The following is a 46,536-nucleotide window of genomic DNA, read 5'->3' as shown; positions in this document are numbered from 1 at the left end:
TCAGCCGGTAGTAGCCACCACCGGAATCCACGAACTGCCACTGCTGGTTCGCCCCGTTGTTCCGCGTCCACTGGGTGATCCGCGCCCCGTCGTTGGTGGCCGAGGCGTACAGGTCAAGGGCCTTACCACTGTTCCGGTTGACCAGCACGTACCAGGCGTTGGTGTCGACCGTCGCCGCCGCCGCGGGCGCCGCGGTCAGCACACCCAGGGTGCCCGCCGCGACGACCGTAACCGTGGCGGCGGCCAGTCCTGACCGCCAGCGACCGCTCCGTGCCGGGACGGGAGCAGCCGCACCGATGGCCTTCATAATCCGCTCCTTCGATCGAGGCGCGCGCGGTCGGGGGAAGGGACGCACGCGCCGTACCTGCCGGTGGCTCAGCGGTGGCACCAGCACGGTCTGATGGATGGTTCGCGGGCACCGACGCCACTCGTCGGGGCGCGGGCGGGTCCACCCCGCGCCGAACCCGAGAGTCCGGTCGGGCCCAAACCGACCGCGGCGGTGCGTCAGCTTGCGGGCCGGCCGGCTGGGCTCCCGTCAGTCGTCAGCTCCGCGCCCTGAAGTTATCGCTAACATCGTCATACGTCAAACGATTGATGGCTGATTCCCTGGCTGTAATGCAGGGAACGGTCGGACCTTGCGCGTTACGCTGCGACGAATGTCAACGCCCACGTCAGCCTGAAGCCGCAGGCCGACGATGCGCCCACGTCGGCCTGAAGCCGCAGGCCGACGATGCGCCCACGTCGGCCCTGGAGCCGCAGGGCCCACGATGCGCCCACGTCAGATCGAAGACGCAGGACCTTCGCGCAGCCGCCCGGCGATTACCCGGGCGCATGCCAGCGCCTCCGTCCGTGTGGTGTCGACCTGCATGTCATAGGCGACACCCTGGTGAACCATGTCGGCCTGCGACTCGGCCATCCCCGCGACCCGGTTGCCCCGGGCGATCTCCCGGCCCGCGGCGACCGCTGCCGCACACCGCACGCCAACCCACAGCGCGTCCAGCCCGGCCAGCGCCTCCCGCCACCGCTGCTGGGACACGGCACCACCGAGGAAAACGTCATCGACGATGACCCGGGCCCCGGCGTGGATCATCGCCGCAACGCCCGCCATCCACGCCGCCTCCAACGCCATGAACTGCGGCCCGACGCTCACCCCACCGTCCGGAGCGAACGCGATACCGGCATCCGTGGCGTGCGCGGACGCTGGCATCGCACCGATCAACGTGTCCACCCCGACGGCAAGCCATGGATCCGGCAGGACCGCCTGCAGGCAACGGACGATGCCCGACTTTCCCGAACTCGATCCGCCGTTCAGCACGATCACCCGAATGGTCACCACGCCACAGTAGGGCCTCCCCGATCCGACCGACACGCACCGCTTGACCTTGACACGGTGACAAGGGCTTCCCTGTCGCCAGGGAGGTGGTGCCGATGACCACGCAGGATGACGACACAACGATCACACGGGCGCTCCAGGCGTTGGAGAACGACGACTCGTCCGTGCGGTTGCGGGCGGCGATGGCGGTCGGTACGAGACCCGACGAACGGTTCGTCACCACGCTTGTCGCGCGGTGTGCCGTCGAGCCCGAGTTTCTCGTCCGGGACATGCTCACCTGGGCGATCACCCGACATCCGTCCGCACTGACGATCCCCACACTCATCGCCGAACTCGGCTCCGAGCGGGCGCAGGCACGAAGCCAGGCGTTGCACACGCTGTCCAAGATCGGAGATCGGCGGGCGTGGCCGGCGATCACCCGGGCCCTGTTGACCGATGCTGACGACGAGGTGGCGCGCAGCGCCTGGCGAGCGGCGGTCGTACTCGTCCCCGATGGTGAAGAATCCGGGTTGGCTGGTGTGTTGGCCACGCAACTCGGGCGGGGCGGGCGGGCGACGCAGGTGAGCCTGAGCCGGGCGCTGATCGCACTCGGCGAGGTGATCACCGCGAGCCTGCGCGCCGCGAAGAAGGATCTCGACCCTCGCGTGCGCGGGCACGCGATCGCCACCGAACGGCTGTGGCACGACCCGGACGCCGGCTTCGAGTTCGGGGTCGAGGAGGCGAAGCGCGTCGTGGCCCTCGGCCCGACGGGTCAGGAGGTGACCGGCGGTGTTGATCGGTGACGTGGCACGGCGGTCCGGGGTCAGCGCCCGCATGCTGAGGCACTACGAATCGCTCGGCCTGGTACGGCCGACGGGTCGCACCGGGACCGGCTATCGGGAATACTCCGGCGACGACATCCGACGGATCTTCCATATCGAGAGCCTGCGGTCGTTGGGTTTGTCGTTGCGTGACGTCGGGCGCGCGCTGGAGGATCCGAACTTCACGCCCGCGGGGCTGGTCGACGACCTCATCCGGCAGACGCGGGACCGCATCGCGGGTGAGGTGGAGTTGCTCACCCGGCTCCGCCGGATCGGTGCCGTGGATCCCGCCGACTGGGCCGACGTCCTTCAGGTCGTCGCGCTCCTGCACGCCCTGGGCTCGGAGAACGCCGGGAAACGCCAACGCGCGGCGTTGTCCTCCGTCGGAGATGTGCCGGTGCCGGTGGAGGCTCTTGTCGAGGCGGTGCTGAGCGAGGCGGACCCGAACGTCGCCGGAGCCCTCCGCTGGGCGCTGGCGCGGTCAGGCGGTGGTGCGGCGGCCCTGTTGGCGGAGGGTCTCGGTGCCCCCGCCGCCGAGGTGCGGAAACGAGCCGTCCAGGCCCTCGCCGAGATCCCGAGCGGGGCGGCGACCGCCGTGCTGCGGGACGCCCTGGCGGACGCCGACGCCGAGGTCCGTAGGTATGCGGCGCTGGCGCTCGGCACCCGCGGCGTGGCCGAGGCGGTCCCGACGCTGATCGAGATGATCGTCGAGGAGACGAACGACGCCGACGCCGCCGACACGTTGAGCGCGATGGCCACCGATCCCGCGTTAACCGATCCGATCGCCGCCAGGCTCGTCGACCGTCTCGGCCACGGGGTCACCGATCCGTCCGCGCGGCAACGGCTGACGCAGGCGCTCGCGGACATCCCTGGCGACACGGCATCGGGTGCTCTCCAGGAACTGGCCCACGACGCGGACCGCGCCGTCGCGCTGACCGCGACCTACGTCCTCACCCTCCGCGACCCGCGTTAGCGCGGGCGGGACGGCGGGGCCGGACCCGATCCCGTGCCCTGGACCAGGCGCGGCCCGGACGGCGGGGCCGGACCCGATCCCGTGCCCTGGACCTAGACGCGGCCCGGACGCCGGGCTCATGGAGCCGACGCCGGCCTCCCTACGCCGATCCGGCGTCGAGCCGGCGGGCCACCCGCCGGGCGAGCGGGACGAGCCAGGCGGCGAGGCAGGCCAGGCCACCGAGCAGGCCGGCCGGGTCGGTGCCGGACCAGGATCGCACGATCCAGAACGTGGGCAACGGCGCGAGTGCCCAGCCGGCCGCTCCGGTCAGCCACCACGCCGCGACCGGTAGGTAGGCGGGTAGCGCCAGCAGTTTGTCCGCGGTCGCGCCCTGTATCCGGCTGCGGGCGAGCGCGAGGGTCGCGAGGGTGAACAGCGGACCGAGCGGCACGGCGAGCAGCAACGCGCCGGTGGCGTGGGCGGGGACGAGGCCGGACAACGGCGCGGCCACCGCGAGCCCCGCGGCGCTGAGCAGCGTGACGGCCGTCAGCCGGTACGCGAGGTAGCGGGTGACGCCGAGCGGTGCGGTGCGCACGATGGTGAGCACGCCGTCTTCGAGGTCGTCCAGGACGACAAGGGCTCCGGTCATGCCGAACGCGACGGGCACGTGCACCGCGACGACGAGGATGGCCAGGACCGGTTCGTACGGGTCCAGGTGCACGCCGTGGGTGCGGTCGAGCCATCCGGCCAGCGACGGATAGCCCAGGCGCAGCGCGAGGGCGAGCAGCAGCGGGCTCAGCGCCACCATCACCAGCATCGTGTCGCGGGTGACGTTGCGCAGGTCCGCCCGGGGGAAGACCAGCCAGCGCGGCCGGGTGGGCAGGGCCCGGACGCGGGTCCCGGTCCGGCCGGGTGCCACGTTCCGGCCGGCGCGAAGCCGCCAGGTGGCGTAGCCCGTGGTGGCCGTCGCCCACAGCGCCAGGTAGCCGAGCAACGGCCCGGCCGGGTAGGGCGACTCGCCGCGCAGCAGCATGAGGGTTCCGGTGGTGGGGATGGCGTACCACAGCGGCCCGGTCAGCAGCCCGACGGACACGGCCAGCGGTGCCGCGAGCAGCAGTGTCAGCGGGCCGGGCAGCGCCACCATGAAGCCCAGGAAGCCGTCCTTGCCGGCGGCGATGCCGGCGGCGAGGGCGAGCAGCAGCAAACCGGACAGCGCGGTCGCGGTAAGCCCCACTCCGATCTGCTCGGTGGGTCGCCCGGCGAGCAGCACCGGTAGCGCCCCGACCGCGATCAGGCCGGCGAGCGGCACCAACCGGGCCGCGACCCGTTCCCCGGCGGGTGCCGGGCTGACCTCGAACGCGTCGGCGGCGCCGGTGGACCGGTCGGTGACGGTGAGCGCCCCGGCGTACAGGGTGCCGACTGTCGCGATCTCCAGGAAGATCAGGTACGGGGTGGCGATCCGGGCGGCCGGTGCCGGCAGCAGCACGAGCAGTGCGGACCAGCACGCGGCGAGTCCGAGGATGGCCGCCGGAATGTGCTGCCGCCGCTGTGCGCGTAGTTCCAGGGCGAGCAGCGCGGGTAGCCGCCAGGTCATGGCGTCGCCCTGGCCGGCGGGCTCGTGATGGCGATGAAGACGTCGGCGAGGGTGGCCTCGCGGGTGTGCACGGTCCGCACCCGGCCGGTGGCGAGCAGGGACAGCAGACCGGGATCGTCTGGCGACGGGAACTCGGCGTGCCTAAGCTCGCCGGCCTCGGTGAACTCCACGAGCACCGAGCGGTGCCCGTACGCCATCCGGAGGTTGCGCGGGGTGTCGATGGTCATGATGGCGCCGTCGCGCGCGAAGGCGACCCGGCTGCACAGTTCCTCGACCGCGGGCATGTCGTGGGTGGTGAGGAAGACGGTCCGACCCGCGTCGGCCTGGGCGCGGATCACCGCCCGGACGTCGGCGGCGTTTCCGGGATCCAGCCCGGACGTCGGCTCGTCGAGGAACAGCACGTCGGGCCGGTGCAGGATGGCGCGGGCCAGGTTCAGCCGCATCTTCATGCCCTTGGAGAACGTTCCGGCGCGGCGGTCGGCGACGTCGGCGAGGCCGACGGCGGCCAGTGTCCGCTCCGGCGCGTCCGGTGGAGCGCGGTGCAGCGCGGCGAAGGCCGCCAGGTTCTCCCGGGCGGTGAGTTTGGGGAAGTACGCCGGGAGTTCGAAGCCGACGCCGATTCGCTCGTAGAGCCGCCGCCCCCACCGGGCGACGGGTTCGCCGAGCACCTCGACGGTGCCGGTGTAGCGGCGGTGCTGGCCGGTGAGCACGCGCTGGGTGGTGGATTTGCCGGCGCCGTTCGGCCCGAGCAGGCCGAAGATCTCCCCGGCGGCCACCGTGAAGTCGACGCCGGCCACCGCGTCGCGCGCCGCGGCCGGGTACCGCACCCGCAGCCCTTCGACCCGTACGACCGTTTCTTGCATCACGATGCAACTTTACATCGTGATGTAGGATCGCGCCATGGGGCTGCGGGAGCGGAAGAAGGAGCAGACGCGCACGGCGCTTGTCGACGCCGCGACCCGGCTGTTCACGGCGCAGGGATACGACAAGACGACAGTCAAGGACATCGCGGCTGCCGCCGGCGTCTCGACCCGCACCTTCTTCTCCTACTTCCGGGCCAAGGAGGACGTGCTGTTCGCCGGCACCGACAAGCGGCTACAGGCGATCGCGGAAGCGTTCGACACGGTCCGGGCCGACAGCCCGGCACAGGCCGTCCGCCGGCTGCTCGAACACGTCCTGACCACATCGGACGATCTGTCCGACCCGGACCGGTTCGCCATCATGTTCGCCAGACCCGAGTTGCAGGCGCAGGCGTTGCGACGGCTGACGGCCGCGCAACGGATGATCGCCGAGTGGCTGCGACGGACCTACCCGGACCGCCTGGACGATCCTCTCTCCCACGCGGTGTCCGGCGCCGTGGTCGGCACGCTGGTCGGCACCGTTCTCGGCGGCATCGAACGGGGCGATCCGCCGGACGAGTTGGGTGAGCACCTGCGTCGCGCCCTCACCCTGCTCGACGGTGGGCTGCGCGCCCTCGACTGAGGCAGTCCGCCGGCGCCGTGGACGGTCCCGGCCGGGGGCGTCAGCCGCTGGCCGCGTTGTGCTTCGCGACCAGGCTCGGGAGTTCGTCAAGCGAATCGACGCGGAACAGGCTCTGGGCGGCCACGGCCGGCATGTCGAGGATGTGGCCCCACGGACCGCGCCGGATCAGGCAGGTCATCATGCCGGCCGCGATGGCCGGGCGCACATCGTTGTCGGGGCGATCGCCGACATACAGGATCGACGACGCGTCGCCGCCGCCCTCGCGGACGACCCGTTCGAAGAAGGCGGGTGCCGGCTTCGTCGCGCCCCAGTCCTCCGACGTGCCGATCACGTCCACGGGGAGGTCGAGAGCGCGGAGGATCGTCCCGGCATATGTCGGTTGGTTGCCGGCCAGACCCACGAACAGGCCCTGGTCCTTCACGGCGGTCAGGCACCGTCGCGCGTCGGGGTAGAGGTCCTCCTCGCCGAACGACTCCGGCCTGCCCGCGGCCGCTCGCTGCGCGCGCTCGGCGTCGAGGTCGAAATCGGGCCGGAAGACCCGGAAGGTCTCCCGGTAGTCCAGGCCCCGGGCGATCACGGCACCGAAGACCGCCGAGAACGTGTGTCGTGGGACGTCGAGCCAGTCCGCCCAGGTCTCGAACTCGCGGGACTCGTCAAGAATCGTCCCGCCGACATCGAAAAAGATAGCTTCGATCACTCGCACTCCCCCGTCACGGCCACGCTCCAGTGGATCATAGGCGGGCGGGTCGACACCCTCGCATGATCATCACCCTGCTCACGACGTGCGGGGTCAGCGGCGGCGCGGCGCCACCAGCCCCGACTCGTACGCCCACACGACGAGTTGGGCGCGGTCGCGGCAGTACAGCTTTGTCATCGACCGGTTGACGTGGGTCTTGGCGGTCAACGGACTGATCACCATCCGGTCGGCGATCTCGTCGTTGCTCAGCCCGCGGGCGACGAGTTCGACAACCTCCTGTTCGCGGGCGGTCAGCACGTCACGTCCGGCCGCCGGGTCCACCGGCGGCGGTCCGGTGACGAACTCGCTGATCAGTGTCCGGGTGATCGTCGGGGCGAGCAGCGCGTCACCGCGGGCCACGACGGCGACGGCGTGCAGCAGGTCGGCCGGGTCGGCGTCCTTGAGGAGGAATCCGCTGGCACCCGCCCGCAGCGCGGCGAAGACGTAGGAGTCGAGCCCGTAGTTGGTGAGGATGAGGACGCGGATCGCGGCGAGGTCCGGATCGGCGGCGATCCGCCGGGTGGCCTCGATGCCGTCGAGTCCCGGCATCTGCACGTCCATCAGCACGACATCCGGCCGCAGCCGTCGGGACAGCCGGACGGCGTCGGCGCCGTCGGCCGCCTCGCCGACCACCTCCAGGTCGTCCTCGGCGTCGAGCAGCGCCCGGAACCCGGCCCGCATCAGCGCCTGGTCGTCGACCAGCAGCACCCGGATCACGAGCCCAGGCTCCCGTCCAGCGGGAAGGTGGCCCGTACGGTGAACCCTCCGTCGTCGCGGGGGGCGGCGTGCAGCTTCCCGCCCAGCCCGGTGACCCGTTCCCGCATGCCGCGCAGGCCCACACCGGGGGTCACCGGCCGGTGCGGTGACGCCTGGCCGTCGTCGGTCACCGAGACGCTCAGCCGGGCGGGGGCGTAGTCGACGTGGATCCGGGCGGTGGCGGGTCCGGCGTGGCGGGCCACGTTGGTCAGGGCTTCCTGAACGACGCGGTATCCGACCTGGTCGACGTCGCCGGGCAACTCCCGTCGCTCGCCGGTGACGGTCACCTGCACCGGCACGCCGGCCGCCCGGGTCCGCTCGGCCAGTTCACCCACCCGGGCCAATCCGAGCTGGTCCGTATCGGAGGGCGAGCGCAGCACGTCCAGGGTCGCCCGCAGTTCCTGCATCGCGGTGCCGCTGGCCTCCTGGATCGCCAGCAGCGCCGCCGACGGCTCCTCGCCGTGCTTGCGAGCCAGGTGCACGCCGATCCCGGCCTGCACCTTGATCACTGAGATGCTGTGGGTCAGCGAGTCGTGCAGATCCCGGGCGATGCGCAGCCGCTCCTCGCCGGCGCGCCGTAACGCCATCTCCTCACGGGTGCGTTCGGCCTCGGTCGCCCGCTGTTCGGCCTGGTTGAGGTAGGCCCGGTGCTGTCGCGCGATGAGCCCGGCGACGTTGGCCGCCACGAACCAACCCAGCAGCAGGGTGGTCCGCTCGATGACCAGCTGGGCGGGTTGGTCGGCGGGGGCGACGGTGATGTCGCGGGCCAGGAAGCCGCCGAGGAAGGCGACGCTGGCCAGGGCGGCGGCCAATCGATGTCCCAGCCAGGCGGCGACGAGGACCGTGCCGAGGACGGCATAGGCGGCGAACACTCCCGGATGCGTCCGGATGTGGAGGGTCAGCATGGTGGCGGTCACCACCACCAACGCCGGCACCGGGTGCCGCCGGCACACCGCCAGGGCCGCCGCCATGACCAGCACCAGGCCGACATCGAACGGGCGCGCCGGGGCGGCGTCCGGGGTGAGGGCGGCGCTGCCGAGCAGCACGACACCGAGAACGAGTCCAGCGAGGGCGAACGGCAGATCACGGCGCACGATCGCACTGTAGAACGGTCCTTCGTCGGGAGGCATCCCGCGCCCGTGGTAGCAGCGGCATACCGCGGGCGTGGTATCGACGCCCGGTCGAGTGTCTGCGACGGCACGACGTTTTCCCGACCCGCCGAGGCGAGCATCGAGCCATGACATACCGCTTCACCACGCCGTCCCCGGCGAACGCCGCCACCGGGCTCACGGCGGAGGTCTACCGGCAACTCCGGGACGACTTCCTGGGACCGGTACCGACCTTCCGGGTGCTCTCGGCCACCCCGGACCTGTTGGCCGCCACCTGGGCGCTGCTGCGCGAGGCGCTGCTCGCCGGCGACACGTCCCGGGTCGACCGGGAACTCGTGGCGTCGGCGGTGTCCCGGGTCAACCGGTGCCGGTTCTGCGTCGACGCCCACGTGATGGTGCTGCACGGGCTCGGTGCGCACGACCTGGCCGAGGTCGTCGCCCTGGGCGGGACGCCGCCCGGACCGAGGCACGCCACGCTTGCCGACTGGGCCGCGGCCAGCCGCACCCCGGGGGCGACCGGTTGGACGAGCGCGTACGGTCCCGAGGTCACCGGCACCGTGCTCGCCTTCCATTTCATCAACCGGGTCGTCTCGGCGCTGCTCGACCCGGACCTGCTGCCCGGTGGCCTGCAACGCTCCCGCCTGGTGCGATCGGCCGGAGGCCGGCTCTACGCCCGGACCGTCCGGCGGCCGATAGCGGCGGGCGGCAGCCTGCCGCTCCTCGACACCGGCGGCACGACGCCGCCGGCGTGGGCGGGGGACAGCCCGGTCGGCGTCGCGTACGCGTCGTTACGGGCCGCCGCCACGCAGGGTGGAGACCTGCTGGGTGACCTGGCACGGCAGACCGTCACCGCCACCGTGGCCTGGGAGGACGGGCGACATCCGGACCGGCCCGCGGAGTGGGCCGCCGACCTGACCCGGGACCTGTCCGGCGTCGACCGGGTCGGGGCACGGATCGCGTTGCTGGCCGCGTTCGCACCCTCCGCGATCCACCCGGGCGATGTCGGGCTCTGGCGGTCGCGCCACCCGGGGGACGCGGACCTCGTGCGGCTGGTCGCCTACGGCGCGATCACCGCCACCGATCACCTCACCCGGGCGCTGGCCCCGGCCGATTCTTCTGGGAGGTAGAGACCATGCGCAAGGTCTTCATCATCGCCACCGCACTGTCGCTCGCCGCGTTCACCGTGCAGTTCATCCTCGCCGCCGTGGGCGCGTTCACGAAACCCGCGGTCGACGGCGCCTACGTCCTGCACAGCGTCAACGGGACAGTGGTCATCCCCGTACTCACGCTGCTCACCATCCTGTTCGCCGCGCTGGCGAAGGCGCCCGGCCGGGTGATCGGGCTGGCCGTCCTGCCGTTGGGTCTCGTCATACTGCAGGCGCTGCTCGCCACGTTCGCGAACGCGGCCACCGACGCGGTGGGGGCCAGCACCCCCTTCGGCCTGACGATGGCCGGGCTGCACGCGCTCAACGGGATCATCGCGGTGCACGTCGTGGTCGGTGTCCTCCAGGCGGCGCGCAACCTGGCCGGTCCCGCGCCGGCTGACGCTCCCGGGGTGACGTCCCGGGAAAAGGAGCCGGTGTGACCGTCGGCTCGCTGCTCGTCGCCGATCTGGCGATCGCGCTCCTCGGGACGGCGTTGTGGCTGGGCGGCGGCGCCGCGGCGGTCGCCCGGCGCCGCCGGCTCACCCGCTGGCTGGCCGCCGCCGCGGTGCTGGCCACCGCCGCGCGGGCAATCACGATCATCGCGCTCGCCCGCGCCGGCTGGTGGTTCGCGGCGGAGAAGGTCCTCGTCGCCGCCCCGCTGTCGCTCGCGGGGGTGGCCGTCGCCGGGTCGAGGCTGCTGCGGACGTCGGGCGACATCCGGTCCGCCGCGGTGCCGCTCCTGTTCGCGGGGTACGCCGGAAGCGGTGCCCTGCTCGTGACGGTCCTGCACGGTTATCCCCCATCGGCGGGCGGGGCGCTGCTCGCGGTCGCCGGTGTGGTCGGCGCCACCGCGGTCTCGCGGCGCGTCCTGGATCCGCGCCCGTCCCCGGCGGTGTCCCGCGCCGGTGTCGCGCTGGCGGTCGCGGCGCTGCTGACCGGGACCGCGCTGACCGCCGTCCCGGGCGCCGCTCCCGGCGTACACGATCATGGTTATCCGCCGGAATCGCGGACCGTGGGCGAACCGACCCGGCAGTTCACGCTGACGGCCGGGACCGCCACGGTGAACGTCGGCGGCGGTGACGTCGCGGCCTGGGCGTTCAATGGGCAGGTCCCCGGGCCGGAGTTGATCGCCACCGTCGGCGATGTCCTGGAGGTGACGCTGCGCAATCGGGACATCGCGCGTGGCGTCACGCTGCACTGGCACGGTTACGACGTGCCCAACCGCCAGGACGGGGTGCCCGGCGTGACCCAGGACGCGGTTCTGCCCGGGCAGGAGTTCGTCTACCGGTTCCGGGCCGACCAGGTCGGGACGTACTGGTACCACACGCACGCGGTTTCCGACATCGGCGTGCGAAAGGGCCTGTACGGGGTCCTGGTGGTGCGGCCAGGGCCAGCGACCGGCGTCGACGTCACCGTGCCGGTGCACACCCTCGCCGGCCGCCCGCTGCCCGCACCCCGCACCGAGCGGGTCCAGGCGGGCACGCCGGTGCGGCTGCGGCTGGTCAACACCGACAGCACGACGCACCGGTACGCGTTGGCCGGGGCCCCGGTCCGGGTTGCCGCGATCGACGGTATGGACCTGCGTGGCCCCACCCCGCTTGTGGACACCGCCGTGCTGATTCCGGCCGGTGGCCGTTACGACCTGGTGTTCACCGCGCCCGCCACGCCGGTGGCGCTGTTCGTTGACGGTCGGGAGGTCTACGCGACCGGACCGGTGTCGGTGAATACCGATAGGTGGCCGGTGCTGGACCCGCTCACCTACGGCACTGGTGCTCCGGTGCCGTGGTCGCGGTTCGACGAACGGTTCACCCTCGTCCTCGACCGCGGGCTGGACTTCCAGGGGCTGCTTCCGCGGTACGCGCACACCGTCAACGGAGCCGCCCATCCGGACATCCCGCCACAGGTTGTCCGCTCGGGTGACGTCGTCACGTTCAGGATCGTGAACCGCTCCCCGGTGGTGCATCCGTGGCATCTGCACGGGCATCACGTCCTCGTGCTGTCCCGCGACGGGCGGCCGGCGACCGGGAGTCCACTGTGGTTGGACTCGTTCGACGTCCGTCCGGGTGAGATCTGGGAGGTGGCGTTCCGGGCGGACAACCCCGGCGTGTGGGCCAACCACTGCCACAACTTGGCGCACGCCGACGCCGGGATGGCCCTGCACCTGATGTACTCCTGACCCGCGGTGGTGGCCGCCCGGAGCGGCCACCACCGCGGTGGGTGTTGGGTACGGCTGGTCGGTGGGCCTAGATTCAGGTCATGCCCGCACCGGAAGCACTGTTTGCCTTCGCGCTCGCCTCGGTCCTGCTGGTCCTCGTTCCGGGGCCGAGCGTGCTGTTCGTGATCGGACGCTCGTTGTCGTTGGGTCGTCGTGGCGGTCTGATGAGTGTGCTCGGCAACGAGTTGGGCGCGCTCCCCCTCGTCGCGGCGGTGGCCTTCGGGGTGGGGACAGTCGTGGCCGAGTCGGTCGTGGTGTTCACCGTGGTCAAGTTCCTGGGCGCCGCGTACCTGGTCTATCTCGGTGTGCAGGCGGTTCGGCACCGAGATGCCGCGGGGCGGGCCGACGAACCGCGAGAGGACCGGCACACGCCGTCGTGGACGCTGCTCCGGCAGGGCTTCGTCGTGGGCGTGACCAACCCGAAGACGATCGTCTTCTTCGTCGCGGCGCTGCCGCAGTTCGTGGACTTCCACGCCGGAGCAGTCCCGGCTCAGATGATGGTGTTGGGGCTCGTCTTCACGCTCGTCGCGCTCGTCTCCGACTCCATGTGGGCGCTGCTGGCCGACACCGCACGGCAGTGGTTCGCGCGTTCCCCACGGCGGCTACGGGCCGCCCGCGCGACGGGCGGTGGGATGATGATCGCCCTCGGCGGGACGCTCGCCCTGGCCGGAAACAAGGGCTGAGAAGGACGGAGATGACGTCCCGCGCGCTCGCGGGGACGTCACCTCCGTGCCGTCAGGCTTACGCCTCCGCTCGCGTGGTCCGCCACATCAGGGCGAGCACCACCAGCCCGACCAGGCTCGGCAACATGCCGACCCAGCCGAGCAGGGGCGGCAGCCCGGTGTCTCCGGAGGTGTCCCGCACGAGCAGGTTGAACAGGGCGACGCCCGCACCGAGGACGAACAGCACGGTGGCGGCGGTGCCCGCCCACCGCTTGCCGGCCCGGACCGCCCAGATGGCCCAGGCCCAGCAGGCGGCGCCGAGCAGTCCCACAACGGACAGGTACACCAGGTAGGTCGTGGCGGCGGCGTCGATGCGGTCCTTCGGGTAGGTGGGGTAGCCCGCGCGGATGTGGTCGGCCAGCATGTCGCCGGTGACGTGGTCGAGGTACGGGACGACCATCGCGATCGCGGTGATCACGAGGCCGGTGTACATCGCTCGGATCACTTGTCGTTTGTCGCGTGTGGTGGTCATTGAGGAACTCCTTGGTACGTCGGTGCGCGCTGGACTGCCGCGTCCAAACTTACGCCGTATGTTTTCCAGGTTCAGTATACTTACGATGTAAGAATGTCGGCCAGGAGGAGGCTCACCATGCCGCCCCGCCGCACCAGGGGCCAGTCCGCGGGTCTGACCCGGCAGGCCATCCTGCGCGCGGCCCTCACGCTGGCCGACCGCGAAGGGCTCAAAGCCTTGTCGATGCGCCGGGTGGGGCGGGAACTCGGGGTGGAGGCCATGTCCCTCTACCAGCACGTCGCCGACAAGGACGCCCTGCTGGACGGGCTGGTGGAGGAGTTACTCACGCGGGTGGCGCCGCCACTGTGGGAAAACGACTCGTGGCAGGCCGGGCTACGCCAGTACGCGCACGCGCTCCTGCGGGTCCTGCTGGCCCACCCGAACGTCCTCCCCCTCGTGGTGACCCGGCCGGCGATCACCGCACAGAACCTGCGCATGATGGAGAACGCACTCGAGGCGCTGCAGGCGGCGGGACTCCCGCTGCCCACGGCGCTCGACATGCTGTACGCGGTGACCGGTTTCGTGGTCGGTCACGCCGTCATGGCGCACGAGGACGATCACAACGTGGTCAACGCCAGGCAGACGATTCCCGGCATCGATCACCAGGAGTATCCCCGACTGGCCGAGGCCACCCGGGCGGCGCTGCCCACCGGACCGAATCTCCGCTTCGAGTTCGCGCTGGACGCCATGCTGCGTGGGTTCCTCGATGGCCTCCGGTGACGGCGACCGGCAACCATGTGATCGAAGGCCTGTCACGGCGTGCGGCTCACCGGTAGGCACGGCCCTCCCTGCGCCGCCCGACGCCGCGCGGACCAGTGTGGTCGCGAAACCGATGGCGGAACACGGCTCCCGCTGCTAACTTCCGGAGGCCGTGCGAGAGACCGGGGAGGTGGTATCCGTGAACATGTCGACATGGGTGCTCCCCTGCGGGGTCACGGTCGGGCGGTAGGTCGTCCGGGAGCGCCGTTCACGAGCGCTCCCCGAAAGGCACGACCATGGAATTCACCGCTGAGCAGCGCCTCGACGACGATGTGCTGGAACGCGAGTTCACCCTCGGCGAGATCCCGGGCATCCTGTGGACGCCCGGACCCGCACCCGCGCCGGCCCCACTGATCCTGCTCGGCCACCCCGGCGGGCTGCGCAGGATGTACCCCCGACTGGCCGCCCGGGCCCGGCACTGCGCGCACGACGGCTTCGCCGCGGCCACCATCGAACTCCCCGGCGGGGGTGACCGACGCCGTTTCGCCGTCGTCGAGCAGGCCCGTGCCGACCTGCGCCGCGCCCTGGAGGCCGGCGAGCCGGTCGACGACGACATCGTCAGTCGGCTCGTCCTCCCGCTGGTCGACCAGGCGGTTCCGGAATGGCGGGCCGCCCTGGACGCCATCCTGTCACTGCCCGAGATCGGGGGCCCGGTCGGTTATTCGGGAGGGGTGATCGCCATCGGTGTCCGGCTGGCGGTGGTCGAGCCACGGATCTCGGCCGCCCTCCTGTTCGCCGGAAGCTACGTCCCCCGGGCCATGTTCGACGAGGCCCGGAAGATCACCATTCCGCTGCAGGTGCTGCTGCAATGGGACGACGAAGGCAACGACCGGCAACTGGCCCTGGACCTGTTCGACGCCTTCGGCTCCACGGAGAAGACGCTGCACGCCAACATGGGTGGGCACACCGGTGTCCCGCGGTTCGAAGCGGACAGCGCGAACCAGTTCTTCGCCCGGCACCTCCGGTAGGACCGGGACGGCCGGGCGCGCACCGGCCGGTATCGCCCATCGGTGGTGACCTCCCGCTCGTCCACCAGCCAGGCGAACGCTTGATGTACCGCACGAACGGGACAACACCGCCACCGGTGAGCCGGTCCGGTGATGAAGGGGCGCGGTCACCGCGGGCGCGACTGCCGTGGGGTTCCTTCCTCCTCCGGCAGTTCGTCGGGTGGCCATTGCCCCAGGTACACGGCCGGCTCGCCCTCGATGACCTCGTCGGCAAGCGTGGCGGCGTCGGCGAGGACGCCGTGCATGACCGGCACCGGCAGGTGTGGGTTGGCGGCGGCCGCTCCGGTCGTTTCCGGATCGTCGAACAGCTCCAGCACCCGGCTGGGCGACAGGCGGGGGTCACCGGCCACGCATTGCCGCACTGCCGGATCCGGGTCGGTGCCAAGCCGCTCGATCAGGCTCGGCGTCGCCTCGGGATCCAAGACTGCCAGCGCTCGGGCCTGCGGGTCCGGGGAGTCCACCAGCCGGGCCAGCCCGAAGCGCTGGAAGCTGGGGTGCTGGAGCAGCCGGCCCCGGGTGGCCGTAGTGGCTTCCAGGTACGTGGTGAGCACCGTGTCGGAAGGGACATCCGGGTGGTGCTCGCAGAGAAGGAGCCGGACCGCGAAATCATCGTCGGCGGCCAGCGCCGCGACATGGTCGGCGCTCAGGTGCGGGTTACAGGCAACGCTGCGACGAAGACCGATGTGTGCCGAGCGCACACAACGGCGCTGAACCTCCGAGTCACGGGTGTCGGTGGCCCACCGGGCCGGTTGGATCCGGTCGTCACGCCCGATGTGGTAGTCGATCACCGCGCGGTGCTCCTCGCTGAGTTCGGGGCGCATCGACACGGCGAGCCGGACGGCCGGTGACGGATCCACCGCCAGTCGGGTGACGAGGTCGCCAGGGAGTCGAGGATCGGTCGCAGCGGCGACGCGTGTCCATTCGTCGTCCGCGTCAACCCGCGCTTCGGCCTGCCGCCTGTCCAGCGGCTGCTCGCTGCCCGGTGCGGGTGGTGGCGACGATCCGGCCGACCGCAGCCGGGCACGTAGGTCCCCCGGCACCCATGGCGAGTCCTCCATGACCAGACCCAGCCTCGGGTTCCGCTCCAGCAGCCGCTCGTACGCCCACGGGGGCAGCGTCGGCTGCGGCGTCCACGTCAACATGAGGAACGAGCTCGGCCCTTCGGCGAGTGCGCGTAGCACGCCGGGTTCTGGGTCCTCCACCAGCCTGGCCCGCTGTTCGGGCGTCGCGTGCACCGCTTGGGCCGCCAGTTCGCGCACCTTGCGGTCGGGGTGGCCGGCCAATGTATCGAACTGCTCGTCGCTCCATCGCGTGCGGAAGGTCAGGGCGACATCCGTTTCGGTCAGGTACTCGTCGAGAAGCCGCCGCAACAGGGCGACGGGGATCGCGGGGTTGCGGGCCAGGCCGCGCAGCCGAGCCCGGGCGGGCTTGTTGTAATGGGCGAGGAACGCGTCGTTTACGTACAGCGGGACCTCCCAGGACCGGTCGCCAGGAACAGTAGTCGCAACCGTGCCGGGCTGGCTGGCCCACCTGTTCCGCCGGCTGGCCGGGACCGCCGGTCAGCCCTGTGTGCCGACCGGGACGTGCGGGGAGAGGTGTGAGGACAGGGCGTGGAGGAAGTCCGGGGCGTCGAAGACCGCGCCGGCGGAGGCGACGCCGGTGGTCCTGGTTCTGCCGGTGAGGATGCGGTCGACGGCCTCCACCGCCAGCGGCGCGCTGACGGCGTAGATGTCTTGTCCGGCGGCGACCGCACGGCGTTCCGCGTGGCCAGAGCGGACGAGGACGTCGACGACGAAGGTTTGCGCGGATCGGCCGCGTTCGTCGACGGCGGCTGGTGCCGAGGCGTCGGGAGCGGCCAGGTCCGCGGCCGCCTTGACGGTCATGTAGGTGCGCACCTCGGGGACGGTCAGGTGGCTGGGAACGGTGACCACGTCGGCCATTGTGAACTCCGCGATGACCGGTTGGGGACCTATGGGGGCCGGGAATGGCCACTCCTCGGTTCGCGGCGCGTCGTCGTGGTACTCCAGCCGTCCACCGGTGTAGCGGAGGCGGCGACCGCCCCGCCGCTGGCCCGAGACAGTGCCCGAGGCGAGGGTTCCGGCGGTGGGGTGCCAACTGCTCAGGCCGTACGCGATGTGCGCTTCGTCGGCGACCGTCCAGTCCCCCATCGCGGTGGTGACCAACAGGTCACCGAGGCCGCCGTAGAAGGCCATCGCCGGGACGACCACGATGCCCGCGGCACGGGCCGGTTCCGTGAAGTGCGCGAACGTGTCAAGGTTCACCTCGATCTCGGCCGCCACGTCGACGTACGGGATGCCGGCGCGTAGCGCGGCCCCGACCAGCGGGGCGGCGGTCGTGGCGAACGGCCCGGCGCAGTTGATCACGGCGGCCGCGCCGTTCAGCGCGTGGTCGAGCGAGGCCGGATCGTCGACCCACGCCGGCCGCGTCTGCAGCCCCGGTTGGCGCCGTGCCAGTGCCAGCAGCTTGTCCTGGTCGCGACCCAGGAGCAGCGGGACGTACCCGCGCTCGCGCAGTTCCGCGACGACGAACCGCCCGGTGTGTCCGTAGGCGCCGAACACCGCGACGTTCCGATCCGATCCCATGTCCGCTCCCGGGTGCTTGACGTGATCCGCTGCTGAGATCGTGTCCCGCTGGTTCACCCGGCGACAGTGTCCGGAACGACACGACCCGTACAATTACCGACATGACCTTGGCCCCCCGTTCCGTCGCGGTCGCCGCTGCCGACGGGATGCTGCACTTCGAACTGGCCCTGGCCTACGAGGTGTTCGGCTCCGCCCCGGACGCTGTGCGCGGCCCCTGGTACGACGTCAGCGTGTGCGGCACCCGACCCGTACGGGTCGGCCGATTCCTGCTGGAGCCGGACCACGGCCTCGACCGGCTGGCACACGCCGGCACCGTGATCGTTCCCGCTGTCGCGGACGTCGACGCGGACCCACCGGCCGACCTCATCGACGCGGTGCGCACGGCTCACCAGGCGGGCGCGCGGGTCGTCTCCCTGTGCACCGGCGTGTTCGTACTCGCCGCCGCCGGCCTGCTGGACGGGTTACGCGCGACCACGCACTGGGCCCACACCGACGAACTGGCCGCCCGCTATCCGCGGGTAACGGTCGACCCGGACGTGCTCTACGTCGACAACGGCACCGTGCTCACCTCCGCGGGCAAGGCCGCGGCGATGGACCTCTGCCTGCACCTCGTCCGCCGTGACCACGGCACCGCCATCGCCAACATCGCCGCCCGCCGCCTGGTCGTGCCACCCCACCGGGCCGGCGGCCAGGCGCAGTTCGTCACCACACCGGTGCCCGCCCAGGACAACCATCCCCTGGCCGACCTGCTCCCCTGGGTGATGCGCCACCTGGACCGGCCGCTCACCGTCGAGGACCTGGCCCGCCAGGCGAACATGAGCTCGCGCCACCTGACCCGCCACTTCCGCTCGGTCACCGGCACCACTCCGCTGCAATGGCTGCTGACCCAACGGATCCGCCGTGCGCAGGAACTGCTGGAGGCCACCGACGACAGCGTCGACACCATCGCCACGGCCGCGGGCATGGGCACGGCGACCACGTTGCGCCGCCATTTCCATCGCACGATCGGCGTACCACCGGACGCCTACCGCCGCACCTTCCGGGCTTGAGGGCCCCTGTCCCGACCGGGATCGCGCTCGCTCGTCGCAGCGGCCACGCTGCTACCGTCTCCGTACCGCGAACCGCTCCTGCGCGTCGAGCACCGCGTCGGCATATCTGCTGGCCCAGGCGCCCATCATCCGCATGGGCTCCAGCAGCGCGTCGCCCGCTTCGGTCAACGCGTAGTCCACCCGGGGAGGCGCTTCCTGGTACGACCGGCGTTCCACCAGACCGTTGTACTCCAGCCGACGCAGCGAATCGTGAAGCACCTTGTGACTGATCCCGCCGATGCGGCTGAGCAGCAACGCCGGACGCAACGGACCATGCGCGGCGATCGTGTAAACCACGACGCTGTCCCAACGGTTGGCGAGGACCTCGAATGCCACCCGGGCGCGGCAGTCGGACGTGTAGTCGTCAGGCTGCTCCGCCATCCTCATGCGTTCATTCTGCTCGCTGTGACGCACACCGTTCGGTGCCTATCGGACTGCCTATCGTTTCGCTTGGTGGTCAGCACCGGTCACCGCGAAGCATGAAGCGGAGTAATACGGATGAAGATCGGCGTTCTAGGAACGGGCGGAATGGCGGCGGCGCTCGGCGGCGCGTGGACGGCCGCCGGGCACGAGGTGGTGATCGGCGGCCGGAGCGGGGAACACGCGGAGCGGATCGCCCGCCGGATCGGTGCCGCCGGACACAGCAGTCTCAGAGACGCGGCGGCACACGGCGACGCCGTCCTCGTGGCAGTCCCGGCGACAGTGGCGCCCCACCTGGTGGGTGGCCTCGCCACCGAACTCGTCGACCGGACGGTCATCGACTGCACCAACCCTCTCGTGCCGACCAACGACGGGCTCATGCTCGATTCCGCCGGTGCCACGTCCGTGGCTGGGCAACTGGCCGCCGTCGCGCCCGAGGCACACGTGGTCAAGGCGTTCAACCTCTGCCATGTCAGCATCTGGACGTTACGTCCGCCCACCTTCGAAAACGTACCGCTGGCTGTGCCGTACTGCGCCGACACCTCCACAGCCGCCGCGGTGACGGAGACCCTGATCGGCTCGATCGGCTGCACGGCAGCGCCATGTGGCGGGCTGGCGCGAGCGGCATCCCTGGAGGCGACGGCAGCGCTCGCGATCGGGCTGTGGTGGTCGGGCGGACAGCCGCGAGCGGCGTTCCCGTCTCCGGGAGAGGCACCGCGCCCCTGAATCTGCCGCCGGAAGCCCGGAGCAGCGACCGCGCCGTCGAGGCCATGGCGCGCTTGATCGGCTCGCGGGGTGGTCGGCTACCAAGCGGCAGGTGCGGCACGAAGGTCCTGCTTCACCTGGGCCCGGATGGCCTCCGGATCGACATCGAGGTCGAGCAGCGCAGCCGATCCGTCGCCGGCGTCGTCCTCGATCACCGCGAGCAACAGGTGGCTGGTACCGGTGTCGGGATGTTGGTGGGACAGCGAGATCTCGGCGGCCCGGGCCATCGCGGAGACGACGTCGGCGCCAGTCAACGGGTCGCCGGGACGAAGCCGTTCCCATTGTCCGCTCAGCGCCTCGGCGGGTGGCTCCGCGGGCCCACCGCGGGATACGGCGAGCGCCCGCAGCCGATCGCCGTCGACGCCATTTGCCCGAAGAACAGCGGCGCCGCGGTTGCGGACGCCGTGGTGTGCGGGCACCGCGATTCCGGCGGCTTCGCGGGCCACGTCATGTGTGATCATCGCGAGCAGGACGTGTACGAGACCAACCACGTCATGGTCCAGCCGGACCGCCTGGCGTTTCGCCTCGTTGTCCACCTCGTTGAGGATCGGGCCGAGGCGGCTGAGTCGGGACATGCGCGCGAAGATCCGTCCCGCGAGCCGGGTGCGCAGGGAATCGGACGATTGCCGCAGGGTCAACCTTTCGATGTCGAGGTCGGGATGCGGGTGGTCGGCCAACCGCATCACCGGATCGGTCCGCAGCCGGTCAGTGGCCGCCAGCCGCGCGGACTCGTGGGGATAAAGGTAGCCAGTTCCGTCGCAGTTGGTTCTTCGCAGCATGCCCAGCGCGAGGTGAGGCGGCCCGGCGAACGGCACGTCGTTGTCGCGGGCGACCGCCAGCGCGCCAGCCAGTGCCGAGCGAAGACCATTGGTCCACGAGGGACGGACGTCGGCCCCTCCGGGCCGGAGCGATCGGCTGCTGCGCGAGCGACGGTATCTCCACTCGACCTCGCGCAGTGTCTCCTGGACGTCCGAATCGAACTCCGTGGGCGGTCCGGACATCAGTTCGCCCACCGACCGTTTGGTCGGAATACGCCGGGGATCGACAGCCATCCGCATCAGGTTCGCGGCGTTCGCCCCGACGACCAGCCATGGCGGAATCGATCTGTGGCGCTGCGGCAGGTGGCACAGCATGTCGAGAGTGCCGACGCTGTCGGCCCCCCGCCGCGCCGCCGCCGCATATGCCTCCCGTAGCACGCTTATGGATATCGCGCCGAGCGCGACGAACGGCGGTGACGCCCCCTGCTCCACGATCCCCGTCCCCTCAGATGAAGGCTGCTGGCGAGATGAGGATAGGAAACGGTCCCCACCGGCCGCCGTCCCATCGACGGCCCTTGACGCGCCATCTGATCCGCGGCCGGCTCAGCCGCCATGGTCGCTCGGGTACGCGGCGGCAACGGGTACGGTCGCCCGGTGACCGACGACACCTTCGCCGAGCGGGTCGAGCAGCACCGGCGCGAGCTGCGGGTGCACTGCTACCGCATGCTCGGATCGTTCGACGAGGCCGAAGATCTGGTGCAGGAGGTGTTCCTGCGGGCGTGGCGTGGGCGGGACGGGTTCGCCGGGCGGTCGTCACTGCGCACCTGGCTCTACCGGATCGCCACCAACGCCTGCTTCGACGCGCTCGAGGGCCGCAAACGGCATCTGCTGCCCGACCAGGCCGGGCCCCCGGACGGGTCCGGGCAACGGGCCGGCGACGCCGGCCCGTGGCTGCAGCCGTTTCCCGACCACCTGTGGGAGCCGGCCGCGTCGAGCGCGGACGAGCCCGAGACGGTGGCGGTCGCGAGAGAGACGGTGGAACTGGCGTTCCTGGCCGCGATGCAGCACCTCCCGCCCCGGCAACGCGCCGCGGTGATCCTGTGTGACGTGCTCGGCTGGCCACCTCGGCAAACGGCGCAGGCCCTCGATGGCAGCGTCGCCTCGGTCAACAGCGCGTTGCAGCGGGCCCGGGCCACGCTGCGCGAGCATCTGCCGCCGGGCCGAGCCGACTGGGCGCCGTCCGCGCCGCCGAGCGAGGCGGATCGGCGGGTGCTGCGCCGGTACATGGCCGCGGTCGACCGGGGCGATGTCGACGAGGTCGCCGAGCTGCTGGCGCGGGACGTACGCGCGACGATGCCGCCGTACCCGGAGTGGTTCGCCGACCGCGAGTCGGTCGTCGCGGCGCTGGCGGCCACCTGGGACGCCAGCTCGCCGGATTACATCGGGGCGTTGCGCCTGGTCGCCACGAGTGCCAACCGGCAGCTGGCCGCGGCCAGCTACCGGCGACCGCCGGGTGGGCACGTCTTCGAGCCGTTCGGGATCGGGCTGTTGCGGGTACGGAACGGCCGGATCAGCGAAATCGTCGCCTTCCACGAGCCGGCGCTGTTCCCGGCGTTCGGTCTGCCAGCGCGGCTGGACCGATGAGGCCCGACCGATGACGTTTCGCGGTGGTCGCCGTCTGCACTACGAGAAGCGATCACCGCGAGGAGGATGGCATGAACGATTTCGCACCACCGACGGCCGACGGCAAGGTGCTCTGGCATTTCACCATGTCCCTGGACGGATTCGTGGCCGGGCCCGACCACGACATGAGCTGGATGATGACGGGAATCTCGATGCAGCCGGGTCTGATCGACGATTACGTCGCGACGACCGGCGCGGTGCTCGGTGGCCGACGGGGCTGGGATGCGTTTCCGGGAGCCGACAACGTCTACGGCGGGGCCTTCACCGGCCAGGTCTTCGTGATGACCCACCACCCGCAGGACGCCGAGCCAGCGGACCGCGTCACGTTCCTCGACTGCGACCTGGCCGAGGCGGTGCGGATCGCGTTGGCCGCCGCCGACGGCAAGAACGTCGAGGTGCTGTCGCCGGACATCGGCCGCCAACTCCTCCAGCGGGGGTTGCTCGACGAGATCGACCTGCACATCGCGCCGGTGCTGCTGGGGCAGGGCATCCGGCTGTACGAGCACCTTGGTGGCAGCCCGATCTACCTCCACCGCGTTGGTGCGGACGATCCGACGGCCGAGGTGAGTGTGCGGTACCGGCCGGCGCCGACGTAGGCGTACGCCGGTCCGAGTGGCGTAGCCGCCGGGCACAACTGCCCGGCGGCTACGCCTGGTCCAGGGCGCGGAACACCTCCGTTCCGGCGTCCTGACACCCGGGTAGCCTGGCCATCGCCCACCCTGTGAAGTGGGGACGCGTAGGCGGTGGTGCCGCCCATCCTCCGGGACGATGTCGACGGGGTGCCCGACGACCGGCGGCGTCGCCCGTCACAACATGGCGATCACGGCCTCCGTCGCCTGGGCGATGAGGGCGTTGTCGTAGTCGGCGTCCTTCTCGTCGCGGCTGGACAGCACGGCGAGGACGATCGGTGCGCGGTCCGGGGGCCAGATCACCGCGATGTCGTTGCGGGTGCCGTAGCCGCCGGCGCCGGTCTTGTCGCCGACGACCCAGCCGTCGGGGACACCGGCACGGATCAGTTCCCCGCCGGTGGTGTTGCCCCGCAGCCAACCGTTGAGGATGTCGCGGTCCGCGGGTTCGAGGGCGTCGGCTACGGCGTACGCCCGCAGGTCGTCGGCCATGGCCTGGGGCGTGCTGGTGTCCCGGCGATCGCCGGGCCGCGCCTCGTTGAGGTCGGTTTCGTAGCGTGCGGCGTCGGTGACCTGGTCGCCGATCTCTCGCAGTTCCTTCTCGAACCGTTCCGGTCCGCCGAGGTGGCTCAGCAGCAGGTTGCCGGCGGTGTTGTCGCTGTACCGGACGGCGGCGTCGGCGATGGCGCGAAGCGTCATGCCCGCCCCGACGTGTTGCTCGGTGATCGGCGAGTGGTTGACCAGGTCGTCGGCCGAGTACCGCACCACCTTGTCCAGTTCGGCGTCCGTGGTTCCGTCGAGTACCTCGGCGGCGGCCAGTGCCTTGAACGTCGACGCGTAGGCGAAACGTTCTTCGGCCCGGTACTGCACCGTCCGGCCCGTGCCGGTGTCGATCGCGTGGATCCCCAGCCGCGCGTCGAACCTGTCCTCCAGCCGTTGGAAGGTGCGGCCCCGGTCGGCGGCCGTGGACGTGGTGACGGTCACCTGGCGGTCGCGCGGCGGCTGCTCACCTGTGTCGGCGGGGTTGCTGCACCCGGCGGCCAGAGCCACCGCTGTTGCCGCGGCCACCAGTCGGTGTGTCACAAAAGCCATCGTCACTCCTTGGTGGTGCCAGCGGAGGCCGGTCAGAAGCTGCGTTCCGCGAAGGGTCCGTCGGCCGTGAACGCCTGCCTGGTGAAGCGTTCGGCGATGCGGCGGTGGGCGGCGGTGTCCGGGTGGAGTTGGTCGGGCAGCGGCAGGTCGACGAAGTCGGCCTCGCCGTAGAGGTCGAGGCCGTCGATGTGGTGCAGGTTCGGGTCGTCGGCCGCCCGCTGGGCGGTGATGCGCGCCAGCTCGTCGCGGATGACGCGCAGGGTGAGCTTCCCGCTCGCCCGCTGCCCCGGGTCGCCGGTGGCCCGGAAGCGGACCTGTCCGGTGGCGAGGGCGGCGAGGTCGAACGCGCCGGGGCCGGGGGTGTCCTCGTGGATCGGGCAGTAGATGGGTGAGACGACCAGCAACGGTGTGGTGGGGTGGCCGTCGCGGATGGTGTCGAGGAAGCCGTGCACGGCGGGGGCGAAGGCGCGCAGCCGCATCAGGTCGGCGTTGACCAGATTGATGCCGATCTTCACGCTGATCAGGTTGGCCGGGGTGTCCCGCATGGTGCGGGCGGTGAACGGGTCGAGCAGGGCGCTGCCCCCGAAGCCGAGGTTGACCAGGTCGACGCCGCCGAGGGAGGCGGCGATGGCGGGCCAGGTGGCGGTGGGGCTGGTGGCGTTGGAGCCCTGACTGATGGAACTGCCATGGTGCAGCCACACCCGGCGGTCCTGGTCCGGGGCGGGTGTGACAGGGGCGTCGGTGCGCAGGGCGACGAGTTCGGTCCTCTCGTTGTGCGGCAGCCAGATCTCGACGTCCTTGACCCGGTCGGATAGGCCGGTGAAACGGATGGTGCCGGGTGGACCGGACCGGTGCTGTGTGGTGCCGCTGGCCATGTCGATGGTCACCGTGTCGCCGCCGGTGACGCTGGCCCGGTCGGTCAGGTGGCCGTCGACGAGCAGGTCGTAGACGCCGTCCGGGCGGGACGGTAGGCCGGTGTAGGTGTGTCGGGTGGGCAGGGTGTCGAGTTCGACCGCGGTGGCGCGGGTACGGAATTTCAGCCGTACGCCGGCGGGTTGAGCCTCCACCATGGCGAGTTGCCCGTCGGTGTACTGGGCGCGGGCCCACGCGGGCAGCCGGTGCGGCAGCAGCCCGCTCGCGGTGTGCTGTATGTCGAGCGCGCCGCGCAGGAGGTCCGTGCTGATGGGCGTGGTGATCCAGGTGGTCGGCATGCTCTCAATCCATCGATCGGTGTTGTGTGGTGCCACCCGGCGACAGCCCGCCGGACCGCCGACTAGAGCCAGTCGTGTTCGCGGGCGTAGCGGGCTGCCTCGTGGCGGGTCCGGGTCTGGGTCTTGCGCATGGCGTTGGAAAGGTAGTTGCGTACGGTGCCCGGCGCGAGGTGCAGCCGGATGGCGATGTCGGCGACCGAGTAGCCCTCGCCGGTGACCCGCAGTACGTCGGCCTCCCGGTCGGTGAGGGGGCAGTCCTCGGTGACGGCGAGCGCGGACACCTCCGGGTCGATCCAGCGTTTACCCGCGTGCAGGGTCGCGATGACCGCGGTGATGTGGGAGGGCTCGGCGGACTTGCTGACGAAGCCCTGGACGCCGAGCCGCAACGCCTTGCGCAGCACGCCGGGGCGGGCGTGCCGGGTCAGCATGAGGATCACCTGCTCCGGTCGTTCGCGGCGGATCTCCGCGACCGCGCCGAGACCGTCCACGCCCGGCATCTCCAGGTCGATGACCAGCACGTCGGGACGATGCCGCAGGGTGGCGGTGATCGCGGTCTGGCCGTCGGACGCCTCGGCGAGAATGGTGATGTCGCCCTCCATCGGCAGCAGCGCGGCCAGGGCCGTGCGGAGCAGCGCCTCGTCGTCGGCGAGCACGATTGTCGTCATCGGCCGTCCTCCCATGGGGCAGTCGGGGCCGCGTCGGCACGAGCGGGCGGGAAGACCGCGGCCGTGGAGAACCACTCGTCGGTCTGTTCCACGGTCAGTTCACCTCCGTCGACCGCCAGCCGTTGCCGCAGCGCCGACAGCCCCCGCAGTTCGGGGATCGGGGGGCCGGTCGCCCCGTCGTTGACGATGGTGATGCCCGACTCGGCGAGCGTTATCTGCACCTGGGTGGCCTGCGCGTGTCGCAGGATGTTGGTGGTCGTCTCGCGCAGCACCTGCCCGAGCAGTTCGCTGCGGCGGGCCTCGACTTGTGCCTCCCGGGTCACCCGGACCCGGATGCCGGCGGCCTCGAACAGGTTCTTCGCGTTCTCGATCTCCGCGGTGAGATTGAGCCGCCGTTGGGCGTACGCGAGTTCCTTGGTCTGCGCGATGGTGTCGCTGACCAGGTCGTGCGTCTCCCTTAGTTCTTTCTCCGCCCGTCCGGCGTCGCGGAGCAGCAGTCGCTGGGCCAGTGCGATCTTGAGCTTGACCACGTGCAGGGTGTGGCCCTGGATGTCGTGCAGGTCACTGGCGAACCGGACGCGCTCCCGGACCACCGCCAGCTCCGCCTCGCGCTCCCGGGTCTGTTCGAGTTCCCGGATGAGGTCGTAGAACCGCTCGCCCACGATCGTCAGCACTGTCACCAGCACCGTCAGGGCCGTCGGGATGAGGACGTAGGTGATCAGGACCTCGCCGGGGTTGTCCCGCTGCACCAGCAGCCGTGCCGCGCCGACGACCGCCACGTAGCTGAACAGGGCGGCCGCCGCCAGCCTCCGCCGTCGGATCTCGCGCAGGGCGAGGGAGCCGACGGCGCAGACACCCCAGTACGCATTGGGACTGCCGGTCAGCAGGACCCCCAGTGGCCACACCACTGCCGCGACGCTCACGCAGGGCAACGCGACCCGGGCGAGGTCGTCGGCCGTCCAGCGTTCGAAGGCCACCACGGCCGCCGCGACCCCCGGAGCCAGGACGACGACGTGCCACCAGGCATGCGCGTCGATGACCACCAGGACCACGGCGGCGATCACGACCGGCGGCAGCGACGTCGCCAGGTTGAGCCGACGCAGCTTCCCCTGCGTCGACTCGGTGAAGCGCGGCGATCTTGCGGTCACCCTCCCAGTATCCGGCTGCGGCCGGCCTCAACCAGTGACACCACGTCACATCCGGTCGTGACACCGCGCCACTGACGCTCCGGCCGTGGCCGCGCTGTCATGGACGCATGTCCACCACACCCGTCATCGAAGTCGAGCGGTTGAACCTCAGCTACGGCGACTTCCACGCTGTCAAGGATCTTTCCTTCCAGGTACGACGAGGGGAGCTTTACGCGCTGTTGGGCACCAACGGAGCGGGGAAGACCTCGGCGCTGGAGGCCATCGAGGGGCACCGGGCGCCGACCTCGGGCACCGTACGCGTCTTCGGGCACCGCCCCGGTGACCGGCGAGCGGTCCGTCCCCGGATGGGCGTCATGCTCCAGGAGAGCGGATTCTCCCCCGATCTCACTGTCCGGGAGTCCGTGCGTCTGATCGGCCGGCTCACCCGTCGTACCGATGATGTCGGCAGGGTGCTGGACCTGGTCGACCTCACCGGCCGGGCCGGCCGCAAGGTGTCGCAGTTGTCCGGTGGAGAGAAGCGGCGGTTGGACTTCGCCACCGCCGTCTACGGAATGCCAGAGTTGATCTTCCTGGACGAGCCCACCACGGGTCTGGACATCCAGTCCCGTGACGCGCTGTGGGCGACCGTGGACCGGTTACGCGAGAACGGCGCGACCATCGTGCTCACCACGCACTACCTGGAGGAGGCGCAGCAGCGCGCCGATCGGATCGGGCTGATGCACCAGGGCACCCTGCACCGGGAGGGCAGCGTGTCCGACCTGACCCGCACCCTGCCGGCCGTCATCCGTTTCTCCCTGCTGGCGCCGGCACCGTCGCTGCCGGTACAGGCTGTCATCGACGGTGACGGGAAGGTCGTGGTCGAGACGTTCGCCCTGCAGAAGGACCTCCACCTGCTGCTGGGGTGGGCCCAGGACCACGCCGTGGAGCTGCGGGACCTGGAGGCCGGATCGACCCGACTCGACGACGTCTTCCGCGCCATCAGCGGCTGATTCACCCCTTCGACAGGAGTGTCCCCATGTTGTCCATCGCGTTCAGCGAACTGATCCAGATCTTCCGGAACCGACTGGTGCTGGTCACCAGCCTCATCGTCCCGGCCGCCGTCTGCGTGTTCTTCGTCCGGCAGCACGAGACCTTCGCCGCCATCGGCAGCCTCGGTTACATCGCGGCGATCGTCATGTTCACGGTGGCCGCGTTCGGGCTCTACGCCACCGCCGTCACCACCCTGGCCTCCCGGCGCCAGAACCTCTTCCTCAAGAGGCTGCGCTCCACCGCCGAGGGCGACGCCGGCATCCTCGCCGGCCTGCTGCTGCCCGTCGTCGTCCTCGCCGTGGTGCAGGTGGCCGCGATCCTCACCGCACTGGCCGCCGTCGCCGGCGAGCCGGCCAACGTCGCCCTGCTTGTGGTGGCGACCATCGCCACCCTGGCCATGATGATCGGGCTGGCCCTGGCCACCGCCGGGCTGACCAACTCCCCCGAACACGCCCAGGTCACCACCCTGCCCGTCACCCTCGGCGTGATCGCCGTGGCGAGTTGGGTGGGCATCAGCGGCACGACGGACCTCGCCTGGCTCAAGCGGCTGCTGCCCGGCGGCGCGGCCACCGAGCTGACCATGAACGCCTGGAGCGGCGGCGTCGCCGTGACCGACTCCCTGCTCCTGCTCGCGCCCACTCTCGGCTGGGTCGTCGTCGCCGTCGCCCTCGCGACCCGGCTCTTCCGCTGGGAGCCCCGCCGATGACCGCCTATCCCACTCGACGAAAGGCACGAACGATGTCCGATCCACCTGCTGGGTCCTTCGACGACCAGGCCGGGACGGTGGGCCGATCGGGTGCCCCGACCCTGGCGGAGGATCTGTTGCTCCTGCTGTTCCAGCCCCGTTCCGGCACCATCGCGGGAGAGAACACCCTCTTCTACGTCCTCGCCGGCGCCGTACTCGCGGACCTCGCCCTCGGTGACCACCTGACCACGACCGCCCGCGGCCGGGTCGGGACCGTCGAGGATCGCGCGCCCTCGGATGGCTTGCTCCGCCCGGCGTGGGACTACCTGTCGGAGAAGCCGCAGGGGGTGCAGACGGCACTCGCGGCGATCGGCCCCGCCCTACGCGAGCCGATGCTGGCGAGGCTCATCGCACGAGGCGACATCGACCAGGTGCCGCGCAAGGTGCTCGGCCTGTTCCCGTCAACGGCCCTTCGGGAAGGCCGGACGGAACGGCGAGCGCGCCTGCTCGCCAATGTCCGGCGGGTACTGGTGGAGGGCGCTGAACCTCAGACACGGGTCGCCGCACTCGCGGCGCTGCTCTCGGCGAGCGGGACTCTTCCGCAGTTCCACCCCGGTATCCCGTGGACCTCATCCGTGATCACGCGGGCCAAGGACCTCGAGCGGGGTGAGTGGGGTGCCAACGCCGCGGCGGAGGCCGTCACCCGCACCGTGACGGCCACTGTCGTCAACAGCGCCATCGTGGCCATCACCGTGCTTCCTCGCGGCTAAGTTCGCCGCCGTCACCGGACGACGGAAGGTGAACCGCGCCACGGCCGGTTCATCGCCGGTCCGCGCGGACCGCCTGCTCAACGACGCCGATGAGGTGGTCCGGGCCCCGCGCCAGCGGCGACCAGCCGCCGCTGGCGTCCCGGTGTTCCGTACCAGGTGGTGCCGGTTGCCGCCGGTCAGCGTGACGGCCAGGGGGATCCCGTCGGCGTCGGTGATGACGTGGTGCTTCGAGCCAGGCCTGCGGCGGTCGACCGGGCTCGGACCAATTTTGGGCCGCCCTTGAGCGCCCGGATGTGGGAGCCGTCGATCACCGCCCTGGACATGTCCAACTGGCCCGCGCGCCGCAGGCGGGCCACTAATCACGACTAACATCTGGCGCTGTCGACGCGCTTGGCGACAATCGTTCTATGAAGACGGTTGTGCACCCTGAGTCCGGTCTCCGGAAGGCCACCTTGACGGACGAGGAACTGGTGGAGACGTCGTGGGACTACTGCCGCATTCACGCGCTCGCCGTCACCGATGACGAGGATCCGCCCGAGGACCTGACCCCGGAGGAGTTCTGGGAGCAGGACGACCTCGATCCCATTGCGCCGTCGGCCCTGCAGCTGCATCTCGACCTCGACTACATCGTGCGCCGGGTCGAGTCGGGATCCATGTCAGAAGTTCACTTTTGGGTAGCGCCGGCCACGCTGATCTTCAAGAGCGTCTGGGACATCGTCGGCAGCCTGCACTCCGTGTGCCAGCCGATGGAGCTGAAGAACCTGCGTCAGGAGGCGCCCGGCACGCACCTGAAGGAGCCCTGCTGGCACCTGGAGGGGCGCGACATGGACTTACGGTTCCAGGCGTCGCGCTTCACCATGTACGTGCGCAGACCCCCGCGTTATGGCAGACGGGTGCTCCGGATGGTTGAACGGGGTGGCATCAGCTTCGACCCGCACCCGTTCGCCTGACCGATCACTGTTATCCCAGACAGGTCCGCAGGCGACCGTCGAGGCGATGGTCAACGACGGGCATCCGTCGAAAACAGTCATGGCTCTACCGCTCCGGTGAGAGTGCGGAGTTAATCGGACGGGCCGGCCGCCGCGTCCTTGATCAGCGGAGCGGAGTCGCGTACGCCGCCGAGTACACACCTTTCGGCGAAGCGGCGTCAGACGTGGACGCCGTTCGAGTTCCTTTAGCAGAGACCGCGCCTTGTCATCGGCGCTCGGACGCCTCACGAGTAGATCGCTGCCTACTTCTGCGCGTCGAGGTCGCGCAGTGCGAAACGGAGGTGTTCCCACTCCTCGTCGACGATCACGTGGAGGCAGTGCAGGACCGGCTCCTCGTGTTCGGGCGACCACGCTGTCGGCCGAGGCTCGGCGAGCAGTGCCGGCGTGACGCTCGTGAGGAAGTCCCGCACCATTGCCTGCCGCTCGGCACGCAGAGCGAACACCTCGGCAAGACTCGGCTGCGCTGTGGCGAAGATCGACAGATCGTATCCATCCGTCTCGTACTCGGCGTGCGGCTGCCCGAGCGGATGGAAGGGCTGCGGCAAGCGCAGGATCGCCTTACCGAGCCATGCGTCGGTGGCGAACGCGAGGTGGCGCAGGGTCTGCGTGAACGACCACTCGCCATTGATCGATACGTCGGCGGCGCCCTCGGGCAGGGCCTCAACCCGGCCGACCGCGTCCGCCCAGGCCCGCTCGATCATCGTCCACGCCGTTCGCAGGCCATCGGGATCCGTGGCATGCCTCCTGTCGCGGCCGGGAAACCGTCGGTTCAGTTCGGCCTCGACAAGCGGCACGACGTCGACACCGTTGATCAGCAATGGGCCGTCCGTGAGCCACGGCGCGTCAATATCGAGCCCGCGCACATCGACGCCGCGCATCACCGCACCGGCCAGCGTCGACCTGTTGAACCGCGCGCCCCGCAGGTCCCTATCCACAAACGTCGTGACGTCGCCAGCCACGGCACACTCCCTTTCGTTGGCGCTTCCGGCGACGGTAGTCGGCGGGTCCGACAACTGCGCAGCTCGTGCCGCCCGCAGCGCGTTCAGATCGTCGGCGTGGCCCGCCGATAGCTTGGGGGCCGAAGGACACCGCTGCTGGATCATCCGCTTGCCCATGCCGCAGGTCGGGGCGTCGACTGCTGCGGCCTGGTGCGGTGTCCGCTGACGTCCGCCAGGTTGGCGGTGGTCGGGGAATGTGTCGTACGGGCGGTACTGGCTGGGGTGGCGGCCGACGACACCACGAGGCTTGCGGCGGCGTACACGAGCGCCTGCTTGGCCGCTCGGCAGTCGAATCCCAGAAGGGGCGATATGCCGCACTTCGCCAACTACAGCTACAACGATGACTTCGCTTACAGGCCCGGCGAGTCCGCCGCCGCCTCGGGCGAGATCGCCACCTGTGGCGACCACGCGGCCCAACTCGCAAGGCGCCAAGCGTGGAACGCGAGCCTTCGAGCCATCGACGTGACGGACACCGGCCGTGCCGAGAAGCCGCGTCCGTAGGCCATCGTCAGCGGTAGTACTGGACCAGGCAGAACTCGTGGTCCTCCGGGTCGGCCATGACGACGACCACGCCTTCGTCGTAGTCGTGCCGTTCACCGGTGAACCGGCCACCGAGGTCGAGGACCACCGCCATAGCCTCATCGATCTCTTCTACGGAGATGTCCAGGTGAATCCGGACCTTGCTTGTCCTGGGCTCCGACACCGGCTGAAACACCAGCCGCGGCTGCGGCTCACCTCGTTCACCGAGGTAGACCCAACCGTCCTGCGACGGGCCAGGTTCGCGACCGAGCAGTGCGCTCCAGAATCGAGCTACCCGTTCGGGGTCAAGGCAGTCGATCGTCACACCGGACCAGACGTACGCCATGCACCGATCCTCACAGAACTCCGGCCGATCGAGAGCATCCGCATCCGCGATGTGGGCGGCTGCCGGCCCATGACGATCAGCCGACCGCCCCAATGATGAGGGCCCAGCAGGACCCTGGCTAACTGGGTGAAGAGGGACCGTGAGACTCGCCGTGAGGCCGCTGCCGGGCAGCTGGCCGAGGACGAGCGGCCGAGCTGGCACGGTGGCGGCGGGAGAACGCGGAGCTGGCGATGGAACGTGATGTCCTCAAGCGATCCGTGTTCCTGTGGGTCAAGGAAGCGACGGGTCGGTGAGCGTGGCCGCCTCCATCGCTTCCCAGAGGACCGAGCATTGCGTGCCGCACGCGGTGGCCTGCCGGGCCTTGGGGGTGTCCGCGTCCTGATTCTACAAGTGGCGCGACCGGCCGCCGACGCGCCGCGATGACCGGCGTGTCCGACTGGCGGCCGCGGTCCGGAAGGTGTTCGACGACTCGGGCGGCACCTACGGCAGCCCGCGCATCGGCATCGAGCTGCGCGAGTCCGGCCGACAGGTCTCCGACAACACGATCCCGCAGCTCATGGCCGAGCTGGGCTTGGCCGCCCGGTCCAAGCGCCGCCGGCCGGGCCTGACCCGCCAAGGTAAGCGTCCGGCCGCGCCGGACCTCGTCAAGCGGGTGTTCACCGCACCGGCGCCGGATGTCGCCTGGTGCGGCGACATGATCGAGATCCGCACCGACGAGGGCAAGCTCTACCTGGCCACCGTTATCGACCTGTACTCGCGTCGGATCCTCGGCTACGCGATGGGCACCCACCACGACGCCGGGCTGGTCGTCGCAGCGCTGAACATGGCCGCCGTCACCCGCGGCGGCAGCGTCGAAGGGGTGATCCTTCACAGCGACAGGGGCAGTGAGTACACCTCAGCCGACTTCGCCCGGACCTGCGCCCGATGGAAGGTACGCCAGTCGATGGGCCGGGTCGGGTCGTGCTTCGACAACGCCGTCGCCGAGGCAACCTTCTCCACCATCAAGGTCGAGTACGTGCACCGCCGTCACTTCCGCACCCGCGCCGAGGCACGCCTGAAGATCGCCACCTGGATCACCGACCTCTACAACCGGCGCCGCCGGCACTCCGTCTGCGACTGGCGCTCACCCATCGACTACGAACGATCAGCGACCCGCGCCCCTGGAGGCCCAGGCCGCATAACGGAGCCCTCGACGATTCCAGGGGATTGACAGATCCTGGTGCCCGCCCGGACGCCGCAGGACACCGCGGCCTGCCCGAAGTGCGGGGCTCCGTCAGGGCGGGTCCACGGCTATCACTGGCGGACGGTGGCCGACGTTCCGCTCGACGGGCGGCGGGTGGTGGTCCGCGTGCGGGTACGGCGTCTGGTGTGCCCCACGCGCGGCTGCCGCCACAGCTTCCGCGAACAGGTCCCCGGGGTGCTGGAGCGATACCAGCGCCGCACAGCGCGTTTGAACAGGCAGGTCCGTCAAGGGCACACACGAAGTTCGTTCAGGTGTGGCTGAAGTATCGATCGATGACGGCTTGGCTAGACAAGTCGGTGCCGGGCGGCAAATACGTGAGTTTCGATTCCGAGACGATTGCTATGCGATCACAGAGTCCGTGGACGACGTCTGGACGCTGTTCGGCGATTATCAGGGCGAGCCCCGTGCTACGAAGGTTGGTGAGGGCTTGCCGGAGGTCGTCCAGCACGACCGGGGCGAGTCCGGCGGACGGTTCGTCAAGCAGCAGGCAGGTCGGTGACAGTGCGAGGGCCATCGCCAGGGAGAGCATTTGCAGTTCGCCGCCGGAGAGGGTGCCACCCAGTTGCCGACGTCGCTGGCCGAGCTTGGGGAAAAGGTCAAGGGGATCGACCGAGTAGGAGCGCTTTCGCGTTGCTGCGGCGAGGTCGAGGTTGTCTTGGACGGTTAGGGTACGCAGCACGTTGGCGCGGTGTTCGCCGACGAAGACAAGCCCGTTACGGGTGTGGTTGTGGACACCGGCGCTGGTGATCGATCGGCCTTGATGGCTAATGGTGCCGCCCAGCGGCGTGATGAGTCCGGTGAGGGTTTTGAGGAGGGTGCTCTTGCCGACGCCGTTGGGGCCGATCAGTGCGATGGTTTCGTTGTCGGCGACGGCCAGGTCGATGGGGCCGATGACGGGTTTGCTGTGGTAGCCCGCGATCAGCCCGTGTGCTCGCAGGACAACGCCGCTGGTCATGGGCTTACCTCCAGACCACCGCCGAGGTAGGCGTCGACGAAGGCAGGGTTGTTGAACACGTCATGGGGTGCGGCGTCGGCGATGACACGGCCGGTGTCGAGTGCGACAACGCGGTGGGCCACTTTGGCGACAAATGAGGTGTCGTGGTCGACGAGGATGATGGCAGTTCCCTCACTGGCCAGGTCTTTCAGGATGGAGGCGAGATTGTCGCGTTCGGGCGGAGTTAGCCCGACGGTGGGTTCGTCCAGCAGAAGTAGGTGTCCAGGCGCGGCCAGCGCGGTGGCGATCTCGACAAGTCTGGTTACGCCTGCGGGCAGGTCGCGCATCGTAGCGCGCAGGTCTGCCTCGGCGATGCCTAACCTGCCGGCGAGGTGGCCGACGGCCTGCGGAATGGGCGAGGTGGCGTGGGTGTGCATTCCCAGGCGTACATGGTTGTAGCCCGTTTCGGTGCTCATGTGACCGCCGACCTGAAAGGTGCGGCGTAGGCCGAGGGCGGCGCGCTGGTGTGCGGGCAGCGTGCTGATGTCGATTCCGGTGAGGTGGACGGTGCCGCGGGTGGGAGGCCGGTGGCCGCTGATGGAGTTGAGTAATGTGCTTTTGCCTGCGCCGTTTGGGCCGACGAGGGCGAGCATCTCACCGGCTTGCACGGTGAGCGAGACATCGGCGACGGCGACGAGTCCGCCGAAGGCGATGTGCATGTTGGAACAGCGCAACACCTCAGCGCGCGGTCCGGTCGCCGCACGTTCGGCGGTGTGTGGCCTGCCATGGTCTACGGACGGGCCAGGCGGTGGGGGTGGTGGTGCGGCTGGGTCGGTCACCGGGCTTGGCGATGCGGCGATTGGTCGCGCTGCGCGGAGCTGCAGATGACGGCGAAGCGGCTCGACCTGTTCGCGCAGGTGGCGAAGTTGCTCATTGAGACCGCCGGGGTACTTGATGAGCACCACAAGCAGGATCGCTGGAGCCAGGAAGCTGATGAGGATGCCGTAGCGACCGAGAAGTCCGGTGAGCAGCCCGGTGGAGATGGCGGCGGTTATCGGGCCGACGATGCTGCCCCGTCCGCCGAGTAGTGCCATGGTGAGTAGAACAAGTGAGGACGCGTCAGTGAAGGCGGATGGGGCGATGCCTTGGTGGAGGATGACCCACATGGCCCCGGCGACACCCGCTGCGGCGCCGGCGATGCTGTAGGCGGTGACGCGGTACCGCTGGGTGGCGACCCCGACGGACCGGGCGAGGTCATCGTTGGCGCGAATGGCGCGCAGCCCGAGCCCGAAGCGGCCGCGGCGCAGGAACTGGATCGCCACAGTGGTGACGATGGTGATGACGGTCAGCCAGCTGATGGCGTGTAGATCATCGTCGGGTAGCCAGGTGGCAGAGCGAAGCCGCAGCCCTCCAGATCCGCCACCGAAGGCGGGAAGGCGCAGCACGTAGTGAAAGACGGCGGCGTTGAGCAGCAACGTGGCCACGGCGACGGCCATACCACGTAACCGAAGCATTGGAATCGCCGCAACAGCTCCGCAGATGGCGCCCGCAAGCACCGATCCGGCGACTAGCGCGAATGGACCGATCGGCCCGGGTACGAGGGTATACATGTGGGCGCCGACGAAGCCGCCGAGAGCGACAAGCGCGGCCTGGGCCAGCGAGATCTCTCCACAGTCGTTGAACAACAGGTGCAGCCCGAGGGTGGCGGTGGCGTACACCAGGCCCACGCCGTACAGATAGACCACGTAGGTATTGCCCTGCGCGGCGAGGACCGACGCGGCCGCGAGAAGGGCGGTGAACGTGATGATCGGGCCGGCCAGCCACGCGTAGCTTCCGGCCTGGGGGCGGTTGGTGTGGTTGTTCATGCGGCCGTCCTTAGGGTCTCCGGGGGCTTGACCAGCAGCAGGATCAGGGCGACAGCGAACAGGAGGACGTCGTTGATGCCGGGGGCGGTGATGTGAAACTCGGTGATGCTCTTGATGACGCCTATCAGCAGTGCGGCGGCCATGGCGACAGGGAACGAGGTGAATCCGGCCACCAGCGCGGCGACCAGGGCGCTGGTCATGACGGCGAACATGAAGTAGGGGTCGAATCGGGTCATCGGGGCGATCAGCAATGCGGCGGTGGCGCTGATAGCCCCTCCGACCATCCAGGCCCAGCCGCTGACCTTCTTGACATTGACCCCGAGAGTCGCCGAGGCGGTGCGGCTTTCCGAGACCGCGCGTAGCTGTAGGCCAAGCCTGGATCGTTGATAGACCAACGAGCCTAGTGTCACGAGGATGCCGCTGATCGCCACGGCGAGGATCTCTGGCCCGCCAAGGGCCATACCGGCCAGGGTGATTCCATCCCAGCCCGGGATCCACGGCGGAAAATGGCGGGCGCTGCCGCCCCAGTACTGCAAAGTGGCAAGCTGCAGGATGGTGGCGATGGCCAGGGTGGCGACGAGGCCGGTGCCGGGGTCGCGCTGCCCGAGTGGGCTGATGACGGCTGCGTTGATGAGCCATCCCAGCACGGCACCGGTGACCAAAGCGACGACGACGGCTGCCCAGGTGGGCCAACGGTAGATTGCGGTCGTGGTGAAATAAAGGGTCGCGGCGACCATACCGATGTCGCCTTGGGCGAGGTTGACGACCCGGCTGGCACGATGGACGAAGATGATGGCGCAAGCGACAAGGCCGTAGATCAGACCGGCGATGACGCCGCTGAGCACGAGGGTGCTCATTGGACCTCACCTCCTCTCTGGAACGTGACTCACCCACCGCGCGTCAGCGTGGCCGGGAATAGCCGATGACTTGTCAGAACCGGCTGGCAGGTTCACCGGTCACGGTCCAGCGGCCATCAACCACTTTGCTGGGTAGGGCTTCGGCGCTGCCGAAGCGGCGGTCGTCGCCCCACCACAGTGGCGCCATCGAGTCGACGATGATCGGGGCGTCCTTGAAGGTGGGCGATGTGAGCTCGTCGAACACGCGCTTCCGGGTGAACTCTCCGTCAAGGCGCAGCAAGAGTTGTTCGATGAATCTCGCGCCTGACCAGCCGGCGTAGGCGATCTCGTCAGTAGGTCCGGGTTGCCTGGTCTTATGCAGGTGGCGCAGGAACTCGCTGTAGTCGGCCGCGTCGGCGACCCGTGCTGCTCGCAGTGCCTCGATGCCTTCCATCAGGCCTCCGGAGGCGGCGTTGAACAGGTCGAAGGTCCACGCCCCTGCGCCCGTCCAGGTCGGCTCGTAGCCGATCTGTTTGGCGGCCTTGAGGATCTGCGGCACCGCGACCCCGCCGAGCAGCACGACCAAGTCGGCGCCCGCGTCCCGGATGCGTTGCACGTTGGGCACATAGGTGGCAGCGTCGCGGTCAAAGCTCTCCGTGGCGGTAATGCGCAATCCGGCTTGGTCGGCAGCTCGGATGAAACGGTCATGCATGTCGCGCATGATGTCTTGGTTCTCCCACATGACGGCGATCTTGGCCTGCCCTTGTGGATCCAGCTTGTTCCGCACGAAGGAGGGCACCGCTTCGGCCAGCAGCTCCAGCGGGGTAGGTAACACAAATGCCACGTCGCTGTCTTGCGCTAGGGCCATCGGCAGCGCCACCGACATGTATGGGACGCCCCTCCGCTCGAACTCGGGGAGGGCGCCGATCGCCGGATCCGCACCGATGATGTTGTAGGCGAGGAAGGCCCTGTCGGACAGGTGGCGTGCGGCGGCCGCACCGCCGGAGACGGTGTACTGGTCGTCTGCCTGTGCCACCTCCACCTTGCGCCCGGCGATGCCGCCATTGTTGTTGAGCTGGTCGATGTATAGCTGGAAACCAGTAATCGCGCCTTCGGTGAGTGCGGCCGCTGGACCAGATTTCGGTCCGTGCAAACCGATGACGATGCGTTGTCCGTCCACGCCTGTTTCGGCGCCCGAGGTGGCCGCCCCGCACGCGGTGAGTATCAGCTGGGCGGATAAGGCGGCGGCGCCCCAGGCTAGTGCCCTCTGTCGTGACGACCGTGGCGTCATTTCAGAAACTCCTCGATGAGACGGGCCACGGCCTGCGCGCCCGCAACGGAAAGCAGAATCGTGTGATGGTTGGCGTCGGGGACCTCAGCCACCTGAACGTGCGGCACCCTCTCCGCGATCGCCTTGGTCACCTCGTCAGTAACGACGAGATCACCACTTCCGGTAAGCCCACCGAGCGCCCGGATGAGCAGCAGTGGCACCGCGACGCCTTCCAGACGCTTACCGACCAAGTCGTGATCGAGAACGTCGCGCCAGTCCGCGGCCACGCACGCCTCACCCACCCGGGCTTCGAGGACGTCGTCTCGGTAGACCAGGTCGTAGGCGAAGTGCACCCGGCCGTAGGCATCTACCCCATCGCTGTAGACGGGGGTGTTCTCGTAGTAGGCCAGGTACTCCTCGAAACTGGCAAAGGTACGCCGCATCTTGGTCAGGAACACACTGAGGGTGGACTCCAACAAGTCCTCCGGGGTCACCTTCGATGGGAGCTGGCGCGGGAATCCGCCATCAACGAAGACAAGCCGCCGTACCCGCTGCGGGTGCCGGGCGTAGAAAGCCCCCGCGACGTAGGACCCCATCGAGTGCCCCACGATGGTTGCCGTGTCGATCTCCAACGTGTCCATCACCGCTGCGAGGTCGGCGGCATGCTGCTCGAGCCCGTACGGGGCCTGCTTGCTGGAGCGGCCCCGACCGCGACAGTCGACCGCGGCCACATCGTAGTCGGCGAGCTCGGTCGCCAGGCCGGCAAACGCGCGCGAATGCGAGGTTAATCCGTGCACGCAGACCAGCGGCCCCTTGGCGCCGGGCCACCGCGCAACCGCAATCTCCGCCCCGTCTGCTCCGATGACGATCCGTTCTGCGAAACGCCGCACTTCTGTCATATCGGCCCACCTTTCCGTGCGTTACGTGTGGGTCATCACCTACTGGCAGGAGCGTTACGGTGCCGTCGGCGGCGCATGGCCCCAGCGCCCACCGGCCGTTCCACTGCCCGACAGATTTTTGGACTCTGGCATGTCCCGCCCGTCACTTGCGGGACGGTCGTCCGGCTCACCCTCCTGCGTGGACAGCATGGAACTGGATTTGCAGGTCCGACAATAAGAAAACTCGCTGGTAGCGGGCCATGTGATCGCCCGCCATCGTCGACTGGTATAGGTGCTCCCATCGGCGCACTGGATCGACTGACCCCATGCGGGGGGCGATAGGCGGACACATGCCCGATCGGCCACCCGGCCGCCCATCCGGTCGCCGGCGATTGGCGGCCGACTGGCCAGAGCCTTCCCACCCGCTACGCCGTGGATCCCTGATCGCAAGCGCCTGGGACCCGTTACGCGTGGCGGTGAAGCGGACACGCGCTTGCCGTTAGGCAGCACTGTATTCGACGGTGAGGGTTGCGCCCACCTCAGGCGCGAGGATCACGTAGGCGGTGCTGGTCTGGAATTCGGAGAAACGAAGCTTGACCTGGGTCTTTCCGATCCTGTTGATCGCGGACAGGCCGGCGGAACTCCAATTGGTCGACCTGGTTGTGCCCGAGGCCCACTGGGCGATCTGCCCGACTCCCGGCTGTGTAACGGCGGCTGACCAGTCAGCGGTCTCGATGTCGCAACTGGGGCCTAGGCATCCGGTCTGCACCTCTACGAGCAACTGGTTGCCAGCCGGGTTGGCCCACGGGTTACCGTACGAGGAGTTGAGGGTCACAGTGAGGTAGGCGCGGTTGATCACGGCATTGTCGGGCAGAGCGGAGGTGTCGAACGACAACACCGCCCGGTTGATCTTCGCGTCGATCCCGCGGCCGACAGCCAAACCGAGGATGTGTTTGCTCGCGCCGACCTCCACACCGGTGCCGTTGGAGTAGGCCTTGACGTAGCCGTCGTCGGTGCCGCTGGAGAAGGCAACCGGGTCGCCTCCGCCGCCCCCGGTCACAGTGACTGTCACGGGCCCTGAGGTGCCGACGTTGTGGGCCGCGTCGTACGCCTTTGCCGTCAGGGTATGCCTGCCGTTCGATTCGGCCGACGTGTCCCAGTCGATGCTGTACGGCTCCGTGGTGTCGGTACCAATCAGGTTGCCGTCGTCCACGTAGAACTCCACCGTGGTGACGGCGACATTGTCCGTGGCAGCCGCAGAAACCTGCACAGTACCCGTAACTTCGGCACCGCTGACCGGCGAGGTGATCGAGGCAGTGGGCGCCTCGGTATCGCCGCCGGCAGCGTTGAGGCCGAAGAAGAGCACCATCTGGTATGCGGCGCAGATGTTCATGTCCACCATGCCGGCCCCACCGGCGACGCCACACTTCGTCTCACCCGTGCCCGGGTCCAGTGGCTGCCCGTGCGGCTGCCCGGTCAGCGACCAGGTCTCCACCACCGGCGCACCCTCCCCGTTGTGGTAGCGCGTGCGCGGATAGCCCTGAACCGTGGCCAGTTCGTCGGCGATCTGGTCAGCGCCATGGACGTGGGTCCACTGCTCCATGAGTTCGGTCAAGTTCTGGATGCTGACCGCCGTGTCAGCGGTGCCATTCCAGATCGACACCTTAGGCCATGAACCAGACCAGGACGGGAAACCCGCCCTGACGATGTCGCCCCACTGCTGCGGCGTCTTGTTCACCCCGGGGTTCGCACACGCAAACGCCTCCCACGATTGGTTGGCGCACTTGGCCGGGCCCCCGGCCACAATGCCGCCGCCGGCAAACACGTCGGGGTATGCGGCGATCATGTTGGACGCCATGAACGCGCCACCGGACAGGCCGGTGACAAACACACGTGAGGCGTCGACAGAATGATTGGTCTTGATGTTGTCGACCATCGAGATGATAGACGCCGCCTCGCCCTGGCCACGGCTGTTGTCGCCAGCGAGGAACCAGTTGAAACACCGCCGGCCAGGGTCGTTGGCTTCCTGCTGCTGCGGGAACAACAGCGCGAACCGGTAGGTGTCAGCCATCTTCACCCAGCCGCTCTCACCGTCGTACACGGCGGCGGACTGAAAACAACCATGAAGCGCCACCACCAGCGGTGCGTTGGCGGGCAGTTGATCCGGGATGTACTTGAACATCAGCAGATTTCCTGGATTGTCACCGAAGTCGGGCACAGGTTGCAGCGACGCGGCGTGGGCCGGACCGGGTAGGGCTACAGCCACAACGGCAGCCAGCAACGACCAGAGGCTGGCCCACAATGCTGAACCGCCTCTGTTGTGACGCCGTTTCGTGCGCTGGTTCGAGAACATATCCACTCCTTGCGGTAAGCGGTGGGGGGTCCGCGTTGCAAGAACGTAACAAGATATTCACATGACAGATATGACATCGATGAATACAAGGAACAGCTGCGTGTGTGCGTGGGGCACCGGCAACGGTCGCCCTCTGCACGGGCTGGTCAGCGGAACCTGGCCACCGACCTCGCACCTACGCGGTCCGCCAGGAGTAGTAAGCAAAGGTTGCCGGATTCGCGCACCGGCATCGCGGAGTAGGTGGCCTGGCCGACCGAGTCGCGCCGCCCAGGCACGCGCCCTCCCGCAAGCGATGCAGCGCATCGGGCAGCTGGCCCGCACGATCCTCGACGGCACGCTGATCCGCCTCAACCGGCTCAGCGACGAACAGGCCCGACACCGCTACGCAGGCAAGCACCGTTGCCACCGGGTCAACACCCAGTTGGTCGTCGGCCGACTGGCTTCATGGGCTACCTGCGGGTCATGCGCAGGCCGGCGTCCAGCCGAATGGTTTCGCCGTTGAGGTACGGGTTTGCGATGACGGCCAAGACCAAGGCGGCGAACTCAGCCGGCTGTCCGGGACGGTGCGGGAAGGCGAGGTTACTGGTCTGCGTGTCACGGGTTGCTTGGGGCATCAGGTCGGCCATGCTGGTGGCGAAGACGCCGGGTGCGATGGTGACGACGCGGATGCCGTGTGAGCCGAGATCGCGTGCGGCCGCGAGTGTGAGCCCGATGACGCCCCCCTTGGACGCCGCGTAGGCAACCTGGCCAACCTGGCCCTCGATGCCTGCGATGGAGGCGGTGTTGATGATCACTCCGCGTTCGCCGTCACCGTTGGCGGGGAGTTTGGCGATGGTGGCCGCGGACAGCCGTAGTACGTTGAAGGTGCCGGTCAGGTTGATCCCGATGACACGTTCGAATCGGGCGAGGTCGTGGGGGCTGCCCTCGCGGTCGAGGATCCGGCCCCCGTCACCGACTCCGGCGCAGTTGACCACGACGCGCAGCGGTCCTGCGGCAGCTGCGACCTGGACCGAACGTGCCAAGTCATGGGGGTTGCGAACATCGCCGGGGGTAAACTCTCCGCCGACCTGCTTCGCGATCTGATGGCCGTTCTGAGTGTCGGTGTCGAGAAGGACCACATTGGCGCCTACGCCGGCCAGCGCGTGAGCGGTCGCCTGACCCAGGCCGCTCGCGGCGCCGGTGATGAGTGCTGTTGCACCCCTGATATCCATTGAGGCCTCTCCTTGAAGCGGCCGGGCAACGGAAGCACTCGGTGGCCCGGCAGAGCGGGATGCCGCCAGCCCTTCGTTGCTGGGCGGGCTACGGTGCCGTCAGAAGTCCGCTGCAGGGCGGCAGGTCAGGTGCCCTATCACCTGACCAACCTTTCTACGGGGACAGGTTAGGGGTCTGGCGCAGACCAGCGTTGTGGACCACACCGGAAACGGTGTCCTTGTGCTCGGGCACATCAGGCCACGGCCGCCTCAGATCCAGGGTTCGAGTAGGGGCTGCCGTTGACCCCGTGGTTACGTTGCTGCCGCAGAACGGACCGCTGCAGCTTGCCGCTGGGGTTCTTAGGTAGTGCCGGTACGAAGTGAATGCTCCTTGGGTAGGCGTGCGCGGCATAGTGCTGTTTGACATGCTGCTGTAGCTGCGTTGCCAGCGCTGGCGACGGCGCGACACCCTCGGATAGCACTATGAATGCTTCGATGACCTCCCCGCGCAGCGCGTCGGGTACCCCGACGACCGCGGCCTCTGCGACATGCGGATGGCTGACCAACGCACTTTCCACCTCGAAGGGGCCGATCCGGTAGCCGGCCATGATGATGACGTCGTCGTCGCGAGCGGTGAAGAAGAGGTATCCGTCTTCGTCACGCCAACCGGTGTCGCCGGTGTAGTACCAACGCCGGTCCGGGCTGTACCGCTCGGCTGTCTGGACGCTGGCGTCGAAATAGCCGGGAAACCACAGCAGCGCGCTGGCTGGCACATCGATCGCTATGCGACCGACGGTGAGGGGCGGGGCGATCTCGTCCTTGTCGGTCAGCAATACCCTGGTTCTCCAGCCGGGCATGTCGCATCCCATGGACCCGTTCTTCAACGGGCGTTTGATGTCGCCATGCCAGCCGTTGACGACAACCATTCCGTGTTCGCTTTGCCCGTAATGATCGCGCACCGGTACGCCAAGTGTTTCGGTGGCCCAGGAGATGACATCGGCTGTGAGAGGCTCACCTGCCGACGAGAGTCGCCGTAACGGCAGCTCGTGCGCGTTCGGTGGGCAACAGCCACGCAACGCCCGGAACACGGTGGGGGCGGCAGCGAAATTGGTCACCCCGAACCGGGCCATGACCTCCCACGTCAACTCAGGGTCAAACGTGGAGGCGAGCAACAGGTTACGTCTTGCCGCAGCCAGCGGACCGATGATGCCATAGAACAACCCATACCCCCAGCCAGGGTCGGCGGCGTTCCAATACACGTCGTCATCGCTGATGTCCAGGCCATACTCCAAATAGGTGTGCAGCGCGGCCAGACCCTTGACCGGCAGCGGCACCGCCTTGGGAGTGCCGGTAGTTCCGGAGGTGTACAGCTGCACCAGCACCCCGTGACCACCCACCGCCACCGAGGCCGCCGCCCCCGCGTCAGGCTGGTAGGCGGTCATCCACTCCCCCATCGTGACGTCGCCTGGCTGCACATGACCGTGCTGCGTACCAGCGATGATCACCTGGACACCTGCCGGCCCCTGATCCTTTCCAGATCCGACCTTGTGCCGATGGGCGGCATCACAAACCACCGCCTTGGCGCGGCTAGCAGCCAGCCGCGCCGCGACCGTTGACTCAGCGAACGCGGTGAACAGCGGCACATGCACCGCGCCGCGCCGCCAGATCCCCAGTAGTGCCACCACCAGATCCAACGACTTACCCATCACGGTGGCCACGCGGTCGCCCGGCTGCACCCCTAACTCGGCCAAGGCGGCCGCGACCCGGCGCGACCGGTCCGCCAACTCGGCGAACGTGACATCGCGGAATGTCAGATCGACATCAACCACTCTAAAGGCAACCCGATCACCGGGATGCCGGTCACACAACAGGTCCGCGGCGCATGCCTTTGGCGCGTCGTACATCGAGCGCAGTTCGGCGACACGCTCCGCAACTCTTGTCATGACGAGCGCCTCATCACCATGACAGGCCGCAGACTGGCGTCGCACCGGGAATACGATGTCATGTTCCACAACGTAAAGACACGCCAGTCTGCCGGCTATGTGCACGCGGCGTACAGTCGCCGCAGTCCTGTGTGTTCGTCACACCAGGCTTGTCGGCGGCCAGGGAAGACCCCCATGGACGGCCATTCACCGCCCCGCCGATGGCCAGGGCCTCCCCGTTGATGCGCGGCGGCCGGCGAGCCGGGACCCACGACTCAGGCAGAAACAACCGCCAGTCCACCGGACACGACGCGGTATCGGTGACCAGCCGGCGAACCGGTTACACCACTTGGTCACCGTCGCCCGCGAAATGCCCAGCCCTGCTCAACTTACCGTTGACACCCGGCGACATCCGCACACGCCAGCGCGATCCGTGACCGCAAATCGAGGGCCTGTACCGACGTCGGCCTGCGCCCACGCCTGCAACTGCTCGCGTTCATCGTCAGTGAGCATGATCGGCGCCGCTACCGGAGAAGGCATGCACCACCGACTAGCATCTAACGACTGACGTTGCGCAGCCGCCAGACACGAAGGGCAATCTGGATATCCAGCGCTCGCGGTGATTGACGCCAATCCGGCCCCAGCAACACTGTGGCGCGCTCCAACCGTTGCCGCACGGTGTTGGCGTGCGCATGCACCCGTTCCGCGGCACCAGCAAGGCCGCCGGCGGCGAACCACGCATCCAGCGTGGCCACAAGCTGAGTGCCGCGCCGAGCGTCGTAATCCATTACCGGACCCAGCATGCGATACATGAACTGATCCACCTCGTCCTTGCCGGCCCCCGCCAGCAGGAACCGCGCCACACCCAACCCCGCCCCGTCGGCCACGTCACCGCGCCGGTCCAACGCCAGCAGCACCGCCAGACACTGCTCCGCTTCCCGAAACGCCGAAGCGATCCCGTCCGGGCCGTTAGCCGGCCCCGCCACCCCGACGGTCACAACAGCCTTAACTCCACCGCGCAGCCGCTCAGCCAACCACCTGCCCGCCGGCAGTACCTCCTGGCCAGGAACAGCCAGGACCACATCATCCCCGCGCAGCCCCGCAAGTCCATGCCGCTCGGCGGCCAGCCGAGCCGCCACCGCCGCCCCCCGATGCCGGTCCACCCCCTCCAGCCTCGCCACTAGCACCACATGCGGGACATCCAGATCGGCACGGTACCGGCGAGCCCGATCCCGCAACCTGTGCGGATCACGACGTGGCGCCGACAGCACATCATCGAGCAACTCGCCGCGCACTCGATGCTCGGCCTCGGCAACACTTCGCTGAAACATCATCAGCAAAGCCGTTACCACCGCACCACGGTCCAGCACTCGCCGGTCGGCGTCCGAAAGCGGGACGGCTCGGCCCAGCACCATGGTCGCCAGATGCTCCGACCCCGCCCGAGCGACAGCCACATACCGCACCTCACCAGCATCGGAAACCACCTCGCCCACCCCACCCGAGACCAGCGCCCGAGCCACGGCGGCAGC

Annotated in this window: 45 protein-coding genes and 3 pseudogenes (1 of these 48 cut by a window edge); 20 read left to right on the top strand and 28 right to left on the bottom strand. The window is 69.3% G+C overall.

Features of this window, described 5'->3' with window-relative positions; genetic code table 11:
- Positions 1 to 307, bottom strand: a 307-nt coding sequence (locus ACFQUZ_RS25600) for an RICIN domain-containing protein (RefSeq protein ID WP_377446550.1), incomplete at its 3' end; no start/stop codon positions are given.
- 471 nt (positions 308 to 778) lie between these two features.
- Positions 779 to 1,333 (bottom strand): chloramphenicol phosphotransferase CPT, encoded by a 555-nt coding sequence (gene cpt / locus ACFQUZ_RS25595; RefSeq protein WP_377446549.1) that lies wholly within the window; start codon positions 1,331 to 1,333, stop codon positions 779 to 781.
- A gap of 95 nt (positions 1,334 to 1,428) precedes the next feature.
- Here cpt and ACFQUZ_RS25590 point away from each other — a divergent pair, with 95 nt between their 5' ends.
- Together ACFQUZ_RS25590 and ACFQUZ_RS25585 are read left to right on the top strand one after the other, a co-directional pair.
- Entirely contained in the window at positions 1,429 to 2,115 is a 687-nt protein-coding gene (locus ACFQUZ_RS25590) for a HEAT repeat domain-containing protein (protein WP_377446548.1), read from the top strand.
- Positions 2,102 to 3,106, top strand: coding sequence for a HEAT repeat domain-containing protein (locus ACFQUZ_RS25585; protein WP_377446547.1), 1,005 nt, complete (start codon positions 2,102 to 2,104; stop codon positions 3,104 to 3,106). The genes ACFQUZ_RS25590 and ACFQUZ_RS25585 overlap by 14 nt, the downstream gene beginning before the upstream one ends.
- Before the next feature lie 139 nt (positions 3,107 to 3,245).
- Here ACFQUZ_RS25585 and ACFQUZ_RS25580 read toward each other — a convergent pair whose 3' ends face one another.
- Both ACFQUZ_RS25580 and ACFQUZ_RS25575 read right to left on the bottom strand, forming a co-directional pair.
- Positions 3,246 to 4,679, bottom strand: coding sequence for a hypothetical protein (locus ACFQUZ_RS25580; RefSeq protein ID WP_377446546.1), 1,434 nt, complete (start codon positions 4,677 to 4,679; stop codon positions 3,246 to 3,248).
- Complete coding sequence (locus tag ACFQUZ_RS25575) at positions 4,676 to 5,542, bottom strand: ABC transporter ATP-binding protein (protein ID WP_377446553.1); 867 nt, start codon at positions 5,540 to 5,542, stop codon at positions 4,676 to 4,678. Before ACFQUZ_RS25575 ends, ACFQUZ_RS25580 begins: the two co-directional genes overlap by 4 nt.
- A 37-nt stretch (positions 5,543 to 5,579) precedes the next feature.
- Here ACFQUZ_RS25575 and ACFQUZ_RS25570 point away from each other — a divergent pair, with 37 nt between their 5' ends.
- Positions 5,580 to 6,161 carry a TetR/AcrR family transcriptional regulator gene (locus ACFQUZ_RS25570; protein WP_377446545.1) on the top strand — a complete coding sequence of 194 codons (582 nt, stop codon included), beginning with the start codon at positions 5,580 to 5,582 and terminating at the stop codon, positions 6,159 to 6,161.
- 40 nt (positions 6,162 to 6,201) lie between these two features.
- On the opposite strand, the gene ACFQUZ_RS25565 is transcribed toward ACFQUZ_RS25570, so the two are convergent.
- From ACFQUZ_RS25565 to ACFQUZ_RS25555, 3 genes are all read right to left on the bottom strand, one after another.
- Positions 6,202 to 6,858, bottom strand: a complete 657-nt coding sequence (locus ACFQUZ_RS25565) for an HAD family hydrolase (RefSeq protein ID WP_377446543.1) — start codon at positions 6,856 to 6,858, stop codon at positions 6,202 to 6,204.
- A 93-nt stretch (positions 6,859 to 6,951) separates the two neighbouring features.
- Complete coding sequence (locus ACFQUZ_RS25560) at positions 6,952 to 7,614, bottom strand: response regulator (protein ID WP_377446542.1); 663 nt, start codon at positions 7,612 to 7,614, stop codon at positions 6,952 to 6,954.
- The gene (locus ACFQUZ_RS25555; protein ID WP_377446540.1) at positions 7,611 to 8,747 is read right to left on the bottom strand and encodes a sensor histidine kinase; all 1,137 of its coding nucleotides are present in this window, start codon (positions 8,745 to 8,747) and stop codon (positions 7,611 to 7,613) included. Before ACFQUZ_RS25555 ends, ACFQUZ_RS25560 begins: the two co-directional genes overlap by 4 nt.
- Before the next feature lie 143 nt (positions 8,748 to 8,890).
- On the opposite strand from ACFQUZ_RS25555, the gene ACFQUZ_RS25550 reads away from it, so the two are divergent.
- The 4 genes from ACFQUZ_RS25550 (at position 8,891) to ACFQUZ_RS25535 (ending at position 12,805) form a co-directional block, all read left to right on the top strand.
- A complete protein-coding gene (locus tag ACFQUZ_RS25550; RefSeq protein ID WP_377446538.1) occupies positions 8,891 to 9,889 on the top strand; it encodes a carboxymuconolactone decarboxylase family protein in 999 nt (332 codons plus the stop codon).
- A 5-nt stretch (positions 9,890 to 9,894) separates the two neighbouring features.
- The gene (locus ACFQUZ_RS25545) at positions 9,895 to 10,347 is read left to right on the top strand and encodes a DUF6220 domain-containing protein (RefSeq protein WP_377446536.1); all 453 of its coding nucleotides are present in this window, start codon (positions 9,895 to 9,897) and stop codon (positions 10,345 to 10,347) included.
- Positions 10,344 to 12,083 carry a multicopper oxidase family protein gene (locus ACFQUZ_RS25540; protein ID WP_377446534.1) on the top strand — a complete coding sequence of 580 codons (1,740 nt, stop codon included), beginning with the start codon at positions 10,344 to 10,346 and terminating at the stop codon, positions 12,081 to 12,083. Before ACFQUZ_RS25545 ends, ACFQUZ_RS25540 begins: the two co-directional genes overlap by 4 nt.
- A gap of 80 nt (positions 12,084 to 12,163) precedes the next feature.
- Positions 12,164 to 12,805 (top strand): LysE family translocator, encoded by a 642-nt coding sequence (locus ACFQUZ_RS25535; protein WP_377446532.1) that lies wholly within the window; start codon positions 12,164 to 12,166, stop codon positions 12,803 to 12,805.
- A 58-nt stretch (positions 12,806 to 12,863) separates the two neighbouring features.
- On the opposite strand, the gene ACFQUZ_RS25530 is transcribed toward ACFQUZ_RS25535, so the two are convergent.
- Complete coding sequence (locus ACFQUZ_RS25530; protein ID WP_377446530.1) at positions 12,864 to 13,316, bottom strand: hypothetical protein; 453 nt, start codon at positions 13,314 to 13,316, stop codon at positions 12,864 to 12,866.
- Between the two features lie 93 nt (positions 13,317 to 13,409).
- Here ACFQUZ_RS25530 and ACFQUZ_RS25525 point away from each other — a divergent pair, with 93 nt between their 5' ends.
- Together ACFQUZ_RS25525 and ACFQUZ_RS25520 are read left to right on the top strand one after the other, a co-directional pair.
- Positions 13,410 to 14,075 carry a TetR/AcrR family transcriptional regulator C-terminal domain-containing protein gene (locus ACFQUZ_RS25525; protein ID WP_377446528.1) on the top strand — a complete coding sequence of 222 codons (666 nt, stop codon included), beginning with the start codon at positions 13,410 to 13,412 and terminating at the stop codon, positions 14,073 to 14,075.
- A gap of 275 nt (positions 14,076 to 14,350) precedes the next feature.
- Entirely contained in the window at positions 14,351 to 15,082 is a 732-nt protein-coding gene (locus tag ACFQUZ_RS25520) for an alpha/beta hydrolase (protein ID WP_377446526.1), read from the top strand.
- A gap of 146 nt (positions 15,083 to 15,228) precedes the next feature.
- Here the strand turns inward: ACFQUZ_RS25520 and ACFQUZ_RS25515 are convergent, their stop codons facing one another.
- On the bottom strand, positions 15,229 to 16,491 hold the full coding sequence (locus ACFQUZ_RS25515; RefSeq protein ID WP_377446524.1) for a hypothetical protein: 1,263 nt from the start codon (positions 16,489 to 16,491) through the stop codon (positions 15,229 to 15,231).
- Between the two features lie 189 nt (positions 16,492 to 16,680).
- Entirely contained in the window at positions 16,681 to 17,724 is a 1,044-nt protein-coding gene (locus tag ACFQUZ_RS25510; protein WP_377446522.1) for a saccharopine dehydrogenase family protein, read from the bottom strand.
- Between the two features lie 101 nt (positions 17,725 to 17,825).
- Between ACFQUZ_RS25510 and ACFQUZ_RS25505 the strand changes: the two genes are divergently transcribed.
- Complete coding sequence (locus ACFQUZ_RS25505; RefSeq protein WP_377446520.1) at positions 17,826 to 18,773, top strand: helix-turn-helix domain-containing protein; 948 nt, start codon at positions 17,826 to 17,828, stop codon at positions 18,771 to 18,773.
- A gap of 51 nt (positions 18,774 to 18,824) precedes the next feature.
- On the opposite strand, the gene ACFQUZ_RS25500 is transcribed toward ACFQUZ_RS25505, so the two are convergent.
- Positions 18,825 to 19,199, bottom strand: coding sequence for a winged helix-turn-helix transcriptional regulator (locus tag ACFQUZ_RS25500; protein ID WP_377446518.1), 375 nt, complete (start codon positions 19,197 to 19,199; stop codon positions 18,825 to 18,827).
- Between the two features lie 111 nt (positions 19,200 to 19,310).
- Between ACFQUZ_RS25500 and ACFQUZ_RS25495 the strand changes: the two genes are divergently transcribed.
- Positions 19,311 to 19,958, top strand: a complete 648-nt coding sequence (locus ACFQUZ_RS25495) for an NADPH-dependent F420 reductase (protein ID WP_377446516.1) — start codon at positions 19,311 to 19,313, stop codon at positions 19,956 to 19,958.
- A 77-nt stretch (positions 19,959 to 20,035) separates the two neighbouring features.
- Here ACFQUZ_RS25495 and ACFQUZ_RS25490 read toward each other — a convergent pair whose 3' ends face one another.
- Positions 20,036 to 21,247 carry a Clp protease N-terminal domain-containing protein gene (locus ACFQUZ_RS25490; protein ID WP_377446515.1) on the bottom strand — a complete coding sequence of 404 codons (1,212 nt, stop codon included), beginning with the start codon at positions 21,245 to 21,247 and terminating at the stop codon, positions 20,036 to 20,038.
- Positions 21,248 to 21,367: 120 nt separating this feature from the next.
- On the opposite strand from ACFQUZ_RS25490, the gene ACFQUZ_RS25485 reads away from it, so the two are divergent.
- Positions 21,368 to 22,399 carry a sigma-70 family RNA polymerase sigma factor gene (locus tag ACFQUZ_RS25485; protein ID WP_377446513.1) on the top strand — a complete coding sequence of 344 codons (1,032 nt, stop codon included), beginning with the start codon at positions 21,368 to 21,370 and terminating at the stop codon, positions 22,397 to 22,399.
- Positions 22,400 to 22,470: 71 nt separating this feature from the next.
- Positions 22,471 to 23,034, top strand: coding sequence for a dihydrofolate reductase family protein (locus ACFQUZ_RS25480; protein WP_377446512.1), 564 nt, complete (start codon positions 22,471 to 22,473; stop codon positions 23,032 to 23,034).
- Between the two features lie 210 nt (positions 23,035 to 23,244).
- Here the strand turns inward: ACFQUZ_RS25480 and bla are convergent, their stop codons facing one another.
- From bla to ACFQUZ_RS25460, 4 genes are all read right to left on the bottom strand, one after another.
- Positions 23,245 to 24,156: a class A beta-lactamase gene (gene bla, locus ACFQUZ_RS25475; protein WP_377446510.1), complete on the bottom strand. Its 912-nt coding sequence runs from the start codon at positions 24,154 to 24,156 to the stop codon at positions 23,245 to 23,247.
- 32 nt (positions 24,157 to 24,188) lie between these two features.
- Entirely contained in the window at positions 24,189 to 25,367 is a 1,179-nt protein-coding gene (locus tag ACFQUZ_RS25470; protein WP_377446508.1) for an SGNH/GDSL hydrolase family protein, read from the bottom strand.
- Positions 25,368 to 25,429: 62 nt separating this feature from the next.
- A complete protein-coding gene (locus ACFQUZ_RS25465) occupies positions 25,430 to 26,032 on the bottom strand; it encodes a DNA-binding response regulator (protein WP_377446506.1) in 603 nt (200 codons plus the stop codon).
- A complete protein-coding gene (locus ACFQUZ_RS25460) occupies positions 26,029 to 27,180 on the bottom strand; it encodes a sensor histidine kinase (RefSeq protein WP_377446504.1) in 1,152 nt (383 codons plus the stop codon). Before ACFQUZ_RS25460 ends, ACFQUZ_RS25465 begins: the two co-directional genes overlap by 4 nt.
- A gap of 107 nt (positions 27,181 to 27,287) precedes the next feature.
- On the opposite strand from ACFQUZ_RS25460, the gene ACFQUZ_RS25455 reads away from it, so the two are divergent.
- The 3 genes from ACFQUZ_RS25455 to ACFQUZ_RS25445 are packed head-to-tail and all read left to right on the top strand — an operon-like array spanning position 27,288 to position 29,664.
- Positions 27,288 to 28,169, top strand: a complete 882-nt coding sequence (locus tag ACFQUZ_RS25455; protein ID WP_377446502.1) for an ABC transporter ATP-binding protein — start codon at positions 27,288 to 27,290, stop codon at positions 28,167 to 28,169.
- 26 nt (positions 28,170 to 28,195) lie between these two features.
- Positions 28,196 to 28,915 (top strand): ABC transporter permease, encoded by a 720-nt coding sequence (locus ACFQUZ_RS25450; protein WP_377446500.1) that lies wholly within the window; start codon positions 28,196 to 28,198, stop codon positions 28,913 to 28,915.
- 32 nt (positions 28,916 to 28,947) lie between these two features.
- On the top strand, positions 28,948 to 29,664 hold the full coding sequence (locus ACFQUZ_RS25445) for a GPP34 family phosphoprotein (protein ID WP_377446498.1): 717 nt from the start codon (positions 28,948 to 28,950) through the stop codon (positions 29,662 to 29,664).
- A 99-nt stretch (positions 29,665 to 29,763) separates the two neighbouring features.
- Here ACFQUZ_RS25445 and ACFQUZ_RS25440 read toward each other — a convergent pair.
- Positions 29,764 to 30,023: pseudogene (locus ACFQUZ_RS25440) on the bottom strand (transposase); the annotation flags it as partial.
- A 48-nt stretch (positions 30,024 to 30,071) separates the two neighbouring features.
- Here ACFQUZ_RS25440 and ACFQUZ_RS25435 point away from each other — a divergent pair.
- Positions 30,072 to 30,614, top strand: coding sequence for a hypothetical protein (locus tag ACFQUZ_RS25435; protein ID WP_377446496.1), 543 nt, complete (start codon positions 30,072 to 30,074; stop codon positions 30,612 to 30,614).
- Between the two features lie 281 nt (positions 30,615 to 30,895).
- Here the strand turns inward: ACFQUZ_RS25435 and ACFQUZ_RS25430 are convergent, their stop codons facing one another.
- Positions 30,896 to 31,612 (bottom strand): DinB family protein, encoded by a 717-nt coding sequence (locus tag ACFQUZ_RS25430; RefSeq protein WP_377446494.1) that lies wholly within the window; start codon positions 31,610 to 31,612, stop codon positions 30,896 to 30,898.
- 348 nt (positions 31,613 to 31,960) lie between these two features.
- On the opposite strand from ACFQUZ_RS25430, the gene ACFQUZ_RS25425 reads away from it, so the two are divergent.
- Entirely contained in the window at positions 31,961 to 32,152 is a 192-nt protein-coding gene (locus ACFQUZ_RS25425) for a hypothetical protein (protein WP_377446492.1), read from the top strand.
- 7 nt (positions 32,153 to 32,159) lie between these two features.
- Here ACFQUZ_RS25425 and ACFQUZ_RS25420 read toward each other — a convergent pair whose 3' ends face one another.
- The gene (locus ACFQUZ_RS25420; protein WP_377446490.1) at positions 32,160 to 32,516 is read right to left on the bottom strand and encodes a VOC family protein; all 357 of its coding nucleotides are present in this window, start codon (positions 32,514 to 32,516) and stop codon (positions 32,160 to 32,162) included.
- A gap of 394 nt (positions 32,517 to 32,910) precedes the next feature.
- Here ACFQUZ_RS25420 and ACFQUZ_RS25415 point away from each other — a divergent pair.
- Both ACFQUZ_RS25415 and ACFQUZ_RS25410 read left to right on the top strand, forming a co-directional pair.
- A pseudogene (locus tag ACFQUZ_RS25415) lies at positions 32,911 to 33,726 on the top strand (IS3 family transposase); the annotation flags it as partial.
- A 3-nt stretch (positions 33,727 to 33,729) separates the two neighbouring features.
- Positions 33,730 to 33,984 (top strand): annotated as a pseudogene (locus ACFQUZ_RS25410) (transposase family protein); the annotation flags it as partial.
- A gap of 22 nt (positions 33,985 to 34,006) precedes the next feature.
- Here ACFQUZ_RS25410 and ACFQUZ_RS25405 read toward each other — a convergent pair.
- From ACFQUZ_RS25405 to ACFQUZ_RS25365, 9 genes are all read right to left on the bottom strand, one after another.
- A complete protein-coding gene (locus ACFQUZ_RS25405; RefSeq protein WP_377446488.1) occupies positions 34,007 to 34,714 on the bottom strand; it encodes an ABC transporter ATP-binding protein in 708 nt (235 codons plus the stop codon).
- Positions 34,711 to 36,558, bottom strand: a complete 1,848-nt coding sequence (locus ACFQUZ_RS25400) for an ATP-binding cassette domain-containing protein (protein ID WP_377446486.1) — start codon at positions 36,556 to 36,558, stop codon at positions 34,711 to 34,713. Before ACFQUZ_RS25400 ends, ACFQUZ_RS25405 begins: the two co-directional genes overlap by 4 nt.
- Positions 36,555 to 37,415: a branched-chain amino acid ABC transporter permease gene (locus tag ACFQUZ_RS25395; protein ID WP_377446485.1), complete on the bottom strand. Its 861-nt coding sequence runs from the start codon at positions 37,413 to 37,415 to the stop codon at positions 36,555 to 36,557. Before ACFQUZ_RS25395 ends, ACFQUZ_RS25400 begins: the two co-directional genes overlap by 4 nt.
- Positions 37,416 to 37,488: 73 nt before the next feature.
- Complete coding sequence (locus ACFQUZ_RS25390) at positions 37,489 to 38,685, bottom strand: ABC transporter substrate-binding protein (RefSeq protein WP_377446483.1); 1,197 nt, start codon at positions 38,683 to 38,685, stop codon at positions 37,489 to 37,491.
- Entirely contained in the window at positions 38,682 to 39,563 is an 882-nt protein-coding gene (locus ACFQUZ_RS25385; RefSeq protein ID WP_377446481.1) for an alpha/beta fold hydrolase, read from the bottom strand. The genes ACFQUZ_RS25390 and ACFQUZ_RS25385 overlap by 4 nt, the downstream gene beginning before the upstream one ends.
- A gap of 478 nt (positions 39,564 to 40,041) precedes the next feature.
- On the bottom strand, positions 40,042 to 41,895 hold the full coding sequence (locus ACFQUZ_RS25380) for a PHB depolymerase family esterase (RefSeq protein WP_377446479.1): 1,854 nt from the start codon (positions 41,893 to 41,895) through the stop codon (positions 40,042 to 40,044).
- A gap of 449 nt (positions 41,896 to 42,344) precedes the next feature.
- Positions 42,345 to 43,106, bottom strand: a complete 762-nt coding sequence (locus ACFQUZ_RS25375) for an SDR family NAD(P)-dependent oxidoreductase (protein ID WP_377446477.1) — start codon at positions 43,104 to 43,106, stop codon at positions 42,345 to 42,347.
- A gap of 233 nt (positions 43,107 to 43,339) precedes the next feature.
- A complete protein-coding gene (locus ACFQUZ_RS25370; RefSeq protein WP_377446475.1) occupies positions 43,340 to 45,097 on the bottom strand; it encodes an AMP-binding protein in 1,758 nt (585 codons plus the stop codon).
- Positions 45,098 to 45,564: 467 nt separating this feature from the next.
- Positions 45,565 to 46,536, bottom strand: partial view of a helix-turn-helix domain-containing protein gene (locus ACFQUZ_RS25365; RefSeq protein WP_377446473.1) — the 3' end only. It continues 1,326 nt past the right edge of the window; 972 of the gene's 2,298 nt are visible here — the last part of the coding sequence; the start codon falls outside the window, past its right edge; it ends in the stop codon at positions 45,565 to 45,567.

Origin of the sequence: Plantactinospora sp. GCM10030261, assembly GCF_042666615.1 — a bacterium.
Classification (GTDB): Bacteria; Actinomycetota; Actinomycetes; order Mycobacteriales; family Micromonosporaceae; genus KBS50.
This window is presented reverse-complemented; position numbering and strand designations above follow the sequence as displayed.

What these genes read in the sequence shown, in the direction of transcription:
- ACFQUZ_RS25380 (WP_377446479.1), bottom strand. Translation starts at nt 41,895, where the DNA reads ATGTTCTCGAACCAGCGCACGAAACGGCGTCACAACAGAGGCGGTTCA.
- ACFQUZ_RS25545 (WP_377446536.1), top strand. Translation starts at nt 9,895, where the DNA reads ATGCGCAAGGTCTTCATCATCGCCACCGCACTGTCGCTCGCCGCGTTC.
- ACFQUZ_RS25570 (WP_377446545.1), top strand. Translation starts at nt 5,580, where the DNA reads ATGGGGCTGCGGGAGCGGAAGAAGGAGCAGACGCGCACGGCGCTTGTC.
- ACFQUZ_RS25550 (WP_377446538.1), top strand. Translation starts at nt 8,891, where the DNA reads ATGACATACCGCTTCACCACGCCGTCCCCGGCGAACGCCGCCACCGGG.
- ACFQUZ_RS25580 (WP_377446546.1), bottom strand. Translation starts at nt 4,679, where the DNA reads ATGACCTGGCGGCTACCCGCGCTGCTCGCCCTGGAACTACGCGCACAG.
- ACFQUZ_RS25385 (WP_377446481.1), bottom strand. Translation starts at nt 39,563, where the DNA reads ATGACAGAAGTGCGGCGTTTCGCAGAACGGATCGTCATCGGAGCAGAC.
- ACFQUZ_RS25445 (WP_377446498.1), top strand. Translation starts at nt 28,948, where the DNA reads ATGTCCGATCCACCTGCTGGGTCCTTCGACGACCAGGCCGGGACGGTG.
- ACFQUZ_RS25525 (WP_377446528.1), top strand. Translation starts at nt 13,410, where the DNA reads ATGTCGGCCAGGAGGAGGCTCACCATGCCGCCCCGCCGCACCAGGGGC.
- ACFQUZ_RS25390 (WP_377446483.1), bottom strand. Translation starts at nt 38,685, where the DNA reads ATGACGCCACGGTCGTCACGACAGAGGGCACTAGCCTGGGGCGCCGCC.
- ACFQUZ_RS25465 (WP_377446506.1), bottom strand. Translation starts at nt 26,032, where the DNA reads ATGACGACAATCGTGCTCGCCGACGACGAGGCGCTGCTCCGCACGGCC.
- ACFQUZ_RS25405 (WP_377446488.1), bottom strand. Translation starts at nt 34,714, where the DNA reads ATGACCAGCGGCGTTGTCCTGCGAGCACACGGGCTGATCGCGGGCTAC.
- ACFQUZ_RS25425 (WP_377446492.1), top strand. Translation starts at nt 31,961, where the DNA reads ATGCCGCACTTCGCCAACTACAGCTACAACGATGACTTCGCTTACAGG.
- ACFQUZ_RS25495 (WP_377446516.1), top strand. Translation starts at nt 19,311, where the DNA reads ATGAAGATCGGCGTTCTAGGAACGGGCGGAATGGCGGCGGCGCTCGGC.
- ACFQUZ_RS25395 (WP_377446485.1), bottom strand. Translation starts at nt 37,415, where the DNA reads ATGAGCACCCTCGTGCTCAGCGGCGTCATCGCCGGTCTGATCTACGGC.
- ACFQUZ_RS25510 (WP_377446522.1), bottom strand. Translation starts at nt 17,724, where the DNA reads ATGGGATCGGATCGGAACGTCGCGGTGTTCGGCGCCTACGGACACACC.
- ACFQUZ_RS25420 (WP_377446490.1), bottom strand. Translation starts at nt 32,516, where the DNA reads ATGGCGTACGTCTGGTCCGGTGTGACGATCGACTGCCTTGACCCCGAA.
- ACFQUZ_RS25485 (WP_377446513.1), top strand. Translation starts at nt 21,368, where the DNA reads ATGGTCGCTCGGGTACGCGGCGGCAACGGGTACGGTCGCCCGGTGACC.
- ACFQUZ_RS25535 (WP_377446532.1), top strand. Translation starts at nt 12,164, where the DNA reads ATGCCCGCACCGGAAGCACTGTTTGCCTTCGCGCTCGCCTCGGTCCTG.
- ACFQUZ_RS25435 (WP_377446496.1), top strand. Translation starts at nt 30,072, where the DNA reads ATGAAGACGGTTGTGCACCCTGAGTCCGGTCTCCGGAAGGCCACCTTG.
- ACFQUZ_RS25455 (WP_377446502.1), top strand. Translation starts at nt 27,288, where the DNA reads ATGTCCACCACACCCGTCATCGAAGTCGAGCGGTTGAACCTCAGCTAC.
- ACFQUZ_RS25530 (WP_377446530.1), bottom strand. Translation starts at nt 13,316, where the DNA reads ATGACCACCACACGCGACAAACGACAAGTGATCCGAGCGATGTACACC.
- ACFQUZ_RS25375 (WP_377446477.1), bottom strand. Translation starts at nt 43,106, where the DNA reads ATGGATATCAGGGGTGCAACAGCACTCATCACCGGCGCCGCGAGCGGC.
- ACFQUZ_RS25450 (WP_377446500.1), top strand. Translation starts at nt 28,196, where the DNA reads ATGTTGTCCATCGCGTTCAGCGAACTGATCCAGATCTTCCGGAACCGA.
- ACFQUZ_RS25400 (WP_377446486.1), bottom strand. Translation starts at nt 36,558, where the DNA reads ATGAACAACCACACCAACCGCCCCCAGGCCGGAAGCTACGCGTGGCTG.
- ACFQUZ_RS25505 (WP_377446520.1), top strand. Translation starts at nt 17,826, where the DNA reads ATGACCTTGGCCCCCCGTTCCGTCGCGGTCGCCGCTGCCGACGGGATG.
- ACFQUZ_RS25575 (WP_377446553.1), bottom strand. Translation starts at nt 5,542, where the DNA reads ATGCAAGAAACGGTCGTACGGGTCGAAGGGCTGCGGGTGCGGTACCCG.
- ACFQUZ_RS25470 (WP_377446508.1), bottom strand. Translation starts at nt 25,367, where the DNA reads ATGCCGACCACCTGGATCACCACGCCCATCAGCACGGACCTCCTGCGC.
- bla (WP_377446510.1), bottom strand. Translation starts at nt 24,156, where the DNA reads ATGGCTTTTGTGACACACCGACTGGTGGCCGCGGCAACAGCGGTGGCT.
- ACFQUZ_RS25590 (WP_377446548.1), top strand. Translation starts at nt 1,429, where the DNA reads ATGACCACGCAGGATGACGACACAACGATCACACGGGCGCTCCAGGCG.
- ACFQUZ_RS25520 (WP_377446526.1), top strand. Translation starts at nt 14,351, where the DNA reads ATGGAATTCACCGCTGAGCAGCGCCTCGACGACGATGTGCTGGAACGC.
- ACFQUZ_RS25500 (WP_377446518.1), bottom strand. Translation starts at nt 19,199, where the DNA reads ATGAGGATGGCGGAGCAGCCTGACGACTACACGTCCGACTGCCGCGCC.
- ACFQUZ_RS25480 (WP_377446512.1), top strand. Translation starts at nt 22,471, where the DNA reads ATGAACGATTTCGCACCACCGACGGCCGACGGCAAGGTGCTCTGGCAT.